Annotated in this window: 50 protein-coding genes and 3 pseudogenes (1 of these 53 only partly in view); 24 read left to right on the plus strand and 29 right to left on the minus strand. The window is 66.1% G+C overall.

What is annotated here, in order from left to right; genetic code table 11:
• On the plus strand, positions 1-239 hold a 239-nt coding region (locus A3ES_RS51540; RefSeq protein ID WP_020389687.1), incomplete at its 5' end, for an integrase core domain-containing protein.
• Here the strand turns inward: A3ES_RS51540 and A3ES_RS48395 are convergent.
• Positions 217-681, minus strand: a complete 465-nt coding sequence (locus A3ES_RS48395) for a HupE/UreJ family protein (RefSeq protein ID WP_020389688.1) — start codon at positions 679-681, stop codon at positions 217-219. The genes A3ES_RS51540 and A3ES_RS48395 overlap by 23 nt on opposite strands.
• Here A3ES_RS48395 and A3ES_RS0125565 point away from each other — a divergent pair.
• Entirely contained in the window at positions 580-1,761 is a 1,182-nt protein-coding gene (locus tag A3ES_RS0125565) for an AraC family transcriptional regulator (protein WP_237745048.1), read from the plus strand. The two genes, A3ES_RS48395 and A3ES_RS0125565, sit on opposite strands and share 102 nt — an antisense overlap.
• A 77-nt stretch (positions 1,762-1,838) precedes the next feature.
• Positions 1,839-2,624 (plus strand): dioxygenase family protein, encoded by a 786-nt coding sequence (locus A3ES_RS0125570; protein ID WP_020389690.1) that lies wholly within the window; start codon positions 1,839-1,841, stop codon positions 2,622-2,624.
• A gap of 1,382 nt (positions 2,625-4,006) precedes the next feature.
• On the opposite strand, the gene A3ES_RS54280 is transcribed toward A3ES_RS0125570, so the two are convergent.
• Both A3ES_RS54280 and A3ES_RS54285 read right to left on the minus strand, forming a co-directional pair.
• Entirely contained in the window at positions 4,007-4,171 is a 165-nt protein-coding gene (locus A3ES_RS54280) for a hypothetical protein (RefSeq protein ID WP_020389693.1), read from the minus strand.
• Positions 4,172-5,671: 1,500 nt separating this feature from the next.
• Positions 5,672-5,959 (minus strand): hypothetical protein, encoded by a 288-nt coding sequence (locus tag A3ES_RS54285; RefSeq protein WP_020389694.1) that lies wholly within the window; start codon positions 5,957-5,959, stop codon positions 5,672-5,674.
• A gap of 241 nt (positions 5,960-6,200) precedes the next feature.
• Here A3ES_RS54285 and A3ES_RS57170 point away from each other — a divergent pair.
• Positions 6,201-6,368 (plus strand): annotated as a pseudogene (locus tag A3ES_RS57170) (helix-turn-helix domain-containing protein); the annotation flags it as partial.
• 578 nt (positions 6,369-6,946) lie between these two features.
• On the opposite strand, the gene A3ES_RS0125600 reads toward A3ES_RS57170, so the two are convergent.
• Positions 6,947-8,233 carry an ATP-binding protein gene (locus tag A3ES_RS0125600; protein ID WP_020389695.1) on the minus strand — a complete coding sequence of 429 codons (1,287 nt, stop codon included), beginning with the start codon at positions 8,231-8,233 and terminating at the stop codon, positions 6,947-6,949.
• Positions 8,234-8,496: 263 nt separating this feature from the next.
• Here A3ES_RS0125600 and A3ES_RS55565 point away from each other — a divergent pair, with 263 nt between their 5' ends.
• The gene (locus tag A3ES_RS55565; protein ID WP_020389696.1) at positions 8,497-8,652 is read left to right on the plus strand and encodes a hypothetical protein; all 156 of its coding nucleotides are present in this window, start codon (positions 8,497-8,499) and stop codon (positions 8,650-8,652) included.
• A gap of 129 nt (positions 8,653-8,781) precedes the next feature.
• The gene (locus tag A3ES_RS0125610; RefSeq protein WP_020389697.1) at positions 8,782-11,535 is read left to right on the plus strand and encodes an AAA domain-containing protein; all 2,754 of its coding nucleotides are present in this window, start codon (positions 8,782-8,784) and stop codon (positions 11,533-11,535) included.
• A 367-nt stretch (positions 11,536-11,902) separates the two neighbouring features.
• Here the strand turns inward: A3ES_RS0125610 and A3ES_RS57175 are convergent, their stop codons facing one another.
• Positions 11,903-12,109 (minus strand): hypothetical protein, encoded by a 207-nt coding sequence (locus A3ES_RS57175; protein ID WP_020389698.1) that lies wholly within the window; start codon positions 12,107-12,109, stop codon positions 11,903-11,905.
• 155 nt (positions 12,110-12,264) lie between these two features.
• On the opposite strand from A3ES_RS57175, the gene A3ES_RS48400 reads away from it, so the two are divergent.
• Together A3ES_RS48400 and A3ES_RS0125625 are read left to right on the plus strand one after the other, a co-directional pair.
• Complete coding sequence (locus tag A3ES_RS48400) at positions 12,265-13,032, plus strand: MFS transporter (protein ID WP_020389699.1); 768 nt, start codon at positions 12,265-12,267, stop codon at positions 13,030-13,032.
• Between the two features lie 78 nt (positions 13,033-13,110).
• On the plus strand, positions 13,111-14,121 hold the full coding sequence (locus A3ES_RS0125625) for a LacI family DNA-binding transcriptional regulator (RefSeq protein ID WP_020389700.1): 1,011 nt from the start codon (positions 13,111-13,113) through the stop codon (positions 14,119-14,121).
• Position 14,122: 1 nt separating this feature from the next.
• On the opposite strand, the gene A3ES_RS0125630 is transcribed toward A3ES_RS0125625, so the two are convergent.
• Positions 14,123-17,320 carry a family 78 glycoside hydrolase catalytic domain gene (locus A3ES_RS0125630; RefSeq protein ID WP_020389701.1) on the minus strand — a complete coding sequence of 1,066 codons (3,198 nt, stop codon included), beginning with the start codon at positions 17,318-17,320 and terminating at the stop codon, positions 14,123-14,125.
• A gap of 260 nt (positions 17,321-17,580) precedes the next feature.
• On the opposite strand from A3ES_RS0125630, the gene A3ES_RS0125635 reads away from it, so the two are divergent.
• The 4 genes from A3ES_RS0125635 to A3ES_RS0125650 are packed head-to-tail and all read left to right on the plus strand — an operon-like array spanning position 17,581 to position 23,308.
• The gene (locus A3ES_RS0125635; RefSeq protein ID WP_040455537.1) at positions 17,581-18,915 is read left to right on the plus strand and encodes an ABC transporter substrate-binding protein; all 1,335 of its coding nucleotides are present in this window, start codon (positions 17,581-17,583) and stop codon (positions 18,913-18,915) included.
• Between the two features lie 54 nt (positions 18,916-18,969).
• Positions 18,970-19,923, plus strand: a complete 954-nt coding sequence (locus A3ES_RS48405) for a carbohydrate ABC transporter permease (RefSeq protein WP_157630752.1) — start codon at positions 18,970-18,972, stop codon at positions 19,921-19,923.
• Positions 19,923-20,750 carry a carbohydrate ABC transporter permease gene (locus tag A3ES_RS0125645; RefSeq protein WP_020389704.1) on the plus strand — a complete coding sequence of 276 codons (828 nt, stop codon included), beginning with the start codon at positions 19,923-19,925 and terminating at the stop codon, positions 20,748-20,750. The genes A3ES_RS48405 and A3ES_RS0125645 overlap by 1 nt, the downstream gene beginning before the upstream one ends.
• Entirely contained in the window at positions 20,747-23,308 is a 2,562-nt protein-coding gene (locus A3ES_RS0125650) for an alpha-L-rhamnosidase (RefSeq protein WP_020389705.1), read from the plus strand. Before A3ES_RS0125645 ends, A3ES_RS0125650 begins: the two co-directional genes overlap by 4 nt.
• Here A3ES_RS0125650 and A3ES_RS0125655 read toward each other — a convergent pair.
• Complete coding sequence (locus tag A3ES_RS0125655) at positions 23,294-26,290, minus strand: MGH1-like glycoside hydrolase domain-containing protein (RefSeq protein ID WP_169501804.1); 2,997 nt, start codon at positions 26,288-26,290, stop codon at positions 23,294-23,296. The two genes, A3ES_RS0125650 and A3ES_RS0125655, sit on opposite strands and share 15 nt — an antisense overlap.
• Before the next feature lie 244 nt (positions 26,291-26,534).
• Here A3ES_RS0125655 and A3ES_RS51545 point away from each other — a divergent pair, with 244 nt between their 5' ends.
• The 4 genes from A3ES_RS51545 to A3ES_RS0125675 all read left to right on the plus strand — a co-directional run bounded on the left by A3ES_RS51545 (position 26,535) and on the right by A3ES_RS0125675 (position 32,232).
• A complete protein-coding gene (locus tag A3ES_RS51545; protein WP_020389707.1) occupies positions 26,535-28,952 on the plus strand; it encodes a DnaJ-like protein C-terminal domain-containing protein in 2,418 nt (805 codons plus the stop codon).
• Positions 28,953-29,219: 267 nt separating this feature from the next.
• Positions 29,220-30,542 (plus strand): ABC transporter substrate-binding protein, encoded by a 1,323-nt coding sequence (locus tag A3ES_RS0125665; protein WP_020389708.1) that lies wholly within the window; start codon positions 29,220-29,222, stop codon positions 30,540-30,542.
• The gene (locus A3ES_RS0125670; RefSeq protein ID WP_020389709.1) at positions 30,539-31,408 is read left to right on the plus strand and encodes a carbohydrate ABC transporter permease; all 870 of its coding nucleotides are present in this window, start codon (positions 30,539-30,541) and stop codon (positions 31,406-31,408) included. Before A3ES_RS0125665 ends, A3ES_RS0125670 begins: the two co-directional genes overlap by 4 nt.
• Positions 31,405-32,232, plus strand: a complete 828-nt coding sequence (locus A3ES_RS0125675) for a carbohydrate ABC transporter permease (RefSeq protein ID WP_026163188.1) — start codon at positions 31,405-31,407, stop codon at positions 32,230-32,232. Before A3ES_RS0125670 ends, A3ES_RS0125675 begins: the two co-directional genes overlap by 4 nt.
• Positions 32,233-32,253: 21 nt before the next feature.
• Here the strand turns inward: A3ES_RS0125675 and A3ES_RS48415 are convergent, their stop codons facing one another.
• From A3ES_RS48415 to A3ES_RS54290, 3 genes are read right to left on the minus strand one after another with little or no spacing between them, the layout of a single operon-like run.
• Positions 32,254-33,459, minus strand: a complete 1,206-nt coding sequence (locus A3ES_RS48415) for a cytochrome P450 (protein WP_051084808.1) — start codon at positions 33,457-33,459, stop codon at positions 32,254-32,256.
• A gap of 2 nt (positions 33,460-33,461) precedes the next feature.
• Positions 33,462-34,685 carry an NAD(P)/FAD-dependent oxidoreductase gene (locus A3ES_RS0125685; protein WP_020389712.1) on the minus strand — a complete coding sequence of 408 codons (1,224 nt, stop codon included), beginning with the start codon at positions 34,683-34,685 and terminating at the stop codon, positions 33,462-33,464.
• Positions 34,682-34,873, minus strand: coding sequence for a ferredoxin (locus A3ES_RS54290; protein ID WP_020389713.1), 192 nt, complete (start codon positions 34,871-34,873; stop codon positions 34,682-34,684). The genes A3ES_RS0125685 and A3ES_RS54290 overlap by 4 nt, the downstream gene beginning before the upstream one ends.
• Positions 34,874-35,015: 142 nt before the next feature.
• Between A3ES_RS54290 and A3ES_RS51550 the strand changes: the two genes are divergently transcribed.
• A complete protein-coding gene (locus A3ES_RS51550; protein ID WP_237745053.1) occupies positions 35,016-35,900 on the plus strand; it encodes a helix-turn-helix domain-containing protein in 885 nt (294 codons plus the stop codon).
• A 96-nt stretch (positions 35,901-35,996) separates the two neighbouring features.
• Here the strand turns inward: A3ES_RS51550 and A3ES_RS48425 are convergent.
• Both A3ES_RS48425 and A3ES_RS0125705 read right to left on the minus strand, forming a co-directional pair.
• Positions 35,997-36,476, minus strand: a pseudogene (locus A3ES_RS48425) (NAD(P)/FAD-dependent oxidoreductase); the annotation flags it as partial.
• Complete coding sequence (locus tag A3ES_RS0125705; protein WP_020389716.1) at positions 36,469-37,170, minus strand: GntR family transcriptional regulator; 702 nt, start codon at positions 37,168-37,170, stop codon at positions 36,469-36,471. The gene A3ES_RS0125705 and the pseudogene A3ES_RS48425, both read right to left, overlap by 8 nt.
• Before the next feature lie 109 nt (positions 37,171-37,279).
• On the opposite strand from A3ES_RS0125705, the gene A3ES_RS0125710 reads away from it, so the two are divergent.
• Positions 37,280-38,125, plus strand: a complete 846-nt coding sequence (locus tag A3ES_RS0125710; RefSeq protein WP_020389717.1) for an SDR family oxidoreductase — start codon at positions 37,280-37,282, stop codon at positions 38,123-38,125.
• An 18-nt stretch (positions 38,126-38,143) separates the two neighbouring features.
• On the opposite strand, the gene A3ES_RS0125715 is transcribed toward A3ES_RS0125710, so the two are convergent.
• From A3ES_RS0125715 to A3ES_RS0125745, 7 genes are all read right to left on the minus strand, one after another.
• Entirely contained in the window at positions 38,144-38,827 is a 684-nt protein-coding gene (locus A3ES_RS0125715; protein WP_020389718.1) for a response regulator transcription factor, read from the minus strand.
• A 4-nt stretch (positions 38,828-38,831) separates the two neighbouring features.
• Positions 38,832-40,043, minus strand: coding sequence for a sensor histidine kinase (locus tag A3ES_RS0125720; RefSeq protein WP_020389719.1), 1,212 nt, complete (start codon positions 40,041-40,043; stop codon positions 38,832-38,834).
• 217 nt (positions 40,044-40,260) lie between these two features.
• Positions 40,261-40,821: a pyridoxamine 5'-phosphate oxidase family protein gene (locus tag A3ES_RS0125725; protein WP_020389720.1), complete on the minus strand. Its 561-nt coding sequence runs from the start codon at positions 40,819-40,821 to the stop codon at positions 40,261-40,263.
• A gap of 50 nt (positions 40,822-40,871) precedes the next feature.
• A complete protein-coding gene (locus A3ES_RS51555; protein ID WP_020389721.1) occupies positions 40,872-41,666 on the minus strand; it encodes an antibiotic biosynthesis monooxygenase family protein in 795 nt (264 codons plus the stop codon).
• Positions 41,663-42,364, minus strand: coding sequence for an MBL fold metallo-hydrolase (locus A3ES_RS0125735; protein WP_020389722.1), 702 nt, complete (start codon positions 42,362-42,364; stop codon positions 41,663-41,665). Before A3ES_RS0125735 ends, A3ES_RS51555 begins: the two co-directional genes overlap by 4 nt.
• Before the next feature lie 27 nt (positions 42,365-42,391).
• Positions 42,392-43,489 (minus strand): alcohol dehydrogenase catalytic domain-containing protein, encoded by a 1,098-nt coding sequence (locus A3ES_RS0125740; RefSeq protein WP_020389723.1) that lies wholly within the window; start codon positions 43,487-43,489, stop codon positions 42,392-42,394.
• Complete coding sequence (locus A3ES_RS0125745) at positions 43,486-44,481, minus strand: hypothetical protein (protein ID WP_020389724.1); 996 nt, start codon at positions 44,479-44,481, stop codon at positions 43,486-43,488. Before A3ES_RS0125745 ends, A3ES_RS0125740 begins: the two co-directional genes overlap by 4 nt.
• A 222-nt stretch (positions 44,482-44,703) precedes the next feature.
• Between A3ES_RS0125745 and A3ES_RS0125750 the strand changes: the two genes are divergently transcribed.
• From A3ES_RS0125750 to A3ES_RS0125770, 5 genes are all read left to right on the plus strand, one after another.
• Positions 44,704-45,360, plus strand: a complete 657-nt coding sequence (locus A3ES_RS0125750) for a GntR family transcriptional regulator (protein ID WP_026163190.1) — start codon at positions 44,704-44,706, stop codon at positions 45,358-45,360.
• 238 nt (positions 45,361-45,598) lie between these two features.
• The gene (locus A3ES_RS0125755; protein ID WP_020389726.1) at positions 45,599-46,336 is read left to right on the plus strand and encodes a PIG-L deacetylase family protein; all 738 of its coding nucleotides are present in this window, start codon (positions 45,599-45,601) and stop codon (positions 46,334-46,336) included.
• Between the two features lie 114 nt (positions 46,337-46,450).
• Positions 46,451-47,158: a 4-carboxy-4-hydroxy-2-oxoadipate aldolase/oxaloacetate decarboxylase gene (locus A3ES_RS0125760; RefSeq protein WP_020389727.1), complete on the plus strand. Its 708-nt coding sequence runs from the start codon at positions 46,451-46,453 to the stop codon at positions 47,156-47,158.
• Positions 47,155-48,234 (plus strand): 4-oxalomesaconate tautomerase, encoded by a 1,080-nt coding sequence (locus tag A3ES_RS0125765; RefSeq protein ID WP_026163191.1) that lies wholly within the window; start codon positions 47,155-47,157, stop codon positions 48,232-48,234. The genes A3ES_RS0125760 and A3ES_RS0125765 overlap by 4 nt, the downstream gene beginning before the upstream one ends.
• A 29-nt stretch (positions 48,235-48,263) precedes the next feature.
• Positions 48,264-49,250, plus strand: coding sequence for a VOC family protein (locus A3ES_RS0125770; protein ID WP_020389729.1), 987 nt, complete (start codon positions 48,264-48,266; stop codon positions 49,248-49,250).
• 16 nt (positions 49,251-49,266) lie between these two features.
• Here the strand turns inward: A3ES_RS0125770 and A3ES_RS48440 are convergent.
• From A3ES_RS48440 to A3ES_RS0125815, 10 genes and pseudogenes are all read right to left on the minus strand, one after another.
• Positions 49,267-50,214: pseudogene (locus A3ES_RS48440) on the minus strand (2-oxoacid:ferredoxin oxidoreductase subunit beta).
• Complete coding sequence (fdxA, locus tag A3ES_RS0125780; RefSeq protein WP_020389732.1) at positions 50,211-50,531, minus strand: ferredoxin; 321 nt, start codon at positions 50,529-50,531, stop codon at positions 50,211-50,213. Before fdxA ends, A3ES_RS48440 begins: the two are co-directional and overlap by 4 nt.
• Before the next feature lies 1 nt (position 50,532).
• Positions 50,533-50,961, minus strand: coding sequence for a hypothetical protein (locus tag A3ES_RS0125785; RefSeq protein WP_020389733.1), 429 nt, complete (start codon positions 50,959-50,961; stop codon positions 50,533-50,535).
• Positions 50,962-51,227: 266 nt separating this feature from the next.
• On the minus strand, positions 51,228-51,974 hold the full coding sequence (locus tag A3ES_RS0125790) for a class II aldolase/adducin family protein (RefSeq protein ID WP_020389734.1): 747 nt from the start codon (positions 51,972-51,974) through the stop codon (positions 51,228-51,230).
• 73 nt (positions 51,975-52,047) lie between these two features.
• Positions 52,048-52,890 carry a CbiQ family ECF transporter T component gene (locus A3ES_RS0125795; RefSeq protein WP_020389735.1) on the minus strand — a complete coding sequence of 281 codons (843 nt, stop codon included), beginning with the start codon at positions 52,888-52,890 and terminating at the stop codon, positions 52,048-52,050.
• Positions 52,887-54,917, minus strand: a complete 2,031-nt coding sequence (locus tag A3ES_RS0125800; protein WP_020389736.1) for an ABC transporter ATP-binding protein — start codon at positions 54,915-54,917, stop codon at positions 52,887-52,889. The genes A3ES_RS0125795 and A3ES_RS0125800 overlap by 4 nt, the downstream gene beginning before the upstream one ends.
• A 43-nt stretch (positions 54,918-54,960) precedes the next feature.
• The gene (locus tag A3ES_RS0125805; protein WP_020389737.1) at positions 54,961-55,602 is read right to left on the minus strand and encodes a mycothiol-dependent nitroreductase Rv2466c family protein; all 642 of its coding nucleotides are present in this window, start codon (positions 55,600-55,602) and stop codon (positions 54,961-54,963) included.
• A 68-nt stretch (positions 55,603-55,670) separates the two neighbouring features.
• Positions 55,671-55,976, minus strand: a complete 306-nt coding sequence (locus A3ES_RS48445) for a mycothiol-dependent nitroreductase Rv2466c family protein (protein ID WP_020389738.1) — start codon at positions 55,974-55,976, stop codon at positions 55,671-55,673.
• Positions 55,973-56,104 (minus strand): hypothetical protein, encoded by a 132-nt coding sequence (locus tag A3ES_RS56800; RefSeq protein ID WP_020389739.1) that lies wholly within the window; start codon positions 56,102-56,104, stop codon positions 55,973-55,975. Before A3ES_RS56800 ends, A3ES_RS48445 begins: the two co-directional genes overlap by 4 nt.
• A gap of 110 nt (positions 56,105-56,214) precedes the next feature.
• Complete coding sequence (locus A3ES_RS0125815; RefSeq protein ID WP_020389740.1) at positions 56,215-56,886, minus strand: GTP pyrophosphokinase; 672 nt, start codon at positions 56,884-56,886, stop codon at positions 56,215-56,217.
• Positions 56,887-57,224: 338 nt separating this feature from the next.
• On the opposite strand from A3ES_RS0125815, the gene A3ES_RS0125820 reads away from it, so the two are divergent.
• On the plus strand, positions 57,225-57,531 hold the beginning of the coding sequence (locus A3ES_RS0125820) for a M24 family metallopeptidase (RefSeq protein WP_020389741.1). The gene runs 944 nt beyond the window's last position; the window shows 307 of its 1,251 coding nt (coding positions 1-307); its start codon is at positions 57,225-57,227; its stop codon lies beyond the right edge, outside the window.

Raw genomic sequence — 57,531 nt, forward strand, 5'->3', positions numbered from 1 at the left:
AGTCCATGGGTGCGGTCGGCACGAGCGCCGACAACGCACTCGCCGAGTCGTTCAACGCGACCCTCAAGCGAGAGATCCTCCAAGACCACAACTCCTGGCCCGACGAGGCCACCTGCCGCCGCGAAGTGTTCCGCTGGGTCACCCGCTACAACACCCGCAGGCGGCACTCCTGGTGCCGCTACCACTCCCCGAACACCTACGAAACCCTCTACCCCGCTACGCTCCCGTCGGCGGCGTAATCCACCACCGTGTCCATGAACCGGGGGTAAGGCCCGCCTTGCCGATGGCAACCATGACCGCGATGCCGAGCAGTTGCCCGATCTCGATGCCGATGTTGAACGCGATGACCCGGGCGAGCAGCCCTTCCTCGGGCAGACCGAGGTCCTGGAGGCGGGTGGACAGGCCGACGCCATGAATCAGACCGAAGCCCAAGACGCCGAGCCCGAACAGCCGCCACCTGTCGCGGTGGCCGAACCAGTCGACTGCACCGATGAACACCAGGCTCAACGCGATGACGACATCAACCACGGTGGGGTTGACGCGCCATCCGCCCAGCGTGGCGATGATCAACGTGGTGCTGTGGCCCACGACGAACACCGAGATCAGCTTGGCCGCGCGACGCAGTTCACCCGAGAGCAGGACGATCCCGGCGATGAACAACAGGTGATCCCAGCCGAGCACAAATCGCCGAACGCACGCATCAGTTCTCCTCGGGTCTCAGGAGGCGACGGGCGCGATGACGGTGATCGCCGTGGCCGTCGTCACGTTCCGTTGTCGAGCGACTCCCGTTTGCAGCGGCGACGGCCCGTAGGGTCTAGAATTTTGATCCCCAGTGTGGTGAGAGGGGATCGGACCATGCGTGGAACCACGGTGTCGCCGAGAACGCCCTGCCTGCAGCCGAAGGCGGGTGAATTGCCACTGCACCGACTGGAGGTCCGCGCGCCGGATGCCCTGCCGTTCGCGGTCGGCACCTTCGACACGATTGGGCCGATGTCGCGGGCGTCCTTTCCGCATCGGCACACGTTCTACGAAATCGTTTTCGTCACCGGCGGGACCGGCGACCACATCGTCGATTTCACTCGCTGGGAATTGGCGCCGCCGCAACTCGCGGTCATAACACCAGGGCAGGTACATCATTGGGATGCCCATTCCCTCGGTGGTCACGTCGTATTGTTCACGGACGATTTCCTGCTCGACCATCCCGCCGATCGGGAAACGCTGCGACGGCTGAGCCAGCAGCCGTGGCGACTCGACGAACGGGCCGCGGAGAAGACGGCATGGCTGGTCACCGAACTGGACGTGGAGTTCCGGTGTGGCGGGCAGAGTACGGATTCGGTGCTGCGCGCGCTGATGCACGTCCTGATCGTTCGTGCCGGGCGGCTTCCCGGCCTGGCTGATGCCCGCCCGCCAGCGCGGGCAAAGGCGGTGGGAGCGGAGTTCGCCCGGCTGCTAGGCGGGCCGGATCTCGATCTATGGTCGGTGGGCGCGCTCGCGGAACGCATCGGCGTCACGCCGGGATACCTGACCGAGGCGGTGAAGACGGCGACCGGCCGGACGGCGGCGCAGTTGATCCGCGAGGCGCGGACGCGAGAAGCGAAACGGTTCCTGCTCGGGAGCAACCTCAGCGTGCGGCAGGTGGCCAGCCGGGTCGGTTTCGCGGATCCGGCGTATTTCTGCCGGTTCTTCCGTCGGGAAACGGGACTGAGCCCCGGTGATTTCCGGCGAACCGGTGACGCCGCCCCGGAGATTCACCACGACTGACCATTCCAGTCCATCGTCCGCGGCTGATCCTCTCCGTACCGTCAAGGGTGATTCCCCGACGCCCACGAGGAGCAGGTATGAACGAAGAGAACAAGCTCAGCCGCAAGACGGTACTGAAGGCGGCGTTCACGGCCGGGGTCGCGGCTCCGGTCGCCCTGATCGGCGGCCCCGCCCTCGCGCGCGCCACCGTCGCGAGCGGCCAGGCACCGGAACTGACGCCGGCCTGTGACGACGGAGACGACCCGACCCCGTCGCAGACCCAAGGCCCTTACTTCAAGCCGAACTCCCCGCAGCGCACCTCGCTCGTCACCCCGACCACGCGAGGTACGCGGCTCACTGTCACCGGATACGTCTTCGGTCTCAGCTGTCTCCCCATCGCGCGGGTACTGCTGGACTTCTGGCAGGCGGACGTCAACGGCGCCTACGACAACGTCGGGTACACCTTCCGCGGTCACCAGTTCACCAACGCACAGGGCGCGTTCACGCTGAGCACGATCGTGCCCGGCCTGTACCCCGGCCGCACGCGTCACATCCACGTCAAGGTGCAGGCGCCCGGCAAACCGGTGCTGACCACGCAGCTCTACTTCCCCAACGAGCCGCGCAACAACACCGACACGATCTTCGACCCGCGGTTGCTGATGACCGTGCGGGACGTTCCGCCCACCGCGAAGGAGGCTGCGTTCGACTTCGTGCTCAACGTGCCGCAGACGCCTGGCGGCGGGACGACCTGGACGGCGGGAACCGCCTATTCCGCGGGCGCTCGGGTCACCTACAGCGGTCGCGGTTTTGTGTGCTTGCAGGGGCACACCGCCCAGACCGGCTGGGAGCCGCCGTCCGCACCGGCGTTGTGGCGCGCGGAGTGACGAGCAGCCACTGAGGAGGGAGAGCAACGCGGATGGACCCCCACCGCAGGGACCCACATCCCGGCGGTGGGCTCCACCGCCCCTTCCGTGGTGGGCTTTCCCGTACCTGGACCCGCCGACGGGTCCTCGGTCGTGACCCTGGCGAGACGGATCCGTGCGGCACGCGCCAGCGGCGATGATGCCGGGGCGGCTCGGCTCACCCTGGCTTCACGGCGCAGCAGGGATAGAGATCCAGCCGCTGCAGGCGACGGAGGCCGTGAACTACCTCGAAAGAGGGGCGTCCAGGGACGTCGAAAGATGGCGTGACATCTTCGCGGCCATGCGCCGCTCATCTCCTCTGGCAGAGACCCTGCAAACTCCTCTCATGGTGCGCTGGCACGCACCGTGTACGCCCCTACAGGAATCAGTGCAGACTCTGCTCTGCCACCCGATCCGCGAGAACTGACGGACGAATCGCGTTTCCCGACCCCCGAAGATGTCCGCCTCCACCTGCTGAACGGATTCATCGCGGCCGCCTACCGGCCACACCCAGAACGTCCACAACCGTTCTGCACTGCGGAGAAGGCGACCCGGTGGCTGACTTCATCGCGCGTCACCAGAACACCCAACTGAAAGGATCGCCCAACATCGCGTGGTGGCAACTGGCTCGGAGTGTTCCCAAGCGTTGGGGTGGGCGCCGTCGTAGGCGTCACCGGAGGGCTCCTGTCCGGAATGGCCGCAGCAGTCAACCCCGAATCCGGCGTCGGCCTGGGCGCCGGCCTCGTTGTCGGGCTGGCCGTCGGCCGTCTCGTCAAAGACCTGCTCCGGCCTCGACTTCCACTGCCCAGAAGCGTCACCCATCGTTCCAGCGCCGGTCTGGGCGCCGGCCTGGTCGGCGGACTCTTGGGTGGCATCGTTGCCGGTTCGTTTCACCGGGGGTCTGGGCCGGCCGCGGGCCTGATCAACGGTGTGATGACTGCCATCGCTCTGGGACTGGTCGTCGGCACCGGCCGTACTGAACCCGCCCGAGGACCGCGGCTGTCCAGGCGCGGCCTATATGTCGGGGCAATTGTGGGTCTTGTCGTAGCGATGGGGATCGCAGCCCGAACCGCCCACGGCTTCGGTCTTGCCGTGAGCATCGTGGCGGGCATCATCGCACTCGTCGTCATCGGCCTCGTCGCGATCCTCAGCGGGACGCCGGCCGACCTGAAAACCTATCGATCCACGCTCTGTCCTTGTCTCGGATCGCTGGACCTTCTTACTGTTCGCCTCGTGCGGCGCCTTCGCCGGCGCCCTTACGGTGTTCGCCGGAGTACGCGTATTCAGTGGCATCGTTGCCGCGTTCGCCGGGCTTCGGCCTCGCGTTCTTCCAGGCCACCTGGGGACGATTCAGACTGGCGCACCTATATCTCGCCATCACCGGCAAACTCCCCTGGCGCCTGATGACCTTTCTCCAGGACGCACACAAGAAGCGGGGAGTCCTCAGGCAGGTCGGTCCGGTCTACCAGTTCAAACACGCCGACCTCCAGAACCACCTCGCAGCAGAACAGGATCACGATCGCCCGCACGGCTCATCGTTTGGCGCCTCTGGTGATGTGACGAGCGTGGTTGAGCCACCACATAGCCGCGGTACGAGTTGATACCGGCAAACGAGAGTCCGACCTCAACGCAGCCAGCACCTGCACGTTGCCGAGCGTGCCGGCGCAGTAGACGAGACCGTTCAACTGCTCGGCGTGAGCCTGCTGGTGGTTCTCGGACGCTGCGGAAGCGGGCCGATGGGCAGCATTGGACCTGGAAGCACTCGACCGTAGTTGGTCGGCCACCCGGCATCAAGGCTTCCTGATGCAGTCCATCTCTCTGCTGCCTTTCGGGCCAGGCTCGTCCGTCCGATTCGTCACCGGCACGACGCGCACAGGCGGCTACGAGTGGACCTCCGCGGCCCCGGTCCCCCACGGTCTGGTTGAACTAGAGCTCCACCGGTCCGGGCTCCAACCCGTTTCACCGCGATCTGGGACGGATCCATACTGGACCGCGCCGCCCTAAGCGAACTGCACGGCCGCTCCATCCAGGACTAGAAACTTCAGCGGACTGGAGCCTACGGTCACTGTTGGTGATCATGGTTGGGCCTCGTTCAGTTGTCCACAGGCCGCATTGAAGAAGGTCCTCGGCAGCGGCAGGGTTCGGTTGGGTGAATGACTCAGCGCACCCCATAACGCAGCTCTATCAAGGAGAATCGATGATTGGCGAGGGCAAGCGATGCGAGGTGTCCATTGGCAACTCCGCAGGTCACGGCACCTCTTGGCAATCGTTGGCAGGCAGTGGGCATCGTGGGCGGCAAATCAGCGGGTTCGGGGTTCGAGTCCCTGGCGGCGCACCAAAAGCCCAGGTCACAGCGCTGACCTGGGCTTCTTCATGCCCCCAACGCACCTTTTATTCGACCCTTTCAGTCACGCATCTCCCCCGCTGACCAGGCCCTGGGGCCTTCAGATGATCACGACCGTGCGTCACATCACATCGGCCTGCGACGTGACCTGCCTCGCTGATCCTCCACACCGGCGCGCGTTGAACAGGTAACGCGCACACCCGTTGGAGGAGACACATGCCGAGGCCACCGCTGCCCATTGGAACCTGGGGAGAGATCTCCACCAGAACCACGAAGACCAACAAGAACGGCAAACCCCTCAAGCACCTGGCCCACGCCAAGTTCCGCGACCACGACGGCAAAGTCCGAGCGGTCACCGCCACCGGCACAACCAAGACCGCCGCACGAACCGCCCTGCTCACCAAACTCCAGAACCGCGCCAAGACCAACCACTCCGCAGAGCTGACCATGCACCACAAGGTGAACCACCTCCTCGACCTCTGGGAGAAGAGATTCGAGCAGCGAGTGGTCGACGGGCAACGATCCCCCACCTCCCTCGACAACTATCGGCGCGCACTCAAGAACCATGTCCGTCCCGCCATCGGTGAACTCCACATCGCCGAAGCCACCACCCCACGCCTCGACACCGTCCTCGCCAACATCAGGAACCATGCCGGCCCAGCGACTGCCAAGACCTGCCGCGCCGTCATCTCCGGCGCCATGAAAATTCGCCGTCCGCTACGGCGCCACCACCGTCAACCCCGTCCGCGAAGTCGACGCCATCGAAGCCAAGCCCAAGCACCCACCCCGTGCCCTCACGACCGAAGAAGTCACCCACCTGCACAAAAGCCTGACCACGGACGAACACGCCATCGAGGCTGACCTCCCCGACCTGGTCACGTTCATGCTCGCCACCGGCGCCCGCATCGGCGAAGCCCTCGCAATCCTCTGGAACCAAGTCGACCTCGACGCCGGCACCGCCGAAATCACCCACACCATCGCCCGCCCCCAAAGGCGAAGGACTCCTACGCAAGACCACCAAATCCAGAGCCGGCGAACGCGTCCTCAGCCTCCCTACCTGGGCCACCATCAGCCTCCGCACCCGACACACCGCCGATACCCGTCCCGACGCCCCCGTCTTTCCCGACACGACCGGCGGCTACCGCGACCCCTCCAACACCCGCCGCTCCCTCCGGATCGCCCTCTCCCCTGTCGGCAGCACCGCCCGCCGCGAGCTGGGCCAAACCCTCCAAACCCTCCGCCGCCAGACCCACCTCAGCCGCAAGCAAGTCGCACAGACGCTGGGCTGGCCCCAAACCAGACTCGAACTCATCGAAACCGGCCGTATCAAACCCAACCACCGACTGGTCTCCATCCTCGCCAAGACCTACGGCATCGACCTCGATCACACTCCCGACCTGCTCGCAGCTCACCGACGCCACCCAACCCGCCCAATCCGACAAACTCGCCTGGATCCGCTCCCACGCACTCCGCAAAACCACCGCCACGGCCCTCGACCACGCTGGCCAAACTGCCCGCCAAATCGCCGACCAACTAGGCCAAGCCAAAGTCTCCATCACCCAAGACACCTACCTCGCACGTCAAGCTGCCAACCCCGCCGCAGCCCAAGCCCCAGAACACGCGTTCGACGACCCCGACCTCGCCTGACGATAAGACGACGTGAAAGTCCACCAGCTAGGAATTCGAGGATCGCGTTGGACCTGACCGACAGGTCTCACCCTCCCCGGAACCCCCTGACCTGTGCCCTTGCCGCTCGTCACCGATCACCGATGAGTGACGCTGGCAGGCTTCGATGGAGCAGCGAGCGGACCGGGACGGATCGACTGGGTCGACTACCGTGTCCCAGCGCTGGAACCCACTCCAAGACGTCGGTCGGCTATTGCCTCGCACCGATCACTTCAAGATCGGCATTCCGACACGGCTTCAGCCGACCCGTGTGGCGGAACACCATCGGCCTGGTTCACGGTTCCAGCTCCCACAGGGCACTGATCGGCATGGCACGTAGCTTGGGGCCGAACGGAAGTGTGTGCTGGCCCGTGTGCAGGACCACGCCGGCGATGAAGTCGTCGCCGAGTCGATCTTGGAGATGGCGTAGGCCGCGGAAGTCGTCGGAGCGGGGGGTCGATGACGCCTTCACCTCGATACCTACCACCTCGCCGCGTCGGTTCTCCAGTACGGCGTCGACCTCGACCTGATCGCGGGTGCGGTAGTGGTACAGATCTACACGCGTGTCGTTCCAGCTCTGCTGTCTGGCGAGTTCCATCAGCACAAAGCCTTCGAGCAGCGGCCCGAACGAGCTCCCCGGTCGCTTGAACTGGGCAGTATCGGCTCCCACCAGGTTTGCCGCGATCCCCGAGTCGGTCACGGCAACCTTCGGAGTACCGGTGATCCTGGTGCTGAGGTTGCGGGACCAGGCAGGGATCAGCTTGATCAAGAAGATCTCCTGCAGCAGGCTCACATAGCGCGCGACCGTGTGATTGGCCAGTCCCGCTTTTCCGGCCAGCTCGTTGATCACCAACTGTCCGCCGGAACGTGCGGCGATCAAACGGACCAGCTTCTCCATCTCGCCAACCTTCTCGATCTCGCCGACCTGGCTGACATCGCGGGTGATGAGATTGCTGACATACGAGTCGAAGAATCGTTGCCGCCGACGCGGCTGATCACGCGCAACCGCCTCGGGAAAGCCGCCCCGCACAACACGATCGGCGTAGTCAGCGCGCCCGAGACCGGAGACGTGCCGCACATCGGGCCCATGCCTGAAGATCGCGTCGATGAACCGATCAGGTTTGCCGTCGATCTCACCTTGCGCGAACGGCCACAGCTCGATCGTCTCCATGCGTCCTGGAAGCGCATCCGGCAACGTACGCAGCCCAAGGACCCGCGCCGATCCCGTCAGCAGGAACTGGCCGGGCAGCGACCGCTCGTCGACCCGGGCCTTGATCGACAGGAGAAGCTCCGGGAGCCGCTGGATCTCGTCGATGATCATCGGCTTCGGCCCGGCTACGAACTCCCTGGGATCCTCGCGGGCCGCCTCACGGATGTCGGTGTCGTCGAGGGTGTACCACTCCGCGTCCACGGCAGCCCCGACCAGCCGCACCAATGTGCTCTTGCCGCTCTGCCGCGCACCGTTCACAAGAACAACCCGGGTATCGGCCATCGCCTCGTCGACCTGCGCACGCGCATGCCGAGGCAGTACACGTCCCAACGGCGACTCGGGCTCGGCACTGGCTTCCAGATCATCGCTCACCCTCCGAGTATGCCCTGGACTGCAAATCTGCCGCCACTCAACCTGCAAATCTGCCGGGAGTTGGTTGCAGATGTGCCGCCGAGCTGGCTGCAGATCTGCCACACCTGCCCACAACGTGCCGGCGTACACCGGCCACAGCGCGCGACGTCGTGCGGGTGCCGGCGTCTCCGTACCGACCGTCTACGCGACCTATCACAACAAGACCGGACTGGCTCTCGCCCTGGCCGACGCGGCCGACCTGGCCGCCGACCTGCCACGGCACCGTGCGCGTAGACATCACACAAGCCCTCGACATCCACGCCGCGCTCTGCACCGTCTACGTGTACAACACCCTCACCATCGAGCGAGCCTGGTCCCCCGACCAGGTCCAGACCTGGTGGGCCGAATTCCTCCCCCACCTCCTCCTATCCCCAACCTGAATCGCAGTGCGCAGAGCCACCGTGGCGGGTTCGAGGGACTGCGGACCCGGACTCGCCGCGACTGTTACGGAGAGTGGCCGGTCGAAATAGGATCGAAGTCTGTGTCGTGGGCCGGATTCGGGAGGCGGCGTGATCGATCCCCGCAGCCAGGTTGTGCTGGTCTGTGACAAGTCGGGAAAGTGGGAGGACAAAACCAGCCAGATCACCAGACTCCAGACGCCGGCCGGGCAGTTCGCGATTACCTACGCGCGGAGTTCACGGATCTACTCCTACGGTCCGGAGCGGGTGCGAACCCTCGGTCGTATTCAGCAGATAGTCCTTCGGAACGGCGAGCGGGTCGAGGTGGAGGGCGCGGTCTGGGAGGGCGCGACGGAGGTGTGCATGTTCGCCGGGTACGGCGACGCTCGGGCTCGGGTCTTCTACACGACCCGGGACGGCGCGAAGCATGCACTGCGCATGGTGCCGGATGTGCGGGTGCTGGCCAACGGGGCCGACGCTCCGGGAGCGGCCGACGTACTGGCGTACTGGCGGGCGATCGTGGACGAGTCGCCCGGGGACGATCCATTGCGGCCTGTCTACGACTCACTCAGGTTCGTGCATCCGGAGAGTGCACTGGCGCGTTACCTGGTGGGTGCGCCGATCGAGGTTCGGGGCCTGGAGTCAGCGCCGATCTACCCGTTCCGGTGCAATCTCAGCCAGCGTCAAGCGGTGGAGTATGCCCTGACGCACTCGTTCTCGGTCATCGAGGGGCCGCCAGGGACCGGCAAGACCGAGACGATCCTCAATCTCATTGCCAACATCATTGCCACCGGCGCGCAGACCGTCGGCGTGGTCTCGTTCGGCAACTCGGCGGTCGACAACGTCAAGGAGAAGCTCGACGAGCTCCAGTTCGGGCATGTTGTCGCCAGGCTCGGGAACAGGGACAGGGTGCAGGCGTTCTTCGCCGGTTACGAGACGCGCACGAAACCGATGCAGCAGGACGCCCCGGTGCAACCGTCGCTTGAGGCGTTGGCGAAGCTGGATGCTCGGCTGCGGCAGTTGCAGGAGGCCGAGCGGGACCGGGCGCAGTGGCGGCAGGATCTCGACGCCTACACACTTGAACTGCAGCACTTCGAGAAGCACGTTGCGCCTGGTGACCTGTCGCAGCTCGAGCGATTGCCGCTGCTGCGGCGGTCGTCCGATCGGATTCTCGACTATCTGGCCGAGACAGAAATCGAGGGTGGACGGTCCCCTGGCCTGATACGCCGCATCAGGAAGTACCTGCGCTACGGCTCACTCCGCGGGCTCGACCCCGAGGACACCGCTGTGGTGCTGCGCCTGCAGCGGGCCTTCTACGAGCAACGCATTGCCGAGCTGAAGACACAGGTCGATCAAGTCGACAGCCTGCTGGACAGGGCTGCCTTCGAGAGCATCTCGGCAGAGCACAGCCAATTGTCCGCGGACGTGCTCAGAGCGGCCCTGTACGCACGGTCGAAGGAGGCAGGGTCGACGCGGTACACGGCTGCCAACTACCGCAATTCGTTTGCCGAGTTCGCGACCAAACACCCGGTCCTGCTGAGCACATGCCATTCCTTGCGATCGAACCTCCCGGCGGGACACCTGCTCGACTACCTGATCATCGACGAGGCTTCCCAGGTCAGCCTGCTGGCGGCCGGGGCGGCACTCGCCAGCTGTCGCAACCTGGTCGTCGTCGGCGATCGGAAGCAACTGCAGCACATCGCCGCTCCGACTACGCAGGTCGCACCACAGCCGGCGTACGACCATGTCGAGGAGAGCATCCTGACGTCACTCGGCGTGCTGTATCAGGACGGTCTCCCCAACACCCTCCTGCGCGAGCACTACCGGTGCGATCCGGCGATCATCGGCTTCTGCAACAAGGCGTTCTACGACGGTGATCTCATCCCGTTCACGCAGAGCACCGGTAGCCACTCGATGGTGGTACGCCGTACCGCTCAGGGCAATCACATGCGCAAGCACACTGCCGGTGGACGAACCAACCAGCGGGAGGTCGAGGTGATCCGTGACGAGGTGATACCGCAGGAGTGCGCTGGGACACCGATCGACGCGATCGGGGTAACCACGCCGTACCGGCGTCAGGTCGACAAGGTCGCGGACGCACTGGCAGTGGGGCTGGAGACCATCGCCGTGGACACGGTGCACAAATACCAGGGGCGGCAGAAGGACGTCATGATCATGAGCACGGTGCTGGACGAAACTTGGCGAGGCAGCACCGGGCTGAAGTTCGTCGACGATCCGGCACTCGTCAACGTGGCCGTGTCACGCGCGGTGAAGAAGTTCGTGCTGGTGACGAACCACGACAAGCTGTCGAAGAGCCGGTACCTGCGTGATCTGATCGGGTACATCGACTACCAGCGTCTGGACGAGGGAGTGGTCGACAGCGGGATCGTGTCGGTGTTCGACCTCCTCTACCGCGAGTACTCCGAGAAGTTGCGGCCGCTGGCTGCTCGGCGGCGGAACGAGCTGCGTTACCCGTCCGAGGACATCATCTGGACGGTTCTCCATGAACTCCTCGGAGAAGAGCAGTACTGGCATCTGACGGTCAGTGCCCAGGTGCTGGTGCGGAATCTGCTCGCGGATCTGAGCGAGCTGACAGCTGAGCAGGCTCAGTACGTGCGGAACCGGGCGTCGGTGGACTTCGTGGTCTACAACCGCATCAGCAACCGGCCGTTGCTCGCGATCGAGGTCGACGGGTTCGCATTCCACGAGGACAATCCACGCCAGCGTGCCCGCGACCTGCTCAAGGATCAGATCTTCCAGACCAGCAGAATGCCGCTGCTGCGGCTTCCGACGACCGGTAGCGGCGAGGAACAGAGACTCCGGGACGGCATCGCCAAGGCCGAAGCATTCTGGGGCGGACAGTAGCGGGTACGTCGCCTCTGGCTAGCGTCGCGCGGGCGTGGCGGTCGGGGACGTCGATGGCAGGTGCGGCTTCGGCACCGGACTCAGCGCGGTCGATGGCTTCCGATTAGGCGGGTCACCACGATGAGGCCGTGTCCCAGAGGGCTGTATCAGTACGGCTACGGCGACGACTGCCACCAGCCCGCCTGCTACCCCAGCCGCCGCGCCCTGCTTCCTCTTCGCCCGGCGGCGGACAGGAGCTGCTCGACCACCTCCTCGTCGATAGTGCGCCCGCACCCATCGACCGTTGCGCCAGTGACCTCGCACCCAAGTCATGAGGCACCCCTGCCACACAGAAAGTGTAGGAGCGAAGGCCGACTGTGACCAGAGGTCACGCGTTCGACGGGAAGCCTAGTTCGAGGCTGCGCTCGGGGTGCGCGGCCGGGTTGAGCCAGCGGGAGGTGACTACCTTCGCGCGGGTGAAGAAGTGCACGCCTTCGGTGCCGTGGGCGCGGGTGACAACGAACAGCGAGCGCTTCCAGCCGCCGAACGAGTAGTACGCGACCGGTAGCGGGATCGCCACGTTCACCCCGATCATGCCTACCTGGACCTCGTTCTCGAACCGGCGCGCAGCGCCACCTCGCTGGTGAAGACGGCCGTCCCGTTGCCGTAGGGATTGTTGTTGATGAGGGCAACGCTTCGTCGTACGACGGCACCCGGACGACCGACAGAACCGGCCCGAAGATCTCCTCGTTGTGCGGCCCGGTTGCCGGCTCCGCGCTGTTGCTCTTGCTGGGACCGACCGGCGGCATCGTCGCGAATATCGCGATCTACCTTCCGCTGACGATCTACCTCTTCCGCACCCGCTTCACTGGTCACGTCCGCGAGGGCATCATCGTGCGGCCGCGACTCGGCCCGATCGCCGCGCTGCGTGCTGCTCGCGGTGTGACGCTCGGACCGACTCTGACCAGCATGATCATCCTGGCGGGACTGGGTTCCTTCTTCGTCGGTGCGTCAGTGCAGACGGCTATGCCTGAGTTCGCCGAGTCACTCGGGGCAGGGGCTGCCGGAGCGACGTACGGCGTGTTGTTGTTCGCCACTGGTTTCGGTGGTGTCGTGGGCGGCCTGGTCATCGAGGCCACCGGCTGGCTCAAGCCTTCGGTGAAAGCGGCCGTCGCCGGGACGGTCACCTACGGCCTGAGCATTCTCGCCTTCGCCATCACCAGCAACTACGTCCTTGCCGTGGCGTTGTTGCTGGTCAGTGGCATAGCGAACTTCGTCTCGATGTCGATCTCCCAGACCGTCGTACAGCTCCAGGCGTCCGCGGCGGACCGTGGCCGGATCATCGGCCTCTACAACACCTCCGCCGGCGGCTTGCGGATAGGAAGTGGACTGACTGTCGGTCTGGCGGGCGCAGCGATCGGCATCAAGTGGTCGCTCGGCCTCAGTGCTGCGGCCCTGGCCGTGAGTGCGTTGGCCACCGGCGCCTATGCCCTACTCGGTCAGCGCACTCTCGCCTGAACCGCTGACGCAGCTCCACTCTCCCGCGCATCTATGATGGGGACGCTGTGTGCCGCACGAGAAGGTGAGAGGAACCAGATGGCCGGGCCAGTCGGCATTCGCGAGGTGGCCGCCCGCGCGATGGTGTCCGTCGGTACGGTTTCACACGTACTCAACCGGCCCGAGCTGGTCTCGACCGCCACGCTGAAGCGGGTGCTCGCCACGATGGACGAGCTCGGCTTCGTGCGCAACGATCTCGCCAGGCAGCTCAAGATGGGCGGCGGCACGACGCTCGGCATGATCGTGCTCAACGTGGCCAATCCGTTCTTCGGTGGTCTGGCTCACGCCTGCGAGACCGCGGCGGAGGCCCTCGGGCACACCGTCATCTTCGGCAGCAGTGATCAGCTGGACGGACGCGAGGACCGCTACATCGACCTGTTCGAGGAGCAACGCGTCCGCGGCATGATCATCGCGCCGCTGGGCGGACAGACCGCGCGGATCGAACGCGTCATCCGGCGCGGGATGCCGGTCGTGCTCTTCGACATCCATGCCAACGAGGGAGACTTCTGCTCCGTCGCACTCGACGGCAATGCCGGCGGGTATCTCGCGGTCCGTCACCTGCTGGACGCCGGGCGCCGGCGGATCGCCTTTCTCGGTGGTCCGCTCCATCAGGTCGACGACCGGTGGAAAGGCGCCCTTCGCGCTGTCGCGGAGATCGACGGCGCGAGCCTCACCCACTTCGACACCCTCGACCAGACCATCGCCGACGGCAGAACGATCGGCAACCAGCTGGCCGCGCTGCCCGCCGCCTCCCGGCCCGACGGGGTCTTCGCGGCGAACGACCTGCTGGCCCTCGGCCTCATGCAGTCGCTCGTGATCGCCGACGACATCGACGTCCCGCGCGATATCTCCATCGTGGGGTACGACGACATCGACTACGCGGCCTCCGCCATCGTGCCGCTGACCACTATCCGCCAGCCGAAGGAAGCGCTGGCCGAGGAAGCGGTTCGTCTGGTGCTCGACCACGCCGCGAACGCCGAGGCGCACGTCCACGAGCACCTGCTGCTGCCCCCCGAACTCATCGTTCGGGCCAGTACGACGGCGGCCTGATTCACCAGGTTCGGCGGACGGTGCTGTAGCCGAGCTCGCCGAGGTGGAACGCGAGCGGCACGTCGTCGTGCGCGGATGCCGACGAGTCCGCGGAGTGCGGCCGAACGCGGACGCCGACCTCGACCGACTCGATCGCCGTTCGCGTGGCCAGCGCCGAGACATCGACACTCACCCGATTCCAGCCGGCGGGCCAGATCGTGCCGGCGCCCTCGGTCGCGCTGCCGTCGGCGCCGCGAACGACGAGGAACGACTCCAGTGGCCGTTGCGGATTCTGCACACACAAGTCGAGCATCGCGTAGACGAACCTCGCGTCGGGCCAATCGTTGCCTGCAGCAACGACGGGAAGGCGTACCGACAGCGCCGCGCCCTCTCCGGCCGCGGTGCGTTCGCTACCCTGCACGAGCGCCACGGGTCCGTCGGGCTGCTCGTGAGGCACGGGCATGCAGCGTACGCCGTCCGGCAGCACCACGATGGGTTCGCTGCCTGCTGCGCGGACGATGTTCTCGGCCAGTGCCCGCTGGAGCCAATCGTGCTCGCCGACGACATCCGGAGAAAGCGACGGCCGGGACGGCGGCTGCCAGGGTTCTTCGGCCGAGTACACCGTACGGCGCGTCGTCCTACGGACCAGGGCGGTAGCGATCGTGCGTTCGTGCCATCCGGGGCCGAGGATGTCGTCATCCCGCCCAGCGAGTCGAAGGACCGCCTCCGAGCCCACCGGAACCGTGAGCTCGAGGACTGTCTCCGGTCCGCTGACCCGGTACCGCATCTCGAGAGTCCCCCGCACCGTCCGCGACCTGAGGGACAGCGAGTCGATGCCGTCGACGAACTGGGGCGCGACCTCGAACTGTGACCAGCCGGCGGCGATCGGCCGTACGCCGGCGAGCCACTGCCAGGCCCAGCCCGCGAACGGTCCACCGAGGCCGATGTGATCGAGCGACCCGGTGCCGGTGTTCCGCGGGTCGATCCACCAACACTCCCAGAACGTGCCGGGGCCATGGTCGAGCATCGCCCCGATCCCCGGCTCAGCCGGCTGGTGAAGGGTGTCGAAGATGGTCTGTGAGTGGCCGGTGCGCGCGAGTGCCCGGATCGTCGTCCGCGTCGCGGCGAAGCCGGAGGTCAGGCGATCGTTGCGAGCGCGGACGTCGTCGGCGATCCGGCCGGCCGCACGCTCCGCCGCGGCCCCGGTGAGAGCGCGAGATTCCACGGCGATGGCGTTGGCCGCCTGGGTGCCGTTGCCGAACACGTCGCGTTCGTCGTCGTAGAACGCCGTCCGCGACGCTGTCCGCAGTACGTCGGCCTGGGCACGTCGTACAGCGGCGGCATCCGGACTGCCGGTGGCTTCTTCGAGCGTCGCGAGTGATTCCAGGCTGTCGATGGTCGCGGCCGTGTGGTGCAGGGGCGGCGGAGTCTGCTCGAGGGCGAGCCAGTCCGATCCGTAGCTGATCGGAGCGTTGCCGACGACGCCGTCCGCGGTCCGTAGCGTGAGTTGGTAGTCCGCCCAGCGCCGCAGAGCCGGGAGTGTCTCCCGCACGACCCGTTCGTCGCCGTAGTGCAGCCAATGGCCGAGGAGCACCCGCTGCAGCGCGGCGCCCCAGACGGGGTCGGGGCTGATCCGGACCGCCCGGATGTCTGGCGAGATGGCCGGGATACTGCCGTCGCCTTGCTGGCTCGTGCGCAGGTCGGCGAGCCACTTCGAGAAGAAGGTCTGCAGGTCGAAGGCCGAGAATTCGAACTCGGTAACCGACGCGGTGTCCCCTGTCCATCCCGCCTGCTCGCGGGTCGGGCAGTCCTCCGGGATGCCGTGCACGTTGTTCAGCAACGTACGGCGTGCCGCCCCGACGAGGGCGTTGACCTGCGGGTCGTCGGTCTCGAGTTCGCTCACACTCACCAGATCGGAGTGCAGGCTCCAGGCCTCCACCGCCACGTCGGCGTCGGCGGGAAGCCCGAAGATCTCGAAGTACCGGAATCCGTGGTAGGCGAACCAGGGCTCGAGAACCTCGCGCACGGTCCCCTCGATGACGTACTCGACGGCCTGGCGTACCCGTCCGTGGTCGAACGGCATCGTGAGATTGGTGGTGTCGAGCCTGCAGGCCTGGTCGAGGTGTTCGCCGTGGACGACTCGTACGACGGTGCCGGCGGGGACCGGCGAAGCCACCGTGAGCCGGGTGCGACCCGCGATGTTGGTCCCGACGTCGTAGACCCGGCTGACGGCGGAACGGCTGAGCTCGGTCACCTCGTGGCGTGCGACGCGGTGCAGCGCCGGTGAAGGGTCTGGAGCGATCGCGGCCGGCGGCGTCCCGAAGGAGACCGGGTCCACCTCAGGCTCGAGTACGCGCAACGCGTCAGACGGGCCGAAGAGCACAGCGTCGCCGATCCGTTCGTGGCGCTCGAGGTAGAAGGGCTCCCCCCGGGTGACCTGGGCGTCCGCGGCGTCCGTGTCCGCGCCGGTGCCCGCGCGCACGATCGTGCCGTCGCTGGAGTGTGCGACGAGTTCGGCCAGCAGGCGCGGGTCCTCGCCGGAACGTTCCCAGTCACCCAGACCGAGCGCGAACTCGATGGTGTTCTCACCGACAGCGAGAAGATCGGTCACGTCATAGCTTCGGTACAGCGCGCGACTCACATCGGTGCGCGACGGATCGGAGGCATCGGCGTTGACGGCGACGCCGTTCACTGATGCCCTCACCAGGCCCTGAGCGGTGAGGTGAAGTCGGGCCCGTTCCGTCGGCTGCTCGAGAAGCACCTTCCGCCGCAGAACGGTGAGTGCGGGGTGAGCGACCCACTCGGCGGACCAGTCGTCGTACTGCCACGGTCCGGTTTCGCAGCTCGCCGGATCGGCCCACTGCGACCACGCGCCGGCTTCGTCGCGCACTCGAACGGTCCAGAAATACAGGGAGTCCGCCGCAAGATCGATGCCGAGTGCAACGAAAGGGTCACCGGCTTCGACCTCGCCACTGTCGAAGCTGAGCACGGCGTCACCACTGCGAGGGTCCGATGTCCCCGGACTCACGCGCAACCTGAAGGCGGTTTGCCGCTGGCCGTTGCGTTCGAGCGGCACGACCCACGAGAGCCGGGGCCGGCGTTCGGACGCGAGCGCGACGAAGCGGTCGTCCGCTCTGATCGCGGACTCGCCAGGAGCTGCCTGCGCGGCGGCGGCGCAACGCCCGTCTACGCGCAGCGTTGTCGGTGCCGGACTCGTCATTGTGGGACCTCTCGGTGTTGATCAGCCGCAGCCTGGACCAGAACTGTCGGATTAGGTCCCTGGCCGGTCTCGCGGTCGTCCGGCGACTCGCGCCACGCACTCTTGACACCGTGACCCAACCCACCCATCATAACCTGAAAGCTTTCATCTGAAAGCTTTCAATGTTCGATAGACGCGCTCAGACGCAGTCGGAGCACCCGCTCATCGAGGACTGGGTTCAGCCTTCATTCGGCATTCACAGCAAGGAAGGAAGGCTGACAATGACGTCACGTACAGCGCGCCGCCGGGTGCTCGTTGCCGTCGCGGCAGCGATGGTTCCCGTGCTCGCGGCGTGCGGCGGGAACGCCGCCACCAGTTCCGGAGACGCCGGCAAGGTCGACGGAAGTTCCATCGTCTTCACCACCATCACCGCGCTCGAACCGCAGTTCAAGAAGTACGCCGAGGCGTACACCAAGCAGTTCCCCGACCGCTTGGTCGAGGTCCGCAGTACGACGGACAAGCCCGACGAGTACGCGCAGCAACTGGCGACCGCGCGTCTGAGCGGTGAACTGCCGGACGTCTTCTTCAACGTGGACTTCCTGGCCGACACGCTGGCGACCAACAACGTCACCCTGGACCTGGCTCCGGGGCTGAAGGAAGGCAAGCTCGCCGGCCTCACCGCCGACTCGTTCCTTCCGCAGTTCGTCGGTCAGTACCGGCCGCTCGCGAAGCCGGAGCAGATCACCGGCCTGCCGGTGAGTGCCGACTCGGTGGGGCTGTTCTACAACAAGTCCCTGTTCGACCAGCTCGGGGTCAAGGAGTACCCGAAGGCGGACTGGACCTGGGAGGACATGCTGCGGGTCGGCCAGGAACTCCAGGCCAAGGGCGGCGGCAAAATCACCGGCCTGGCCGCTCCGCTCGGTGACGGCAGCGCGCAGATCGTCTACGGCCCGGTCATCAAGGCGTTCGGTGGCTCGGTCTACGACGCGAAGACCGGCAAGTCCGGCATCGGTCAGCCGGAGGCGATCAAGGCGTGGAAGCTGATGCTCAGCGCCTACGGCACCGCCTCCGGCGCCTACACCACGACGACGGACGACCCGAAGCTCAGTTTCGGCTCGGGCAAGGTCGCCATGGCCATCGCCTCACGTGGCTCGGTTCCGCAGGTCAAGACGACGCTCGTCAACGCGAAGTGGGACGTGCAGGTTCTCCCGACGATCGACGGCAAGTCGACCGCCGGCGGCGGGTCGTACGGGCTGTCGATCTCCCAGACCAGCAAGAACCAGGATGCCGCATGGGCGTTCCTGAGCTGGTTCTACGACACCAAGACCGGCATGAAGGTCGCCCAGGACGTCGGTGGCGTCATTCCGCCGACCGACGACGGTATCGACAACGGCACCTGGAAGGACGGCACCCCGCCGGACAACATCGCCGTCTTCGGCGAGTCGGCGCGGACCGCGGTTCTGCTCACCGCCATGCCGGGCTCGACGTCGACCGTGATGGCCGACGCCACGAAGAAGGCGACCCAGGAGGTCCTGCTGAAGAAGCGCTCCGTCGAGGATGCTTTCGCCGAAGCGGAGAAGACCGTCAACGCGGCCATCGCCAAGCAGGCCAAGTAACTAACGGATGACCCGGGGCGCCTCACCCGGGTCTCCCTAGCATCGGAGATCGTAGTGCCGACCTCAACCCTGGATACCCCATCGCCTCGGCAGGACGAGGAGAAACGACCCCCGGACCGAAGTCACGGCTACCGGCGCGGCAGACGCATCGACACGCTCACCGCCGCCGCGTTTCTCACCCCGGGAATGCTGGCCTTCGCGCTCTTCGTGATCCTCCCGGCCGTGGGCGGCCTGGTGCTGACCTTTTTCCAGTGGGATCTGTTCAGCACACCGCGATGGGTCGGGCTCGAGAACATCATCCGGTTGTTCAGTGACGCCGAGATGTGGCAGGCGCTCGGGGTCACCGCCCTGTTCGTCGGAATGGGCGTCCTGCCGACGATCCTGATCGGCTTCGTCCTGGCCGTCCTGGTCAACACGAAGCTGCCGGGGATCGCGGCCATCCGCGTCTTCTACTTCGCGCCGATGATCGCCTCGGCCGCGGTCTCCTCGCTGATCTGGGTCAACCTGTACAGCACGAACGGGCTGGTCAACCAGGCGCTGTCCTGGATCGGCGTCAACGGGCCGAACTGGCTGTCCGACCTGACCTGGGCCCGCCCCGCCCTGGTCATCATGATGATCTGGGGCGGTCTGCCCCTCGTCATCATCCTGTACCTCGCCGGGCTCCAGCGGGTGCCGGACGACGTCTACGCCGCGGCCTCCCTCGACGGCGCGAGCAAGTGGCGCCAGGTCTGGTCGATGACCTGGCCGAACGTCTGGGGCACGACCGTCCTGATCGCCGTACTGCAGGCCGTCAGCTTCGTCAGCGGTTCGTTCGAGGTCGCGCTGATCATGACCGACGGTGGCCCGCTCGGCTCCACCCAGTCGATCGCGCTCTACTCGTACAAGGTCGCCTTCTCCCAGCGCGACATCGGCTACGCGAGCGCTCTGTCGCTGTTCCAACTCGTCCTGATGATCGCCATCGTGGTTCTCGTCCGCGGGATCGTGCGGTTCCGGAAGGAGCGCAGCTGATGCGTACGCCGCTGTCCCACAACGTCCTTCGCTACCTGGCGATCGTACTGGCCGGCCTGGTGATGGCCACCCCGCTGCTGTTCATGGTCTCCGGCTCGCTCAAGTCCGCCGCGGAGATCAACGCCTTCCCGCCGCCGTTGTTGCCCGAGACACCGATCTGGCAGAACTTCGCCGATGCCTGGAACTACCTGACCCCACGGGTCATCCTCAACACCTTCATCTTCAGCCTGGGCATCGTCGGCCTGCAGCTCCTGCTCTCGCTGCCCGCCGCCTTCGCGCTCGCGAAGATCCCCTTCAAGTGGGCGGCGGCGGTGGTCGCGGCGCTCGTCATACCGCTGTTCATCCCAGGCAACCTCACGCTGATCCCCCTGTTCGTCGTCACGTACCAGCTGGGGTGGCTCAACACCTATGCCGGCCTCATCATCCCGATGGCGGCCCAGTGCGCGTTCGCGATCCTGATGTTCCGGGAGTTCTTCGCGGGCCTCCCGGTCGGTCTGATCGAGGCGGCGCGTATCGACGGGGCGAGCTGGGGGCGGGTGCTGACCGCGATCGGCATTCCGCTGGCCAGGCCCGCGCTCGCCACCTTCTGCTCGATCAGCTTCCTGACGGCGTGGAACATGTACATCTGGCCGCAAGTCATCGCCCCGAACCCGGCCAACCGGGTGATCAACGTCGCGCTCGCGCCACTGGCCGGCGGTGAGAACTCGATGATCTCCCCGTCCGTCGGTCTGGCCGGCGCGGTGATCGCCATGCTGCCGGTGCTGATCGTCTTCATCGTGTTCCAGAAGTGGTACCTCAAGGGCATCGTCGGAACGGGTCTCGAGTGAGCCATCGGTCGGGAGAAAGGGCCGTCATCACACGACTGCGCGCCGAGTACCAAGACGTTGCCTTCGGCATCGGTTCGGCGGCCCCACGGCTGTCGTGGGGCCTCGAGTCCGCGCCGGACGGGTGGCGGTCGGATCGGTACGAGGTCCGGATCGAGCGAGCCGATGCGAGCGTGGAGTCGGTGGTCGTCGAGTCCGGCGAACAACTCTTCGTACCGTGGCCGTTCACGCCCCTGAGCTCCCGTGAGCGCGTACGAGTGAGTGTTCGAGTGGGTAGCGGTGACGCTTGGACCGAGGTCAGCGAGCCGCTCACCATCGAGGCCGGCCTGCTCGACCACCGGGAGTGGCAGCAGGACCTCATCAGCCCGTCGACCATCGGCGGCCTGGCCGACGGCGCTCCACTGTTGTTCGGCCGAGCCGACCTCACAGCGCAGCCGGTCTCGGCAAGGCTCTACCTCACCGCCCACGGGATCGTGGAGTTCTCCATCAACGGCGTGCGGGTCGGTGACGACGTCTTCGCGCCGGGCTGGACGGCGTACGAGAAGCGCTTGCGGTACCGCGCGTACGACGTCACAGGCCTGCTGCGTAAGGGATCCAACAGCCTCCAGGCGCTGCTGGGCAACGGTTGGTACCGCGGTCAGCTCGTGTGGCCGGGGAACCGGTCGAGCTACGGCGATCGCCTCGCCGTACTCGCCCAGCTCGAGGTCACCTACGCCGATGGAACACGGCAGACCCTCGGAACGGACTCCAGCTGGGGAGCCGTTCACAGCAGCATCCTGTTCGACGACTTCTACGACGGCCAGCGGCGCGATCTGCGGATCACCGATTCACCGGAGGGCAAGCCGGTCGACACGGTCGATCTCCTCGACGGCGGGTTCGCCCGCCTCATCGCCCCGTCCGGTCCCCCGGTGCGGGTCACCGAGACGCTGCCCGCCGTACGGCTGCTGACCTCGCGGTCGGGCCGGACTCTCGTCGACTTCGGCCAGAACCTCGTGGGCTGGGTCCGGATCCGGGTCAACGGCGAAGCCGGGACCGAGGTCACCGTGCGGCACGCCGAGGTTCTCGAGTACGGCGAGCTCGGCGTCCGCCCGCTCCGCAGCGCGAAGGCGACCTGTACGTACACGCTGGCCGGCGACGCGGTGGAGATTCTTCAACCCACCTTCACCTTCAACGGATTCCGGTACGCCGAGATCGAGGGCGTCCCGGACCTGGCGCTCGACGACGTCGAGGCCCTGGTGCTCGGTACCGATCTGCGCCGTACCGGCTGGTTCGAGTCGTCGGACTATCGCGTCGATCGCCTGCACGAGAACGTGGTGTGGAGCATGCGGGGCAACTTCCTCGCGCTGCCGACGGACTGCCCACAGCGCGACGAGCGGCTCGGGTGGACCGGCGACATCCAGGTCTTCTCCCCCACCGCGACCTTCCTGTTCGACACCGCCGGATTCCTCTCGGAGTGGCTCGGCGATCTGTCGGCCGAGCAGAAGGCGGACGGCGGCGTTCCCTTCGTGATCCCGGACGTCCTGCGGGAACCCGATCCCGCGGCCGCCGCCTGGAGCGACGCCGCCACGATCGTTCCCGACGCGGTGCACCTCGCGTACGGCGACGCCGGCGTCCTCGAGCGGCAGTACCCGTCGATGCGGGCCTGGGTCGAGAAGGTGCGCGGCATCGTCGGCGAGGACCTGCTGTGGTCCACCGGACCACAGTTCGGCGACTGGCTCGACCCGACGGCTCCGCCGGACGACGCGGCGAAGGCCCAGGCCGACCCGGCCGTCGTCGCGACCGCGTACTTCGCCCGTTCCGCCGGCATCCTCGCGCGGTCGGCCACGTTGCTGGGGCGGCACGACGATGCCGAGGACTACGCGCGGCTGGAGCAGGACGTGCGCGCGGCGTTCATCGCGGCGTACGTCAGCGAAGACGGCCTGGTGCGCAGTGACTGCCAGACCGTGTATGCGCTCGCCATCGTGAACGACCTCTTCGCCGACGAGCGCCAGCGGGTCGGTGCCGGCGATCGGCTCGCGGAGCTCGTCCGCGCGGCCGGCTACCAGGTCAGTACTGGGTTCGTCGGGACGCCGGTCATCCTCGATGCGCTGTCGACAGCCGGCCGGCCGGAACTCGCCTATCGCATGCTGCTGGAGGAGTCCCGCCCGTCGTGGCTGTATGCCGTCGCGATGGGAGCGACGACGGTGTGGGAGCGCTGGGACTCGATGCTGCCGGACGGATCGATCAATCCGGGCGAGATGACCTCGTTCAACCACTATGCCTACGGCGCGGTCGCCGACTGGCTGCACCGCCGCGTGGCCGGACTCGCGCCGACCTCACCGGGGTACCGCACGATCGAGGTGCGTCCGCTCGTGACGGGCGACCTGTCGGGCGCCGCGGCCAGGCACCTGTCGCCGTACGGCGAGATCGCGGTCGGGTGGCGTTGCGAGGGCGACCGGTTCGAGCTGTCGCTGACGACGCCGTACGGCGTGAGCGCCGACGTGTGGTTGCCGGGGTCATCCACCTCGGTGGAAGTTGGCCACGGCAACCACACGTTCAGCTCGGTGCTAAAGCTCGTCTGAACCGATCCGCACCGTCTTGCCCGACTTGTACCGGCGCCTGACCGCGACGCCCTTGCCGGTCACGGTGACCGTGTCGCGGGTGACCTGCACCTCGAGTTGCCGTCCGCGCCAGTGGAGGTTGCGGACGCCGGCGTTGGACAGGGCCGACGGCAGGTTCGGGGTGATGACGAGAGCCTCCGGCTCGGCTTCGACCCCGACGAAGGCGTACAGGAAGCTGGCCGGCGCCAGTCCGCTCTCGGGGAACGGGATGTCCGTTCCGACCGAGTGTGCGCCGCCCGGCGTGTCGACCGTGCCCTCGCCGCGGTACAGCGGTCCACCGCCGCAGATGTGGTCGGGTTCGCTCCACCGGTCGAGGATGGCCGTCATCCGGGCCCACGCGTCATCGGCGGATCGGTAGCGGGCGCGCGCCATCACATCGAATCCCGAGGTGTAGAGGATGGCTCCGCCGTCCTGCACCTCTTCTCCCCAGGGCGTCGTGAGGTGGGTCAGGAAGAACCAGTAGCTGTTGCGCCGCGTCGTCGACCTCGGAGCGAAGACCCACTTCGAGTAGATGTCGGCGGGTCCCTCGAAATACTCGCCGAGTGCCACCACGTACCTGTTCGACGCGTCGGTCGCGGGCAACGCGTCGGCGTATGCCCTCGCGCCGGGCACGCTCTTTGCCGTCGACCACCAGGCGAGCGTTCCGGTGACCTGGGAGACCTCCAGGTAGTACACGCCCGCCGGTTGCTTCGGCAGGTCGAGGTGCGCCACCCGGCCGTCGAACCAGTCGCTGAACTTCCGTTCCGCGATCTTGACCGGAGCCTCACCAGGCAGGCCACGGTAGAGCGTCATGGTGAACGCGGCACCGCGCTCGGCGTAGGTGGCGAACCGCGCCGCGACGCTGACGAACTCGGCAGCCGCCGTGAAGCTCTGCCCCAGCGTGTGGCCGGCGGTGATTTTCGGAGCCAGGCCGCCCTCTTCGATCTGGACGACCGCTTCCTGCAGCTCGGTCCGGCCGTGGTCCAGCCACTCGAAGATCCGTGCTGCCTGGTCCTGGGTCGGGAGGCCGAACGACGCCGCCTCGAGATTGACGTAGGTCGAGCCGTAGTCGTGAGCGACACCGTCGGCGTCGATGGACTGCACGTACCGGCCGGCCGTCCCGTTCCAGAACAAGGTGTTGTAGCGATGACGCGTCAGCTTGCGCACGGTCCGCAGCTCGTCGGCCCTGGCCGCGCCTCCGACGTGCTCCTCGAGCTGGGCCATCGCCTCGAGCGCGCCGTAGAAGTAGGCGTTGAGGAAAGCGTCCTGATACCCGAACGACGTGACGTCCCAGTAGTTGGAGGGCAGATAGCCGTCCCGGCCGCTGTGGTCGGGCGAGTCGATCGTGACGATCCCACTCTTGCCGCCGAGCGAGTCGAGGTAGAAGTTCATCGCCCGACGGACTCGCGGCAGCATCGTGGCGAGGAAGTCGGCGTCACCCGTCCACGAGTAGTACCGCCAGGCGCCGAGGATGTACATCGCGTTGGAGCTGAAGTGCCGGGCGTCGAACAGCTTCGGATCGGGAAACGGCCACTCGGCCCGATCCGACCATGACCAGACGTACCCGTCGGGTTCCAGCTGCGTGTTCAACAGGGAGTCGGCCTGCGCCCCACGGCCCGCCGTCCCGGTCCAGTCCAGGATGCGCCCGTTCCAGTCGGCCCAGTCCATCGCGTGCCCGCTGAAGCGGAAGCTGAACGCACGCTCCCAGTAGAAGGAGGACAGCTGCGACGCCCTGCGCTGATCGGAGGCCGTGAACACCGGGAAGACCGCCGGCAGCGCGTCCGAATGCGGCTGGACCTCCACCGCGAGCGATCGCGCGATGGTCTGCGCCGCGTCCGCGGTGCCGGAGTTGAGCGACATCACCATCGACTGGGCGGTCATCGTGCCGTCGAGGACCGGTTCGTTGCCGGTGAACCGCAAGTCGTACGGGCCGTTGCCTCCGGCCGTCACCGCCTTCGATCCCGACACCGGGTTCGTCCAGGCGTCCCGGCGCTTCAGCTGCTCCGACGGCATGTAGACGCCCTGGTCGCCGTAGAAGCGGTTGAACAGCACCCCGTCCGCCGCGGCGACGGAGTACCCGTCGCGGCGCCACGAGGTGGTCAGCGTCAGGCCGGGATCGGCCCGCGGGTCGGTCTTCCACTGAATGTCGTACGCCATCGCCAGGTTCCGGCCGGACAGGTCCAGCTTCCACGACGCGATGCCGTCGACGTTGAAGCCCGCCACGTCGATCGTCATGGTGCGATCCGCCTGCACCTGACGGTCCTGGTACGCCGAGCCGCCCACGTTGACCGTCGTCGCGCCGAGCCGGCTCCACCAGCCGGGGGTCCCCGCGGTGTGGGAGATCTCCAGGTAGTAGGACCCGGCGGGCTGATCCGGGACGTCGAGGTAGGCCCATCCGTTGTCCTGCAGCGGGTTCACCTCGCGCGTGGCGATCTCGGTGAGACCGGTCGCCGGGGTCCCCGCGAAGAGCGTCATCCGCAGGCCTGCGTTGTTGCTGCTCCAAGTGGGAAACTGGCCGCCGACGCGGGTGAACCGGTACATCGACGCGGTGAACGACTGGCCGATCGTGTGACCGGCGTTGAGCGGGACGGGTGAGTTGGTTTGCGCCTGCTTGAGGCTCTTTGCCGACGGCAACTGAATGCCCGCCAGGCTCAGCGACGTCCCGGTCGCCGTCCAGGAGACGTCCTTGTTGAACCCGGCGTCGAAGAAGTCGGTCGCGCCGAGGAACACCGAGCCGAACGACGTGGGTTGGTACTGGCCGGACCCGGCCGGATCACAGGCGAACCGGGTGAGCTTCCCGTACGCGCCGGAAAGACTGATGAATCCATTCTCCAGCTGGTAGGTCTCGGCCGTTGTCGCCGTGGCCTGGAGGGGGCGTGCCATCCCGCTCGCGGCCAGGAGCAGGCCACTGCCCGCCCCCTGGAGGAAGAGGCGCCGACTAGGGCGGAAGCGTTTGTTGCCCATGGCCATGGGGATCTCCAGTCGTTCGTTCGCGGAGTGATCGTGGCAGGTCGAAATCCACAATGACCGCGTCGGAGGGGCGTCGGAAACGCCAGTCACTGAGGGGAATTGAAAGCTTTCAGGTAGAGTCACAGACGAGCCCAGCACTGTCAACCATCTGAGCCCCGGCGCCGGCTGGTCCGACCGGTTCCGGTCACTCTCCGCGGATCCATCGACCGCCGACGTATCGCGCTGCTAGGAAGGCGACATGATCACGCGTAGGTCGTTCGTGTCCGGTTCTGCTGCCGCCGCCGTCACGGGCGTCGCCACCCACCCTGCAGCGGCCCAGACACCACCGCAGACATCGGCCGACGGGCGGGATCGCCCCATCGACAGGAAAGCCGTGGTGGCCCGGCACCGGGTGGTGCGCGACGCGATCAACACGCACAGCCCCCTCCAGGTCGGCAACGGCAGGTTCGCCTTCGGGGTCGACGTCACGGGCCTGCAGACGTTCGTGCCGTTCAACACCATGTCGGAGTGGGGATGGCACAGTTTCCCGTTGCCGCCCGGACAGCAGCCCTCGGACTTCCAGGGCGAGGTCTGGGACACCCACGGCCGCGCGGTCGAGTACCCCATCCCGAACCCGGACCAACCTGAACTGTCCCGCTGGCTCTACGCCAACCCGGCACGCATCAACCTCGGCCGCATCGGTCTGGAGCTCACCCTGCCCGACGGCCGCACCGCCGTCGCCGGCGACCTGACGGGCATCCGCCAGGAACTCGATCTGTGGACCGGCGTCATCGACAGCCGCTTCGAGCTCGCCGGCGAACCGGTGCACGTCCGCACCTGCTGCCACCCCGACCAGGACGCCGTCGCCGTGGAGATCGACTCGCCACTCGTCGCGGCCGACCGGCTGGCCGTCTTCCTCGACTTCCCGTACGCCGATCAGCAGGAGTTCGCCGAGCACGTGGGGACCTACGGCGAGCCGGATGCCCATCAAACGACGGCGACGACGCACGGGAACCGTGCCGACGTCACCCACCGGATGGACTCCACCGAGTACCACGTCGAGGTCGCCTGGCAGGGACGCGGCGTCTTCGCGAGCGCGGACGCGAACGGCGGTGAGCTCGTCATCCGCACCGCGCAGTACGGCACCGACACCCAGTGGGCCGACGTCGCCGGAAGGCTCTCCGAGCTGGTCGTGGACAACTCGCTCACCGCGCTCGTCGACTACCGCCTCCTCGGCGACCCGGCCCCGGGCCAGGCCAAGCGCCTGGTCCTCGGCTACACCTACGGCGGGCGAGACTTCGAGATCGTTGTCCGCGACAACGAAACCCTCTCGATCGGCGCCGCGGCCAGTCGGCATCGCTACCGGCTCGCCGCGGCCGGCGGGACCGATCGGCTGCACTTCGTCTGCACGTTCGCGCCGGCTCCCGCGGCCCAGACTCCTTCGGCACAGATGTCGCCGGCAGCGACCTCCAGCGCGACGTTCGCGGCGAGCCGTCGCAGCTGGCGGCAGTACTGGCTGTCCGGCGGCGCGATCGATCTGTCCGAGAGCAAGGACCCGCGCTGGCGTGAACTGGAGCGACGGATCGTGCTCTCGCAGTACTTACTGCGCGCCAACGAAGCGGGCTCACTCCCACCGCAAGAGTCCGGGCTCGTCAACAACAGTTGGCACGGCAAGTTTCACATGGAGATGTACTGGTGGCACGGCGCGCACTGGGCGCTGTGGAACCGCTGGCCGATCCTAGAGCGCAGCCTGACCGTCTTCGACCGCTTCCACGACTCGTCGCGGGAACGCGCGCAGGAGCAGGGCTTCCGGGGAGCGCGGTGGCCGAAGTGCACGACAGCCGACGGCAGCGAGGCGCCGCACGTCATCCATGCCCTGCTGATGTGGCAGCAGCCGCACCCGATCTTCCTCGCCGAGCTGGACTACCAGGCACATCCCACCGAGGCCACACTGCGGAAGTGGCGCGACATCGTTGCCGACACCGCCGACTTTCTCGCCTCCTGGGTGTTCTGGGACGAAAGCACGAGCCGCTACGTGCTCGGCCCGCCGATGCACCTCGTGTCGGAGAACACCGATCCCAAGACCACTCAGAACCCCACCTTCGAGCTCTCCTACTGGCGTTTCGGCCTCCGCGTCGCACAACAGTGGCGCGAACGTCTCGGGCTGTCCCGTGATCCGCAGTGGCAGCGAGTCCACGACGGGCTCGCGGCACTGCCGGTACAGGACGACTCCTACGTTCTGCACGAGGGCGTCGAGAACATGTGGACGGAGAAGAACTACGAGCACCCGGCGCTGATCGGCGCGTTCGGCTGGCTGCCGGGTGACGGCGTCGACATCCGCACGATGGGCCGCACCGCCGACCGGGTCTTCACCGGCTGGAGGTTCTCCCGCACCTGGGGATGGGACTTCCCGATGCTGGCGATGTGCGCCGCGCGACTCGGACGCCCCGACGACGCGGTGGACTTCCTGCTCCACCCGTCCGGTGGCTTCCAGTTCGACGACGCCGGCCTCGCCACCGGCGGACCGTTCCCCTACTTCCCGAGCAACGGCGCCCTGCTCTACGCCATCGCCTTCATGACCGCGGGCTGGCTCGGCGCACCAGACCGCCCCACCCCCGGATTCCCGGCCGGCGACCGCTGGATGGTGCGTTCCGAGGGGCTGACCCCAGCCCTGTGACCGAATCGGGCACCGGCACGGCAGTGGACACCGACCGGGATCCCGCCGATCTAGTTGCCGATGGCAAGCTTGTGGGGGCCGGGGTGGGGACCTCGTCGCTGACCCGATTTTCCATACTTTGACGAGCTTGTCCCTGCCCTCTCATCTGCGCTGATTCCTAGACTGCCGGGAAACCGCGGCACTTCGGCCCGGTCCTCGAATCGTCCTCTTCCAGGTGGAAATCAGGAGGGGCCGGACGGCTGGCAGTTCGATCACGAGGAAGTGCAGATGAAGTCATCCAACGCTCCGAGGCGCCTGGTCGCCCTGATCGGATCCGTGGCGGCCGTGATGTGTTCGGCGGCGTGTTCGGTCGGTTCCCTGGGCACCGGCGACCAGGCCGACGGCGACACGACGATCACCTACCTGGTGTTCAACGAACCCAGCACCGTCAAAGCCTCGAACGCGTTGATCGCGGCGTTCGAGAAGGATAATCCGCGGGTCAAGGTGAAGCTGGACACGATGCCGACCGGTTCGGACGGCGACAACGTCGTGAAGACCCGGCTGAGCACCGGCGAGATGAGCGACGTCTTCTCGTACAACTCGGGCTCACTCCTGCAGGCGATCCGGCCGGACCAGTACCTGGTGTCCCTGTCCGACCAGAGCTGGGTCAAGGATCTCGACAAGTCCTACCTGCCCGCGGTCAGCACGGCGAAGGGACTCTATGGAGCTCCGACCGGCGGGACCACGCCTGGCGGCGTGGTCTACAACAAGGCGGTCTACGCCAAGCTCGGGCTGAAGATCCCGAAGACGTGGGACCAGTTCCGGGCCAACAACATGCTCATCAAGAAGAGTGGGATCGCGACACCGGTCGAGCAGACGTTCGGCGATGCCTGGACTGCGCAACTGGTGATCCTGGCCGACTTCGCGAACATCGCGGCGGCCGCTCCGCAGTGGGCAGCCGACTACACCGCGAACAAGGCGCGCAACGTGGACCAGCCCGCACTGGCCGCCTGGCAGCATCTCCGGCAGCTCCACGACGACGGCCTGCTGAACAAGGACTTCGCGTCCGCGACGTACGACAAGGGAGTGCAGGCGGTTGCCACCGGCAAGGCGGCGCACTACCCGATGCTGGCCGGCGTGATCGACGCCGTACGCCAGAACCACCCCCAATACCTCAAGGACATCGGTATGTTCGCGATGCCGACCGCAACCGGGACCGAAAGCCATCTGACGCTGTTCCTGCCCTCTGGCCGCTACATCCCCAAGACATCGACCGGCGCGAAGCTCGACGCGGCGAAGAAGTTCGTCGCCTTCACCCAGACAGCCAAAGGCTGTGATCTGCTCGTCCAGAGCGGTTCGTACGGGCCTTTCGTGAACCGGCTGTGCGAGGTGCCGGCGGATGCTCCGGCGGCGATCAAGGAACTGCAGATCTATGTTGCCGCCGGCAACACCGGACCCGCCCTGGAATCCGTGAGCCCGATCAAGGGTCCGGATCTGCCCCAGCTCGCGGTCGAGGTCGGCTCGGGGATCCGGACGGCGGACAGCGGCGCGAAGCTCTACGACCAGAACGTGAAGCAGCAGGCCCAGCAGCTCGGGCTGCCGGGCTGGTGACCAGCAGATCGGCGAGATCGCGGTACCCGCTGTGGTTCTTGCTGCCGGGCGGCGGCCTCCTGGTCCTGCTGTTCGTCGTACCGACGGCGACGTCGTTCTACTTCAGCCTGACCCGGTGGACGCTGTTCGACTCGACCTTCATCGGCCTGGAGAACTACGTCACGTTCTTCCAGGATCCACAGCTGTTCGGCAGCTTCGTCCACACCCTCGTCTACGCGGTGATCACCAGCGTCGGCAAGGTGGTGGCGGGGCTGGCGCTGGCCATCCTGCTGAACGGCAGGATCATTGCCCGCGGCTACCTCAGGGCCGTCGTCTTCTTCCCGGTGCTGGTCTCCGCGGTCGGCGTCGGCATCACGTTCAAGGTGTTGTTCGACCCGTTCGACGGGCTGATCAACCGCGCCCTCGGGGTCGTCGGTGTCGACGGCCCCGGCTGGCTCACCAATCCGGATCTCGCGCTGGCCTCGGTCGCCATGGTCGATATCTGGAAGGGCGTGGGGGTCTCAACGCTGATCTTCATGGCGGGCCTGGTGGCAATCCCCAGGGACTATTACGAGTCGGCGCACATCGACGGCGGAACCGACTGGCAACTGTTCAGGTTCATCACCCTGCCGCTGGTCGGTCCGGCAACGATGACCGTCGTCATTCTCAACGTGATCTCCGGCCTGCGCTCGTTCGAGCTGATCTGGACGATGACCGGAGGCGGTCCCGGATTCACCAGCGACGTGCTCGCCTCAGTGATCTACAAGAAATATCAGGCGGGCCTGTACGGCCTGTCGACCGCGGGCAACGTGGTGATGTTCGTCGTCGTGGCGGCGATCACGATTCCGCTGTATCGCTGGTTCCGGCGCCGGGAGGTCGCGCAATGAGGTCACACAGCCACATCGTCCGCGGACTGGTGGCGCTCGCCGTCTCCACGATCGTGTTCCTGGTCCCCTTCGCCTTCATCGTGCTGACCGCGTCGAAGACCTCGGCCGAGGCGTCGCGGTTCGAGTTCAGCTGGCCGGGCGACTTCGTCCTGCTGCAGAACATCGCGGAAGTGTTCAAGGTCCGCGACTTCGTCATCGTGCGTGCCTTCATCAACAGCACCACCTTGACGGTGTCGAGCGTCGTGGTGATGGTCGTCCTGGCCGCGATGATGGGGTACGTCGTCCAGCGCCGTACCGGCCTTTTCACGAACGCGGCCAGGATGCTGGTGCTGGCCGCGTTGATCGTCCCGTCCGCGGTGGTGCCGACCATCTGGGTCCTGCAGGCGCTCGGCCTCTACAAGCAGATGCTCGGGATGATCCTGATCGAGGTCACCGGCGGCCTGCCGTTCTGCGTTCTGCTCTGCTCCGCCTTCGTGGCGACCATCCCGCGAGAACTGGACGAGGCAGCCGCCCTGGACGGCGCCGGCCCGCTGCGGGTGTTCTTCGGAGTCATCCTGCCGCTGCTGAGGCCCGTCGTGGTCACCATGGTGGTGGTGCAATCAGTTGCCGTCTTCAACGACTTCACGGGCCCGCTCTACTTCCTGCCCGGTGACGAGAACGCCACCGTGCAAGCCACCTTGTTCAACTTCCAGAGCCAGACCCTCAGCCAGTGGAACCTGCTGTTCGCCGACATCCTGCTGATCACCGTTCCGCCGCTGGTGCTCTACTTGTTCTTCAACCGCCAGATCGTCGAGGGCATGGTCAACGGCGCGGTGAAGGGTTAGCCAGTGCGGTGGTCGTCACCGTCACCAGGTGACGGTCACCGCTCCTGCCCGGTAGGTAGGGACCACGTGGGCAAACGGAAGCGACCGGAGTTGCTCCGCGCCGACGAGGGCCAGGGAAGGCACCCGGCTGAACACCGCGCCGATCGCCTCGGTGATTTCCACCCGCGCGAGCTGCTGACCGGCACATCCGTGCGGTCCGAACCCGAAGGACAGGTGGCCGAAGGCATCCCGCCCGAGATCGAAACGCTCCGGTTCGGGAAAGCGGTCCGCGTCTCGGTTGGCCGACACGGGAGACACCGAGACGGTCTCGCCGGCCTGGAAGCGCTCGCCGTCGATCTCGAGGTCCTCGATCGCGGTCCGGGGAAAGAGGGCCACGAACATCGTCGAGTAGCGCAGGAACTCCTCGATCACCGCCGGGGCGATGGACGGGTGGTCGGTCAGCCACTGCCGCTGATCGGGATGGGTCAGCAGCGCCACCGCGGTGGTGGCGATGGTGTAGGCGACCGAGTCCCGCCCCGACGACATCAGCACCGCGGCGAGCCCGACGACCTCGTCGTCGGTCAGCCCCGAATCGACCAGGTCGCTGATCACGTCGTCCCCTGGCTCAGTACGGCGGTACCCGACGATCTCGCGCACGAAGTCGACGGTCGCCTGCGCCGAGCTGCCGTGGACGTAGTGCTGGATGTAGTCCTGGACCCGTTCCGCCGGAATGCCGAGGACATGGGCATGCACGCGCGCCGAGATCGGCTCGGCGACATGCTCGGTGAGGTCGGCCGGTTTCGGCTGAGCGAGCAGGATGTCCACCTGCTCGGCGGCGATGGCGCGGATCGTCTCGCGGTGGCCGCGGGCCGCCTTGACCGTGAACCGGCTCCTGATCGTCTTCCGGATCCGGTCGTGCTTCGCACCATCGAGAACCAGCAGATCGCCACTCGCCAGCGCACGCAGGTCAGCGGCCGTGACGGGCGGCGGCGCCGGATCGGCCGGGCCCAACGGGAACCGCCGTGGCAGCTGGCTGAAGCGCTGATCGGACAGTACGGCGCGCGCGAGAGCGTGGTCGGTGACGAGCTTGCCGACATGACCGTCCGCGTACCTCAGCGGGTGGACCTTGCCTTCCTGTCTGCGTTCGGCAAAAAAGGGCGATGGCTGTAGCGGGGTGCCGTCGGACGGAAGTGTGTACCCGGTGACCGGGCATCGAAGCTGGTCTGCGGGGCTGGACGGGTCAGTCATCATCAACTCGTTTCAAGCAGGGGGGTCGGCGGCGATCGCTCGGCGAGCAAGGCGGCCCGGTGAGTTCGGAAGGGCTTCGGCATGTTCCAAGCGACCAGACCGCAGGTACGGTCGCCCGTTCGGAACTCGAACAGGGCTTGGTCGCTGTCGTGATCACCGGCGAGGAGCTCGACGGAGTCGGCGATGTCGAGACGTCCCGACGCCTGGATCCGCGCGCCATGGATTTCCGCCCAGAAGAACGGGATCGGGTACGGCGAAAGGTGTCCCGCGGCGAGCAGTCGACCGACCGACCGTCCTTGCTCCATCGCCGTCAACTGGTGTCCACAGGGACGGTGCGTGCCGGTCGCCGGATCGAGCCAGCTCGTCGCGTCACCGACGGCGAACACGCGATCGGCGACACGTCCGTGGCTGTCCGCGAGCAGGCTGCCATCCGTGAGCAGCCCGGAGCCTGCCAACCACGCGACGGCCGGCTCCGCGCCCACCGCGGCGATGACGACGTCGGAGCCCGACCTGGTCCCGTCGGCAAACAGAACGTCGTACCCGGGACCGTCGGATGGTCGCACCGCCTCGACCTCAGCGCCGGTGCGCACCTCCACGCCGTGCGCAGCATGGAGAGCCCGGAGCCGGTCGGAGAAGCGAAGCCCCACGGCGCCCAGGCTCAGGCCGGCACCGCGTCCGACCAGGCTCACCCGCGCACCACGAGCGCTCGCGGCAGCTGCGATTTCGGAGCCCAGGATACCCGTGCCGAGCACGGTCACCCGCCTGCCCCGAACCAGCTGACCAGCGATCCGGAGGGCGTCATCGAGAGTGCGGAGTAGGTGGATGGCCGGTGCCGGGCGATTGGCTTCAGCACTGTACGACGCCCACGACGGCCGCCGGGCCGAGGCACCTGTCGCGATGACCACGGCGTCGTACCCGATGATGCCGGTCTCGATGGCATGGTGATCGGTCTGGACGGTCCGGGATCGACGGTCGATCCGCACCGCTCGATGGCCGGGGCGAAAGTCGACCTCCAAAGCCCGCAGTGTCGACGCCTCGACAAGCCGTGCCTGGTCCGGCTCCCAGGTGCCGAGCAGGATCTGCTTGGACAGCGCCGGTCGCCGGTAGGGATCCCGGTGCTCGGCTCCGAGCAGGACGACCTCGCCGCGGAAGCCCGCTTCGCGCAAGGACTCCACGGTCGCGAGGCCTGCTGTAGAGGCTCCGACCACCACGATTCGCTCGATCACTCCCGCACCTGGATCGCGCGGGCCGGACAGAGGGACGCCGCCAGCCGGGCCGATTCGACGCGGTCCTCGCCGGGATCCTCCTCGATCAGCACCACCAGTCCGTCGTCGTCCTGGTCGAAGAGATCGTCCGCGACCAGCACGCACTGGCCGGCGCCGACGCACGTCGATCGCGTCACCTCGATCTTCATCCGGGGTCCTTCGGTTCGCAGCTGCAGAGATCCGTCATCGGGCGTCCACGCTAGGTGCGCGGAACCGTCGGACGACAGCGGCCCCGTGATCAAAATATGGAGTATCCGGTCAGCGGAGGGTTACCCTCGGGCCGTGGACGAAATGCTCGCCGAGTCAGCTCCGGACGACGCCGCAGGTCGTCGCGGTGGCCCCGCGCTGATCGGCGCCAACCCCTACGCGTTCCGGGCCGGTGAGCGACTGCGGAACGACCTCGTCGGGAGCATCTGCATCGTCTGGGTGATGTCCGGACGGGGGACGGTTCGCACCGGGCCACTCACGCTGGATCTGACCAAGGCGTCCGTCGTGTGCCTGCCCTGGCGGCACGACGTGCGGTGGGAAGCCGATGCGCGTGATCCGTTCCGGGTCGGTACCGTGCACGTGGTTCCCTGGCACGACGCGCGGGTGGAGGTCGAACCGCATGTGCCCTGGCAACATGGTGATCCGCTGCTCGACGCCGAGTACCGGCAAGGCGAGCGTGGTGAGGTGATCGAGATTCCGCTGGCCCACGCGGACGCACGGCAACTCGTCACTCTCGGCGGCTACGCGATCGATCGCTTCGATCGCGGCCTCACCTCGGACCTGTCCCTGCGGGCGATGGGCAGGCTACTGCTGGAGGAATTGACCCGGGCATCCACGGCAGCATCGGACAGCGGTCCGCAGCCGCCCCTCGCCTTCGAGCAGATGCGTATGTTCGTGGAACAGAACCTGAGTCGCCGGTTCACCGTGGCCGAGGTCGCACGAGCCGGCGACTGCAGCGCGTCGACCGCCGAGCGGCTCTTCGTACGGTGGACCGGATCGTCGATCGTGTCGTGGTCGAAGGACCTCCGGATGGAGCGCGCCTCGGTCCTGCTGTCCACAACCGGCCTCCGCGTCGGTGAAGTAGCACGCGCCGTCGGCTACCCCGACGCCCTCTACTTCTCCCGAGTCTTCGCCGCCACCTTCGGCATCCCCCCAAGCCGCTACACCTCCGTCCGCATCCGCCCCTGACACTGATGCTGTGAGTGTGGCTCCGCAGCGGCTGTCCTGACTTGACCCCACTGACCTCGGGTCTCAACCGTGACGTCCTCAACCCGTCAGTTCGAGGCCGATGGCAACGAACAAGCCCGTGGCGCTCAGCTCAGAGTCCTTGCCGCTGCGCCGGTCGCGAAGCGTCAGGCTGGTAACACGCTCATTGCCGCGCACCGCGACGACCTCCGAGTTCAGGACGAAGCGGATCTTGCCGTTCTTCTCGGCGCGATCCAGCATGATGCGGGAGGCCCGAAACTGCTCGCGGCGGTGGATGACCGTGACGCTGGAGGCGAACTTGGTCAGGAAGGTTGCCTCCTCTGGACCCATGACGCCCTCGCGGAAACCGGGAAAGTTCTCGACCTCGGTGGTAGTCATGAGTGCCCCACCGAAGTCGGTTCCTTCGAACAGCAGAGGTTGCAACTCCGCCCGCGCAGCGTAGATGGCCGCCGTGTAGCCGGCAGGTCCGGAGCCGATGATGATCAGATCGCGAACCGGCCTATCAGAAGGAACCTCCGAGGAGTTCGTGCGCCGGCTCGACGCAGTCTTGTCACTCACCGTCGGTCACCGCCAGATTTGGTTCGTCAGGCGCGCAACTGATCAGCAGTTGCGCGGTGTGCGCGATGTGGTCGCGCAAGAGGTCCTTGGCACGGTCGGCATCGTGCGACAGCGCGGCCTCCAGCAGCGCGAGATGCTCACCGGCAATGTCTCGATGAGGCTCATCGCCTAACGACACCGACCAGTGCAGGTACAGTTCGGCCTCCTGCCGTAAGGCGAGTGCCATGCTGAGTAGTCGGCCATTGCGGCAGCCAGCCAGCAGGGCGTGATGGAAGGCCACGTGCGCCATCGACCATTCGTCGGTTGGATGGTTCGGCTCGTCGGTGTCGCGAAATCTGGCGCGCTCGAGAACGTGGTGCGCGGCAACAGCATCCGCTTCCCAGCGCATGTCACCTTCCACTACCGACAACCACAGCACCAGCGATTCGATCTCTACTCGCGCCTGGGTCAGTTCGGCCAGGTCTCGATGTGACAGCGATCGCACGGTGTAGCCCCGATGAGCCTTTGCGGTCACCAGGCCTTCGGCGGTCAGCTTGGTCAGCGCCTCCCGGGCAGCCCCGACGCTGACCCCGTAACGCTCGGCCAACTCCGGAAACTTCAACCGCTCGCCCGGAATCAGCCGACCACCGAGTATGTCGTCGCGTAGCGCCTGGTAGACGAGCGTCGTCCGGGTTGACCCTCCGCTCTTGGTCATGAGCTGATCCTAGCATTAATACGAAAGTCCCTTGAACTTTCGAAACTTGGCCCGATAATAGAGGCGAGAGCACCGCATATGCGGAGCCCTCGTAGCCTTGGAGGAAGTCATGACCGTCGCGGTAACCGGAGCCACCGGACAGCTCGGCCGCCTGGTCGTCGAGGCGCTGCTGCGCAAACAGGTGCCCGTCGTAGCGGTTGTGCGGAATCGAGCCAAGGCCGCTGACTTGACCGAGCGGGGCGTCGACGTCCGGCAGGCAACGTATGACGATCCCGAATCGCTGGACGTCGCCCTGGCCGGTGTCGACCGCGTGCTGCTCGTTTCCGGCACCGAAACTGGTGGCCGGGTCGGACAGCACACCAATGTGGTTCGCGCCGCCGAACACGCGGGGGTGGAACTCCTCGTCTACACAAGCATTCCGAAGGCCGACCGCAACGAAATGATTCTGGCGCAGGACCACAAGGCCACCGAGGCCGTACTCGCCGGCGCGACGGTGCCGCGGACCATTCTGCGCAACAGCTGGTACTGGGAGAACTACACGGGCGGCTTGGCGCACGCCGTGGAGACCGGTGTCCTGTATGGCGCCGCCGGCGAGGGTCGAGTCTCGGGCGCCGCCCGCGCCGACTTCGCCGAGGCGGCGGCGACCGTGCTCGCAACGGACGGACACGCCGGGCGGGTGTACGAACTCGGAGGCGATGCCATCACGTATGCCGAACTGGCCGACGCCATTTCAAGGGCCTCAGGCAAGCAAGTTCGCTACCAGGATCTGCCGCCCGCGGAGTTCACGGCCGCGTTGGAGAGAGCCGGAGTACCGGCAGGCTTCGCGCAGGTACTCGCTGACGCTGACGCGGGCATCGCGAAGGGCATCCTGTCCGTCGACAGCGGCGAGCTGCACGAGCTCATCGGCCGCCCGGCGACCCCCGCGATCGAGGTGTTCCGCGCTGCTCTGAACTGACCGGGGCCGCGTCTCTGGCTAGCTGCGGGGGTCCGACGACATCAAGCCGTTCTTGTAGGCAACGACAACGAGTTGCGCCCGGTCGCGCGCGCCCAGTTTGGCCATCGCACGTTGCACGTGGGTACGGACGGTGAGAACGCTCAGGTGGAGTTCGGCCGCAATTTCGTCATTGGCCAATCCGTCAGCAGCCAGCTTCATGACCTCGACCTCGCGATTGGTCAGATCCCGAAGTCCGGGAGTGGCAGGTATCGGCGCGGACTGACTTGGCGGCGAGGTGGCGACGAACTGCCCGATCAGAGCCTTGGTCGCGCCCGGGGACAGCAGACTTTCACCTTCTGCAACAGTTCGGATGCCCGCCAGCAAGGCGTCAGTGGTGACGTACTTGCCGAGGAACCCGCTGGCGCCCGCGCGTAGGGCACGGGCAACGTGTTCGTCGTTCTCGAATGTCGTAAGGATCAGCACGCGCGTGTTCGCCAGGGTGCTGTCGGCACAGATGGCCTCAGTGGCGGTCAGGCCGTCGGTACCCGGCATCCGCACATCCATCACGACGACGTCGGGCCGGTGGACCCGGGCGAGGGCGATGGCTTGGGCGCCGTCTTCGGCTTCGGCGACAACCTCGAGGTCATCGCAGGAATCGATGAGCATCCGGAAGGTTCCTCGCAGCAGAGCCTGGTCGTCGGCAAGGAGGACACGGATGGTCATAGCGTCACCTGCCTGATTCGGGTGCGGTGCGTGGGAGTTCGGGCGCTTGAGGCTGCAGCGGAAGTGTTGTCAGGACCTCGAAGCCGGTCTCGTTGCCGTTGACCTCCAGGTGGCCGCCGACAGCTTGGGCACGCTCTCGCATCCCGAGGATGCCGTAGCCGCCGCTGTCCGCCGGCCCCGCGTGGGCGTCGCTGGTCTCGTTGGTGACCCGGATGGTGAGTCGGGAGCTGCCGTAGGTGAGTCGCAGAGATGCCGCGGGCGCTGCCGAGTACTTGGTGGCGTTGGTGAGCGCCTCCTGGATGATGCGATATGCGGTGAGGTCGACGCCAGGCGGGACTTCTTGTGGCTCGCCTTCGACTTCGAAGTCGACTTTTAGCCCTGCGGAATTGCAGGCCTCCAAGAGGTTGGGGAGTTGAGCCAAGCCCGGCGCCGGCTCGAGCGTGTCCGCGTCGGTGTCGCTGACGCTGCGCAGTACCCCGAGAGTCGCGCGCAGTTCGAGCATGACGGTCGAGGTGGTGACTTGGAGGTCGGCCAGGAGCTTCTTGGATACCTCCGAATCTGTACCGAGCAGGTGGGCAGCAGTACCCGCCTGGGCATTCGCGACTGCCATGTGGTGGGCCACCACGTCGTGGAGATCACGCGCGATCCGCATCCGCTCCTCCGCGACTCTGAGCCGTGCCTCTTCTTCGCGGGTGCGTTCGGCGTACTCGGCACGGGCATGGACCGCATCGAGGTAAGCGCGATGCAGCTGAGACCTGCTGCCCAGGACCAACGGAAGCAGCAACCACAGTGCCGGGCCGGCTGTCCGCAGCAGGGCGGCTTGGTCGATCTTCAACCCCACCGCTATCGCTACCACCAATACCGTCGCGATGCCGCCGTAAGTCCAAGCTGTTGTGGTCGTTGTCTTGGCAGCAAGCCAATACAGGGCAACCATCAGCGGGGCAAGCAGCAGGGGGGACAGGACATAGCCGATAGCGCCGATACTGACCACACAGACAGTGGTCACGATGACGATCGTTCGTGGGTAGCGCCGCGCCTGGAACAGCGCAAGGCAGGCAACCACAGCCAGCGCCTCGGCGATCCAGCCGTCCGCCGGCCTCTCTCCATTGGGGCTCGCCAGGTTCGCCCCCAGGATCGCTCCGCCGAGCAACGCAAGCACGATGACGGCATCGGTCAGCCAGGGACGCCGTTCGGCGTACAGTTCCGAACCGACCATGTGCTCTTCCTCGTCACGTCTCTTGTGCAGGTGGTCTGGAGGCAAACATGATGCTCGAAGAGCGGTCCTGTACCACCAGACGCGGCGAATCCGATTCTGCCGCAACAACTCCTCCACGAAGGGGCCAGAGCTTTGCCAGCCTAGCACTCAACCGCGGAGCGCCCAGGGCGCGACGAGTACGGGCCACGGAAGTTTCGGATCTTCGCCACGGCAGCAATCAGCTGGAACCATGCGCCCTCGCGGACTTGTACGGGCTCACGTTCGCGATCGACTTTCCGTCCTTGCTGAATTCGAGCAGAGCTCGATACGTCAGCCCAATACGAGCGTCAGCCCACAGTCCTTGCACCGGGTCGATGCGATAAAAGATCTGCATTCCCCGGTCGGGCGTTTTGATGTTGTCGAAGAGCGATGTGTCGGACGCCCACGGAAACTGCTCCAAACTGATCTTCGAAGCATGGCGGATCTCTTCGAGGTCGGTGACCATGGTCGCCAGCCCCTGGACTTGTAGAGACCGGGTCGTAAAGCGACCATAAAACCCGTCTGGGGGAAGGTATGCGATCTCGTAGCTGACGTTCGGGTTATGCTGTATGTGATCACACTTGCGGGTGTTCTTGAAGGTGTGCATATATACGACGACGCCGTCCCCGGCGAGATGCATTCTCGCCGCCGATGGCCGGCCTTCGGAGTCGATCGTGGCCAGACTTGAAAGCTCTTCGGTCCGCAACAACTCGACGATTTCCGATTCGATCTCGGGGATCGTCGGTTCAGACTTAGCCATGATTGCTCCTTCTGGTGATGATCGATAGTTGCCGCAGAACCTTCAACTCGTCAGTCGACGCACACGTTCGGTACCGACGCCCGGGAGAGCGCCTGTCGGTAACAACGCATCCCAGCGGGGTAGCCGGCGAACACAGCCGGGAAACCCGGATCGGAGACTGCATCCTGCAGAGCATCCACGGATTCCCAAACCGCGAGATTGACCAGAATGTTGCTGCTGCCGATGCCGCGGTACAGCTGTGCCTGAATGAACCCTGGCCGGCCCTTCAGGTACGCACCTGTCTTTTGGTAGGCCGCGATCGCCTGATCTACCGTGCCGCTGGGCACCACGAAGACATCCAGTAAGGTGAAGCCGCCCTTCGTAGCCCCGAACTGCGTCGCCAGAGGCACCTCCGGACACAGCTCGACGTACTCGATGACCGACTCCCGCGAGATGCCCTGACCGTTCTGCGCGACGGCCGCCGGCGGGTTCCACGGCGCGCCGAGACAGACTCCGGGCACTTCGACGGGCCGCACCAGGTGCGGGTAGGCAGCCGAACCATCCGGGTAGGTAGGCAACAATTCCTGAAACTCAGGGCTCATGAAGGCGTTCTGCAGGTCCTTGGCCGATTCCCAGTTGGCGACATTGGTCACTACACGGCCGGCCGTTCCGCGATACAGCTGCTGGGAAATGTTCCCGGGCTTGGTCTTCATGACCTCCGAGTCCAGGCGCCACACCTCGACGACCTCCTCCTCCATGCCAGCGGGTGTCACGAAGGTATTCACCATCGTGACCGGCCCCTCTCCAGAATCGCTCAGCTGAGCCATGAATGGCGCCTCGGGGGCGTAATCGTTCAGCGTGATCATGGGCTGTCTTCCTTACTCTGGGGCGACGACGTCGGGAGAGGTTGAGATACACCGTGTTCGAGAAGGAGTAGTTCGGTCTCCGCCGGCGCAAGGTCCCGCAGCAGACTGCAATGCATGTTCTGGTGGATCGGCGCGAGGCCGGCCTGATGGATCGGCACCGCGAGCCGCGGTGCCACCGCCCGCAGGTAGTCGACACCCTCCCCGATCTTCATCCAGGGACCACCGATGGGAAGAAGCAGGACGTCCACCGGAGCAGACACTTCATCGAGAGCATCACCGGGGTGCAGCAGACTGCCCCCGTTGATGAGGTAGCCGTTGTTCGGCACGATCGGAAGCTCAGAGTGGATGCAGGCATGCTCGCCGCCTACTACCTCGACATCGACACCGCGCAGTCTGACCTTGTCCCCCGGCCCGACGACACGCATTCGATCTTGTGCGATACCGCCTTGGTCGCCGAGCGTGGCCTGACAGTGAGCGCCGAGGACAACCTCGGCCTCCGGGTTATTGGCCAAGAGTCTGCCGAGTCGCTCGCCATCCAGGTGATCAGGATGGGCATGGGTGATCAGAACGACGTCGATGCCGAGCAAGCTGTCGAAGTCCGCAGAGTAGGTCCCGGGGTCGAACAGCAAGCGGACGGTTCTCTCACCAACCGGAAGTTCCGCCAGCACGCAGGCATGCCCGTAGTGCGTGAGATCCATCCTGATGCCATCCTCGCTCATCGTCGGCTACGGATTGACGATCGTCATCCACATGGGCTTCTCGCGTTGCTGCATCTGCTGGATTGCGGTGACAGTCTCGGCGAGCGGGAAATGGTGAGTGATCAGATCGTCGACGTTGACAGCACCGATCTCGAGCAGCCTCAGCACGTCGACGACGTCATTGCGGGTGGTGCCGCGCGTGCCGATGAATCGCCAGCAGTTGCCCATCATCGCGATGGGCGGGATCGGCAGGGGGATCGTGTTACCTCCCATGTGCGCGAGAACCCCGCCCGTCGCCAACGCCGCCATCGCATGACCGGTGATGGGACTGGCAGGCACGAAGTCCAGAACCGCGTCGACACCCTGCGGCACCAGCCGCCGGAGCGCCTGAGTTAGGTCATTGGCCGACTCCCAGCCCTCAGGGAGATTCTCGGTCGCGATGGAATCGACAGGGATGCCGTCGGCCAACTGCTCGACCGCCCGCAGGCGCTCCGCACTCCGGCCCACCAGAATCAACCGGCCGACACCGAACTGCTTCGCGAACTTGACGGTCGCTGTGCCCATCGTTCCGGTCGCCGCGGTGATCACCACGGTCGCCGCCCGCGGAAGCTCGGCAACCTTCAGGATACGTACGGCGTTGGCCAGGTCGTGCATCTTCGCCCCGACATCGAAACTCACGTTCTCGGGCAACCGGTCGACCAGCCAATGCGGAACGCGCACGTACTCGGCAAGCCCGCCGTCGTGGTACCGCTCGTAGAGCGGCAGCGGCCCGTTGCTGAAGGCCGCATGACCGATCATGGCGTACTGAGCGCACAACATCTCGCGGTCGGATCGGCAGTGGACACACCTGCCGCAGGTCAGCTGCGGGTGCACCCGGACCCGCTCACCGGCTGAGAAACCTGGGACGTCAGATCCAATCTCTGACACAGTGCCGGCGATCTCATGGCCTAGGATCGTCGGCAGCTGCTTGAAAGCCCCCATCTTCAACAGGGACATCATTCCGGGGGCCAAGCCAGCAGACTCGACCTTCACAACCACCTCACCAAGCCCTGGCTTGGGCACCGGGACCTCTTCCACCACAAGGCCGCTCTCGCCATCGTGGGCCCGTACAGCGAGCATGTTCATGCCCGACTCCTTTCGATGGCGGCTGCCAGCCGCTCCGGCGAGTAGGGATCCGCAGTGCGATTGGTCTCGACGACCTGCGGCAGTTCGAGATGTGACAACAGGCTGATGTGCGTCGACGACCCATCGGGGATGCTGGCATGCGCCAAGCCGAGGGGAATCCGCACGAAGTCGCCCGGACGCAGATCGACGATGCCCCGCTGCGTCACCAGCGTGCGGGTTCCAGAAACCTGGTACTGAATCTCGTCGGCATCGAGGGTCTGCCGGTATCGCCGGGTGCCGTCACCAGCGGTCGCGTTGACGTATCCGAGTCGAACCGTCGACGTAGCGTACAGCCAGGTGGAGCCGACAGGGGCGCCAATCGAATGCACTGGCATCCGCTCCGGCTCGGCATGCACGCGTTCGAGAAGCAGCGTCTCGTCCACCGGAAAGACCGCGATGTCGTGTCCGACCGAACCCATGCACTGGGTGAGCGCCTCATTGACCGCACCAGGTTGCCAACCGGGGAACGGCGGCATCACCGGTTGCGACGTCCGGGTCGGCCCTACCAGCTCGGCGACCGGCGCCGGCAGGTAGAAGAGCAGGTGGCTCTCCTGGCGGCCGTAGTTGTCGTGTCCAACCCCGCGCGGGATCCGGGAGAATTCCCCAGGGCGGTGCTCGATGACACCGAGCTCGGTCATCAGCGTGCGTGCACCGTCGATCTGGTAGGAGATCTCGTCGACATCGCAGTTGCGGTGATAGAACGGCTGCCGGCCGTTCATGACCTGCCACTCGACCCGGAGCTGGTCGTTCTCGTAGACCCCTCGTGGGGGCGCGAACTTCTGCTCTACGTACTCCTGCGGAAAGTGCACCACAGGCAAGGGCTCGTAGTCATTCCAAAGCTTGATCGGCAGCTTGCTCGGATGCGGAGGCGCTAGCAGCAGGTGCTCGTCACGGTCGATGCTGCGTAGCGGCCGGCCGGATCCGATGACCATGACGTCTTCGATGACGCTCATGAGGCACCTCCTCGTCTCGGGAACCCGCCTGACCTTGCCGACGGCCACTCCGAAAGGGCCCATCGAGCGGCGGCGGCCACTCGGACATTGTTATCAACCTAGCTGATATATGTCAACGTTCCTGATATCTGGCAATCTGGACCGTCGGACGGCGGCCAGCCTGCGGGCGCGGATTGTTAGCATGATCTCAAGCAACATCCATGCCTATCCGGGACGGTTGCAGTGTCAGAAGGTCTCGATCTTGAGCGCGGAACGCAGGGAAAAGCCGTTGCCATGGAACGGCTTCGTCAGGCTGTCCAGAAGGGTGATGTCGCGCCCGGTCAGCGCCTGGTGGAGGCAGAGCTGGTCGAGCAGTTCGGTGTCACCCGTGGCAGCGTGCGCGCCGCCATCGACGAACTGATAGCCGAAGGGATGATCGAACGCATCCACAACATTGGCGCGCGGGTACGAAAAGTCTCCAGGGATGAAGCTGTCGAGATTCTCGAATGCCGCAAGGCGCTTGAAGGCCTGATCGCCGCCAAGGCCGCCGAACGGGCTACGCCCGCCGATCGCAAGCGGCTGCGGGGGTACGCCAAACAGCTCACCGCTGCCGTAGCTGAGGGCGCACCCCTGAAGTACTCGGCCGCCAACCGCGAGTTGCACTCGACACTCGCCGAGATCGCCGGCCAAACCACTGCAACCGATCTCATCGGCCGGCTCAACATCCAGATGGTGCGCTTCCAGTTCCAGCTATCCCTGCGTCCCGGCCGTCCGCAGACGTCGCTCGGTGAGCATCTCGCAGTGATAAAGGCCGTACTCGCACGAGATGGCGCCAGGGCCGAACAGGCGATGCGAGACCACCTCGACAGCGTTATCGTCGCCGTCCGCGAGTTGGACTGACTCCAGTCCCCCACTCCCCCGAGCATGCCACCGCACGGACAGCAGCCTCGACTGGCACGCCACTAGAGCCCGACGGTCCAGGCACCGCCAAGCAGTAAGCCACAGCTTCCGCAGCGGTGTATTGCAGGCAAGATTGTTGACAATTTTGCCAACACGACCCACGATGAGATCGCCGGGACTTCATCGCGAGTCAGCCTTCCGGTGATGGCGTCGGTATCCGCAACCGAGAGGTGAGGTTATGTCCGCGAACGCATCCGAATCGCTGCTGGTGGTGAGCGCCCACGCGGGCGACTTCGTCTGGCGTGCCGGAGGCGCGATCGCGCTGGCTGCGACACGCGCTGAGCGAGCGACGGTTGTGTGCCTTAGCTACGGCGAACGAGGCGAATCGGCCAGAGCCTGGCGCGAAGGCAAGAAGCTCGACGAGATCAAGGCGCTGCGCCGCAGCGAAGCCGAGGCGGCTGCGGCAGTGCTGGGCGCCGACATCCGGTTCCTCGACGCAGGTGACTATCCGCTGCTCGAATCGCCGGATCTCATCGACCAGTTGGTGCATGTCTACCGCGATGTCACACCCACTGTAGTGCTCACCCACACCTTGTCTGATCCGTACAACGGCGATCATCCAGCAGCGGCGCGGATGGCACTACAGTCCCGAATCCTTGCCCAGGCCCCGGGGTACGACTCCCCCGGCGAACCACTGGGCGCCCCACCTGTGTTCAGTTTCGAACCGCACCAACCGGAGATGTCGCAGTTTCGGCCCGATGTGTTGCTGGACATCACTGAGGCCTTCGAGATCAAGCGCGAGGCGATGCGGTGCCTCGGCGCCCAGGAGCACATGTGGACCTACTACGAGGACCTGGCCGCACGCCGTGGCGTGCAGCTCGAGCGCAACGCCGGCCCGAATCTCGGCCTGCTCAGGAACAGCCGCGCTGAGGCTTTCGTACGCCACTATCCGCACATCACCACTCGGCTGTCATGAGTGTGACGACAGACCCGGAAATCGCTGCTCCGGAAGGCGTCATCCAACGAAGCTGTCGCTGAAAGCCATCGCAGAGGCGCGCGATGTGGCCAACGACCAAAAACGGGAGTACCGATGAAGTCCATCGTGGTGACTGATCCACCGCGGGCATCGAGCGAGGCAGCGAGCAGGTTGGGTGACTACGGCGTGGCCACCGTCCATGAGGCAGCCGGCCGGGTCGGCTATCTGGGCTCAGGGTTGCGGCCGGCCTGGCCAGGAGCGCGTATTGGCGGCACCGCCGTCACTGTCGTCTGCTGGCCCGGGGACAACTTGATGATCCACGTCGCAGTCGAGCAGTGCCACGAGGGAGACGTCCTGGTGGTGACGACGAACTCGCCATCGACCGACGGGCTGTTCGGGGAGCTGTTCGCAACGGCACTCCAGCAACGCGGCGTCCGCGGCGTCGTTCTGGGTTGCGGCGTCAGAGATGTCGCCGAGCTGCGAGAGATGGGCTTTCCCGCATGGTCGTCCGCGGTGAGCGCTCAAGGGTCGGTGAAGGCAACCGCCGGCGCCATCAACGTACCGATCGCCTTGCAGGGCCAGGTGATCCACGCCGGTGACGTGATCGTTGCCGACGACGACGGTGTGGTCTGCGTGCCCCGACCGACAGTGCCCGACGTGCTGGAGCAGGCAGCCGCCCGCGTGGCCAAGGAGGAAGCTAGCCGTCAGGCGTTCCGCAACGGCGAGCTCGGTCTCGACCGCTACGGGCTGCGCGACCGACTCGGCGAGTTCGGCGTCACCTATGTCCCCTATGAGGAGTACATCGACGAGGGTGAGAGATGACACCGGCCGCGCCCCAAGGTGTTCCGTGCCTCTGGATGCGGGGCGGGACATCAAAGGGCGGATACTTCCGGGCGGCCGACCTGCCCACAGATCCAGCCGCGCGTGATGACCTGTTGCTGCGGATCATGGGCACACCGGATCCGCGGCAGATCGATGGGATGGGCGCGGCAACGTCGCTGACCAGCAAGGTGGCGATCGTGTCAGCGTCGCAGCGACCAGACGTCCATGTCGACTACCTGTTCCTGCAACTGGGGGTCGACGAGCCGATCGTGTCGGACCAGCAGAACTGTGGCAATATCCTCGCCGCGGTGGGCCAGTTCGCGGTGGAGGCCGGCTTGGTGGCCGCGACCGGAGACAGCGCCACCGTCCGCATCTACCAGGTGAATTCCGGCAGTCTCGCCACAGCAACTTTTCCAGTCCTCGACGCGATGCCGGTCTACGTCGGAGAGACCGTCATCGACGGTGTCCCAGGCAAGGCGGCGCCGGTCGTACTGACGTTCGCCGACACCGCGGGCTCCGCCACCGTCGGCCTGTACCCCACTGGACGGATGCGCGACAGCGTCGACGGCATCGAGATCACGTGTGTCGACAACGGCATGCCGGTTGTGGTCGCGAGCGTGGTCGACCTCGGGCTCACCGGATACGAACCGCACGCCCGTCTTGCCGGAGACACTGCGTTACTCAGCCGCATCGACCGGCTGCGTCGCGGGGCCGCCCGGCTGATGGGCCTCGGAGACGACGCTCGGTCGGTGCCCAAGACGGTATTGCTGGCTCCCGCACGCGACGGCGGTCAGGTGTGCACACGATCGTTCATCCCCGTCCAGCCGCACACTTCGATCGGTGTGTTCGCCGCGATCAGCGCCGTGACCGCGATGATGACCCCCGGCGCGGTTGGGCACGACCTCACGGCCGGTTGGCCGCACGGCCCGCAACGCGTGGACGTGGAGCACCCTTCCGGGCATCTGCTGGTCGACATCGACCTCGACACCACCGCCTCCCCACCGCTGGTGCGGTCGGCGGGGGTGGTGAGGACCGCACGAAAACTGTTCGCCGGCACCGTTTTTCCCCGCACCTGACGCCCCAGTTGTTCAAGGAGGATCCATCCATGGGACCCCGACACGACATTGCGCATCTGGCGCATGTGCAGCTGCTCACTCCCAAGCTCGACGAGAGTGTCCGGTTCTTTACGGACTTTATCGGACTCCGGGTAGTCGGAGCAGACGGCGACCTGGCCTACCTGCACGCCTGGGATGACTACCAGCATCACACCCTCACGCTGCGCGCCCACCGACACGCCGGCATAGCCCGCACCCACCTCCGCGCAGCGAGTCCGGAGGCACTGCTGCAGCGCGTGGCAGCGATTGAAGCGACCGGCCACGGTCGCGGCTGGACCGATGGCGAGCCCGGCTTCGGCCCCACCTACCTGTTCGTCGATCCGGATGGTCACGAGTTCGGCCTGTACTACGAGGCGGAGTGGTTCGCGTACAGCGACGACGACCGGCCGGCGCTGAAGAACCAGGCCGCGGCCTACCCTGCGGGTGGAGTCCCGGCCCGGCGGCTCGACCACGTCAACTTCCTAGGCGCGAACCCGAGGGAAAACCGCGACTTCCTGGTCGACACGCTCGGCGCGATGACCACCGAACAGATCGTGCTCGACGACGGAGCGGTAGCGGGCACCTGGACCACTTTCACCAACAAGAGCTACGACCTCGTCTACACCAGGGACAATCTCGGCTTGTCCGGGCGGCTGCACCACATCGCCTTCGCGGCCGACAGCCGCCACGACATCCTGCGCGCCTGTGACGTCGCCCTGGACCAGAAGGTTTTCATCGAGACCGGACCGCACAAGCACGCAATCCAGCAAACGTTCTACCTCTACGTCTACGAGCCCGGCGGCAACCGCATCGAACTCTGCAACGCCGGCGCGCGGCTCATCCTTGCCCCCGACTGGAAGCGCGTGGACTGGACCGAGAACGAGCGCGCCAAGGGACAGGCATGGGGACTCAAGACCATCGAGTCCTTCCACACCCATGGCACTCCTACGGCAGAAGAACTGGCCTCAAATCCCGAAGGTGACGGCCGCTACACCTGACGATGTCACCGCTCGGTCATCCCGGCACCGTCCACGTGTCGCCGCTGCCGATCAGCGCGGCGAGGCGCTCGGCGGCGTCGCCCGGGTTGGCCTTCTGGGCCGACGAGATCTGGCTACGGGCGCCGTCGTCGTACGTCGGCCGCTCGACCTGGCGGAAGATTCCGATCGGCGAGCGGTTGAGGTAGCCCGAGTCCGTCAGCCGCGAGATCGCGAACGCCGTGGTCGGGTCAGGGTTGTGCGCGTCGTGCACGAGAGGAGGTCCTCCGGCGCCCGATCCGCACTACCGTCCATGACGACAACCTTTACGCCGCCGGTTGCAGAATCGCGGATCAGGCCCCTTGACGGCGGCCGCGGACAGTACCGAGGTGAGGTGCTTTCGGTCGGAGTCGATCGTTCGGGCCACAAAGGTGCCCTCGGCACCGAGCGCCAGCGAGACCGGGTTGAACGGGTGATCCACCGAGCCCATCGGGGTCGACTTGGTGACCTTCCCGGCCTCGGAGGTCGGGGAGTACTGGCCCTTGGTCAGGCCATAGATTCGGTTGTTGAACAGCAGGATCGTCAGGTTCACGTTGCGGCGCAGCGCGTGGATCAGGTGGTTGCCTCCGATCGACAGCGCATCACCGTCTCCGGTCACCACCCATACCGACAGGTCCGACCGCGTGGTGGCGATGCCGGTGGCGATCGACGGCGCGCGGCCGTGGATCGAATGCATCCCATAGGTGTCGAGGTAATAGGGGAACCGGCTGGAGCAGCCGATGCCGGATACGAACACGATGTTCTCCCGGCGTAACCCGAGGTCCGGCAGGAAACCTTGCATCGCCTTGAGTACCGCGTAGTCACCGCAGCCAGGGCACCACCGGACCTCCTGATCGCTGGTAAAGTCCTTACCGGTCTGCGGCCGGTCGGTTGCCGGGACATGCTCGACAGCGGAGCGCCGGCCAGGTAGACCGAGGTCTGTGCTCATGCTTGCCCGGTCTCAGTCGCCGCGACGACAGGATGATCGACCGTGAGTGGTCCGAAGTTCGCCGCGCCGCCAGGTGAACCGAGGCCGGCAAAGAGATCCACGCTGATGGCAACGAAGCTGAATGACTCCGCCGGAAGGTCGTCCTCGTAGAAGATCGCCTCCTGGGGACAGACCGGTTCGCAGGCCCCGCAGTCGACACACTCGTCGGGCTGGATGTAGAGCATTCTCGGGCCTTCGTAGATACAGTCGACGGGGCACTCGTCGACGCAAGCACGGTCCTTGACGTCGATGCACGGCTGGGCGATCACGTAGGTCATGTCAATCGATCTCCGATCGAGTCGATGCGGTCCGGAGGTTGACCTCGATGCCCTCGGCCTCGGCGACGAGGCCACCGATGGCTTCGGCGAGCTCGGCGGCCTTGAGGTGAAGTCCGCGGACCTGGTTGTAGCTGATGGCGTCGACGAGGTACTTACCGCGCAGCAGCAGGCTGAGCTGGCCGAGATTCATCGCGGGCACGAGCACCTTGTCGTAGCGACGCAGGATCTCGCCGAGGTCCTTCGGGAAGGGGTTGAGGTGACGCAGGTGCACCTGGGCCACGCTGTAGCCGGCCTTGCGGACCCTCCTGACGCCGGCCCCGATTGGGCCGTAGGTGGAGCCCCAGCCGATGACCAGCACCTTGGCGCCGCGCCCCTCCTCGCCCTTCTCCAGGCCACCGATGCGATGCTCGAGCCCGGGTGTTTCGGGCACCGCCCATGGGCGTGCGAGGGTCTCTTCGTCGCGCAGGTAGGGCCAGAACTCATTTGGCTCCGTGTCCTTTCCCTCGGTGGCCTTGCCGACGTGGTTGAGCCCGGTAGCGAAGTCCGGGTTCAGGGTGGGCAGATCTGCGATCTCCGGGATCCGCCACGGCTCGGAGCCGTTGGCCAGGTGCGGAATCGCCGGCGAACCGGATGATCACCCGATCCAGCTGCTTGACCTGCTTGGGGAGCGAGGCGGCGGTGCCCGGATGCTGAAGGTCACTCATTGCGCACCACCCGAGCGTCTGGGCCCCGCTGCCGATCTCCATCAACAGACCGAGGTGCAGTGTTTGCGCGACGCACCAGGTATTCCCACCCAGCGTTCAGTTGGCTCGGATTCCAGATCTGTTCCCGCTTGAACCGGGTCTCCGACTCATCCGACGCCGTGAGCGCACCCCCGGCAGCGTCCGCGAGAAGCTGTGTGTGGCACGCCCGTTCCAGCAGCACGGCGTACATGACGGCAGTCCCGATGTCGGGGCCGACCGTCACGGCTCCGTGGTGCGGCATGAGAATGCCGTTGGCGTCACCGAGTTCCTGAGCCAAGGCAAGGCCAAGCTCCTTGGTCGCGATCAGTGCTCCGGTGACGGTGAAGCGGGGCAACTGCGGAAAGGTAAAGGGCACAGCGTCGTGAGAGATGGGCAGGAGATCACGCTGCCGGGAGGTGAACGCGCTGAGGGCGGGCGCATGAATATGCACGACCGCTCCTACATCGTCGCGACAGCCGAAGATCTCGGTATGGATGGGGAATTCCAGATGCCGCCTCCCGTTCCCGGACACCACATCGCCGTCCGGTGAAACCAGGACAACGCGGTCCTCCTGGATCTCTTCGAAGCCGTATCCCGACGCCTTCATCCAGGCTCCCCTGCCGTTGGGATCACGGACCGAAGCGTGGCCCCAGACCATGTCCGACAGACCCGCGGCCGCCAGTGCATGGCTGGCGCGAACGACGTCGGTGACTGCGCTCATGGTTCAGATCCCTCTCATCTTCGGCATTCGGGATTACCGGCCGGCCGCCTGATCGCGATCAGTCAGCGCGCTGCTAGCCGCTGGCGGCTAGTTGGACGACGAACGAGAGGGCACACACCCCAAGGACCACCGCCATGGCGACAGCGTCGGCCGTTCCCGGCCGCGAGGGCAGCGCCGAGATCTGACCCGAGCCACCGCGCGCGGTGATCGCGTCGCCCATCTCGTCGGCGCGTCGCAGCGACACCGTCATCGCGGTGGCCAGCATGTCGATGAGCTCGGTGGACCGTCGGCGCCAGCGCTCCCGCCGAGTGGTCGCGTCGGGGCGCGGGCGCAACCGGCGGGCGGCGCCCAGCACACGAAACTCCTGGCTCAGCATCGGGAACGCCCGTAGCGTCAGTCCGAGAGTCACAACCCAGTCGTCGACAGGAAGCCGAAGCGCCTTGAACGGTCTCCCCAGCTTGGAAACCGCGGGTGCGATCTCCGAGACGTTGGTGGTCCACGACACCAGGGCACACACGCCCATCAGCGCGACGGCCAGCATGATCACCTGTAGGTAGCCGAGCAGACCACCGAGTCCGATACTCGTCGATCCCACGTCGAAGGTCGGACCGCCGCCCCCGGGCGCGGCCGTAACCGCACCGAAGACCAACAGGATCCACAGCGAGCGCGGCATGGTGGGCAGCGCGCCCCGAGGCACTACAGCCAATCTGGCGACGACCAGAACGAACACCATGACCAAAGCGATCGTGCCCCAGCCAGGAAAGAACGCGAAGAGCACCGAGAACACCGCGACGACGATCAGCTTGGTGCCGGCCCACAGCCGGTGCACGGGCGAGTTGCCAGGCACCGGCCGCAGCAGCACCAGCGGTCGGGTCCGGCGGCGCGTCCTCTTCGGCAGGGTCTGCGGTGTGGTCATCGCGTACCTCCCGTGGGACTGGACGTAGTCGGAAAGGAACCGTCTTGCAGGTGCAACGTGCGGGGACACAGTTCTTCGAGCCCCAGGAAGTCGTGCGAGATGACGATCACGGTGAGTCCCGTGTCGCGGCGCAGCTCGGTGAGCAGCGTCACCAGTCCTCGCGAGCTCGCGGCATCGAGGCCGGCAAGGGGTTCGTCGAGGATGATCGCACGCGGTTCCCGTGCCAGCAGGCTGGCCAGTACCACGCGTCGCATCTGGCCGCCGCTGAGCTGGTCGATACGCCGTTGCGCGAGGACGGGGTCGAGTCCGACAGCGGACAGCGCGCGTTCCACCCGGGAGCTGTCCTCGGGATCGAATCCAGACGCGGAGGCGATCTCGACGTCGACGCGACCGCGCATCAGTTGAAGTCGGGCGGCCTGGAACGACAGCGCCACCGCCCCCACCTGATCCGACACCGGCGTCCCGTCCAAGAGACAACTGCCGGTCGTCGGTTCCAGCAGTCCCGCCATGATCCACGCAAGGGTCGACTTTCCCGATCCGTTGAGCCCGTGGATCAGCACGCCCTCGCCCTCACCGACCACGAGGTCGATGCCGTGCAACGACGTCGACGCCCATGGGGTGCCACTGCCGTACTCGTGACCGACTCCCTTGAGCTCGAGGAGCGGATTGCCGACGTGGTGACTGGATGCGGACCTGCCCGTCGGTACGGGGGCGCTGATCACCATGTCGACGTTGTCCTCGTTGCCCTCCAGATTGACGATGCGATCGGCGGTGCAGGCCTCGTCGTTGAAGTGCGTGATGTGAACGACCGCCATGTCGTGGTGCTTGGGCAACCCTGTCAACATGTCGATGAGGGTCTCCCGGCCTGCCTGGTCGACCATGCTGGTGATCTCGTCGGCGATCAACAGTCGCGGCTCGCGAGCGAGCGCGGCGGCAACGGTCAGCCGTTGGAGCTCTCCGCCCGACAACGCAGCGGTGTCACGCTCACCGAGCCCGGCGAGGCCTACCTCGGCAAGCAACTGGTCGACGTCGATGGAGACTCCGGGCGGCAACCCCCACACGACGTCGTCGACCACTCGCGTGCCGAGAACCTGGCTTTCAGGATGCTGCATCACCACTGCGGTCCCACCGCACTGCCCGAGACCCACGGCCCCGGGGCGCTCCAGCGTGCCCGAGCTTGCCTGACGACCGGAGAGCAGCAGCATGAGCGTGGTCTTGCCCGACCCGTTGGCGCCAGTGATGGCGAGGTGCTCGCCGGATACGACGTGCAGATTCAATGGGCCGACGGCGTCGTGGTCGGTCCCGGGGTAGCGGAAGCAGACGTCGCGCAAGGTGACGGGCACGGGTGCGACGGAGCGGTCGTCGGCAACCTGGTCCAACTGGTGCACATCAGGGATGCTGCCCAGCCGGGCGAACACCCGCGACACGGCCCACCAAGCGACCATGTTGACCGAAGTCATCACCACGATCGTCATCGCGGTGGCGGAGATCGGCCAATAGCGGATCATGGTCCCAGCCGCATCGCGCACCCGGTCCGCGCCGGACTCCAGGCCCGGCACGACGCCGAGGACGTTGGCGGTGGCGGCGGAGTAGATGGTGATCAGGTCGAATATGACGTGCCTGAACGGCGATAGGACCGCCAGCAGAGCTGCGACTCCGAGCCCGAACACGGTGCCACCAGCCACCGCGGCGGCGAGCATACTCCGCGTGCCGCCGCCGCGGCGCTTCACGAGGCCGACCAAGCCGCCCACGTAGGCGCTGATGACGATCACACAGGGGCCGGCCAGGCCAACTACGAGAAACGAGACGACGGTCCCGGCGATAGCCGCAGCACCCAGAACTCGCGGGCGATGGCGGTAAGTCAGCAATGCCATCGGCACCGTGCCCAGTGTCAACAGCGGGGCCGCGAACGGCACAGTGGCGGCGGTAACACCGATGGCGCTACAGATCGCCGCCATCACCGCCGCATGCGCGAGTTCGTCAGGTCGCAGCGGCGTACTACGTCGAGACGCCGTGGACATCTTCATGATCGAGTGGTCCCTGTCTTCATGGTCGGCCGGCCCCTCGCGATCAGTCGACCTCAGGCCTGAGGTCCTCGGGCTGATTGCGCTTGATCTCCCAGAAGTCTGGGTAGGAGACGAGAGTGAGCGTGGCGTCCCACATCTTCCCGGCCACCTCGCCGCGTGGGATCCGGGACAGCACCGGTCCGAAGACCGCGACACCATTGATGTGGAGGGTCGGAACGCCGGCGATGGCGCCGGGAACCTTCAGGCCCTCGTCCGTGCTCTTGCGCAGCGTGGCCTGGTACTCCTCCGAAGTGGCCGCCTCGGCCAGCTCGGCCGGCAGCCCCAGCTCCGCCAGCGATTGCGCGACGATTTCGTCGTAGTCCTTCTTCAGCAGATCGCCGAAGACCTTGTTTTCTCCGTTGTGGATCCGGGAGCCCAACGCGGTGTACATCGGCTCCACGATGTCGGGACCCAGAGCGCGCTCGGCAGCCGCCGCCACCCGGACCGGCGTCCACACCTTGGCCATGATCCTCGGGTCCGCGAATTGCTTGGGCAGGTCGTCCTCGTTGAGGATTGCCAGGCTCAGCAGATGGAAGGTCAGATCGATGTCACGGACCTTCCGCGCTTCGATGATCCAGCGGGAGGTGATCCAGCTCCACGGGCAGAACGGGTCGAACCAGAAGTCGACACGGGTCTTCTCGGACATTGAGATTTCCTCTCGTTGAGTAAACTGAAAACTGGTGCAGGGAGTGGCTCGCCGACGGCCGGCCGTGATCAGCCGAAGTCGGGCTCCAGGCCCGCACGGTCGCGCTTGATCTCCCAGAAGTCCGGGTAGGTCGCGAGGGTCACAACGGCATCCCACAGTTCGCCGGCCTGCTCGCCGGGCGGTACGCTCCGACCGATCACCGGTCCGAAGAGTGCGACCCCGTTGATGTGCAGCGCCGGAGTACCGATACCGCCAGCGGGCAGGTCCATGCCCTCGCTGTTGCTCTTCTTCAGCGCCTCGTCCCACTTCGGGTCCGCGGCCGCCTCCGCGAGCTCAGCAGGCAGGCCGACCTCGGCCAGCACCTTCGCGATCACGCATCGAAGTCCCTGGCGACGACGTCCTGGAAACCCTTGTTGCCCGCGTGGTGAATGCGCGAACCGATCGCGGTGTAGAGCGGCCCCAGCGAGTCGAACCAGAAGTCGACTCGGGGTCTGTCAGCCATCGAGATCTCCTCTCATCGGGGGTGAGCGTCAGGGGTTTGCCGGTGGCGACGACCGCGTTACATATATATCAACTTAGCTGATATATGTCAACATAGTTGACATTGGATTACTAGTGCCGCCGCAAGATGTCCGAGCGAAGGCTCTCGATCCGTGAGTCCAGGGACCGAGTGATCTCGGCAGCCTGCTGGAGCTCGTCGCTGACGGAGGCCGGGACCTGGCCGCGGTACTTGTAGACAGCCTTGTGCTCGAGGCTGGCCCAGAAATCCATCGCCACCGTCCGCAACTGGAGTTCGACGCAGACAGCCTCCACCCGGTCGGACAGAAAGACCGGAACCTCGACCAGTAGATGCAGGCTGCGGTAGCCGTTGGACTTGGGTGCCGCGATGTAGTCGCGAGTGCGCAGCAGTTCAACGTCGGCCTGCGAAGTCAGCATTTCTCCAACCTCATAGACATCCGTCGTGAAGCTGCAGACGATCCGGATCCCCGCCAGGTCGGTGATGTTCGCCCTGATATCCGCCGCGGTCGTCCCACAGCCGATTCGCTGCGTCTTCTCCAGGATGCTGTCGGCAGACTTCAGCCGAGACTTCACGTGCTCGATCGGGTTGTAGTCGTGGGTCAACGTGAGTTCCTGGCTCAGGATGTTGACCTTCGTCATGATCTCGTCGAGACCGAACTTGTACGGCATCAGGAATCGGGCCAAGCCGCTTCCGCCGCCGAGCGAGCGATCGAGATGGTAGGTGCCGTCGGCGTCCGTCGCTGCCTCAGCATCAACGGCGCACATCGCGCACCAACCGAGTAGGTCTGTTCTTGCTGCAGGACATGCGGCGTCGCTTCCTTCAAGTGCGGGTGATCGGATGCATCCCATCGTCCCCGGCGAGCATGCCCGCGCGCGTCCTGCCAGCGCAGGCTTTCAGCTACTGCTTTCGCAGTAGCTGAGCGGCGACTCGTTGCTCTACCCAACGACCTCGGGCTGCAGCGGCACTCGGGTGAGCCGGCCGCGATTGTTGACAATAATGTTAGTATTGTGCCGCTGGCATCCCCTGTATCCGCTGAGAACGTCCGTACTCGATCCCTTGGGGACGACTTGGCCGAGCAGAGCTTAGAGACAAGGAGACAGTGATGCAGGCAATGCGTGGCGTCCAAGGGATTCTGGGGATCCCAGCACCGGTCAACGAGCCGATGTTCAGTCTGGACGAGAGAGATCGACGCTGGGCTCGGTTGCGTGCGCTGATGCGCGAGGATGGCGTCGAACTGTTGATCGTCCTGCCGGCCTGGGTCACATCGGACTCGCTCTACATCGCAGACACCGTCGGCCTCACGATCTTTCCGGTAGATGGTGAACCCATCCTCATTCTCGGCGGCGAGCACAGTAACTACGCCGTCGAGCGCCCACACTGGATTGACGACCGCATGAGCGCGACTCCGT

It is taken from the genome of Kribbella catacumbae DSM 19601, from assembly GCF_000372465.1.
Classification (GTDB): Bacteria; Actinomycetota; Actinomycetes; order Propionibacteriales; family Kribbellaceae; genus Kribbella; species Kribbella catacumbae.

Bases quoted from the DNA above. Each gene is read 5' to 3' on its own strand.
- A3ES_RS0125635 (WP_040455537.1), top strand. From the start codon at position 17,581: ATGACGTCACGTACAGCGCGCCGCCGGGTGCTCGTTGCCGTCGCGGCA.
- A3ES_RS0125570 (WP_020389690.1), top strand. From the start codon at position 1,839: ATGAACGAAGAGAACAAGCTCAGCCGCAAGACGGTACTGAAGGCGGCG.
- A3ES_RS0125755 (WP_020389726.1), top strand. From the start codon at position 45,599: ATGTCCGCGAACGCATCCGAATCGCTGCTGGTGGTGAGCGCCCACGCG.
- fdxA (WP_020389732.1), bottom strand. From the start codon at position 50,531: ATGACCTACGTGATCGCCCAGCCGTGCATCGACGTCAAGGACCGTGCT.
- A3ES_RS0125630 (WP_020389701.1), bottom strand. From the start codon at position 17,320: ATGACGAGTCCGGCACCGACAACGCTGCGCGTAGACGGGCGTTGCGCC.
- A3ES_RS0125815 (WP_020389740.1), bottom strand. From the start codon at position 56,886: ATGTGCGCCGTTGATGCTGAGGCAGCGACGGACGCCGACGGCACCTAC.
- A3ES_RS0125715 (WP_020389718.1), bottom strand. From the start codon at position 38,827: ATGACCATCCGTGTCCTCCTTGCCGACGACCAGGCTCTGCTGCGAGGA.
- A3ES_RS0125725 (WP_020389720.1), bottom strand. From the start codon at position 40,821: ATGGCTAAGTCTGAACCGACGATCCCCGAGATCGAATCGGAAATCGTC.
- A3ES_RS0125655 (WP_169501804.1), bottom strand. From the start codon at position 26,290: ATGGGCAACAAACGCTTCCGCCCTAGTCGGCGCCTCTTCCTCCAGGGG.
- A3ES_RS51545 (WP_020389707.1), top strand. From the start codon at position 26,535: ATGATCACGCGTAGGTCGTTCGTGTCCGGTTCTGCTGCCGCCGCCGTC.
- A3ES_RS0125720 (WP_020389719.1), bottom strand. From the start codon at position 40,043: ATGGTCGGTTCGGAACTGTACGCCGAACGGCGTCCCTGGCTGACCGAT.
- A3ES_RS0125665 (WP_020389708.1), top strand. From the start codon at position 29,220: ATGAAGTCATCCAACGCTCCGAGGCGCCTGGTCGCCCTGATCGGATCC.
- A3ES_RS57175 (WP_020389698.1), bottom strand. From the start codon at position 12,109: ATGATCGGGGTGAACGTGGCGATCCCGCTACCGGTCGCGTACTACTCG.
- A3ES_RS0125625 (WP_020389700.1), top strand. From the start codon at position 13,111: ATGGCCGGGCCAGTCGGCATTCGCGAGGTGGCCGCCCGCGCGATGGTG.
- A3ES_RS51550 (WP_237745053.1), top strand. From the start codon at position 35,016: ATGCTCGCCGAGTCAGCTCCGGACGACGCCGCAGGTCGTCGCGGTGGC.
- A3ES_RS0125795 (WP_020389735.1), bottom strand. From the start codon at position 52,890: ATGACCACACCGCAGACCCTGCCGAAGAGGACGCGCCGCCGGACCCGA.
- A3ES_RS56800 (WP_020389739.1), bottom strand. From the start codon at position 56,104: ATGGCTGACAGACCCCGAGTCGACTTCTGGTTCGACTCGCTGGGGCCG.
- A3ES_RS51555 (WP_020389721.1), bottom strand. From the start codon at position 41,666: ATGATCACGCTGAACGATTACGCCCCCGAGGCGCCATTCATGGCTCAG.
- A3ES_RS0125740 (WP_020389723.1), bottom strand. From the start codon at position 43,489: ATGAACATGCTCGCTGTACGGGCCCACGATGGCGAGAGCGGCCTTGTG.
- A3ES_RS0125705 (WP_020389716.1), bottom strand. From the start codon at position 37,170: ATGACCAAGAGCGGAGGGTCAACCCGGACGACGCTCGTCTACCAGGCG.
- A3ES_RS0125735 (WP_020389722.1), bottom strand. From the start codon at position 42,364: ATGGATCTCACGCACTACGGGCATGCCTGCGTGCTGGCGGAACTTCCG.
- A3ES_RS0125790 (WP_020389734.1), bottom strand. From the start codon at position 51,974: ATGAGCGCAGTCACCGACGTCGTTCGCGCCAGCCATGCACTGGCGGCC.
- A3ES_RS0125745 (WP_020389724.1), bottom strand. From the start codon at position 44,481: ATGAGCGTCATCGAAGACGTCATGGTCATCGGATCCGGCCGGCCGCTA.
- A3ES_RS0125675 (WP_026163188.1), top strand. From the start codon at position 31,405: ATGAGGTCACACAGCCACATCGTCCGCGGACTGGTGGCGCTCGCCGTC.
- A3ES_RS0125645 (WP_020389704.1), top strand. From the start codon at position 19,923: ATGCGTACGCCGCTGTCCCACAACGTCCTTCGCTACCTGGCGATCGTA.
- A3ES_RS0125800 (WP_020389736.1), bottom strand. From the start codon at position 54,917: ATGAAGATGTCCACGGCGTCTCGACGTAGTACGCCGCTGCGACCTGAC.
- A3ES_RS0125760 (WP_020389727.1), top strand. From the start codon at position 46,451: ATGAAGTCCATCGTGGTGACTGATCCACCGCGGGCATCGAGCGAGGCA.
- A3ES_RS54290 (WP_020389713.1), bottom strand. From the start codon at position 34,873: ATGAAGATCGAGGTGACGCGATCGACGTGCGTCGGCGCCGGCCAGTGC.
- A3ES_RS0125765 (WP_026163191.1), top strand. From the start codon at position 47,155: ATGACACCGGCCGCGCCCCAAGGTGTTCCGTGCCTCTGGATGCGGGGC.
- A3ES_RS48415 (WP_051084808.1), bottom strand. From the start codon at position 33,459: ATGACTGACCCGTCCAGCCCCGCAGACCAGCTTCGATGCCCGGTCACC.
- A3ES_RS0125805 (WP_020389737.1), bottom strand. From the start codon at position 55,602: ATGTCCGAGAAGACCCGTGTCGACTTCTGGTTCGACCCGTTCTGCCCG.
- A3ES_RS0125710 (WP_020389717.1), top strand. From the start codon at position 37,280: ATGACCGTCGCGGTAACCGGAGCCACCGGACAGCTCGGCCGCCTGGTC.
- A3ES_RS0125770 (WP_020389729.1), top strand. From the start codon at position 48,264: ATGGGACCCCGACACGACATTGCGCATCTGGCGCATGTGCAGCTGCTC.